Source organism: Rathayibacter sp. AY1E6, from assembly GCF_002931115.1.
Lineage (GTDB): Bacteria > Actinomycetota > Actinomycetes > Actinomycetales > Microbacteriaceae > Rathayibacter.
On sequence record NZ_PSVK01000018.1, the window covers coordinates 1 to 56,125 of the forward strand.

Genomic DNA, 56,125 nt, shown 5'->3' on the forward strand with positions numbered 1-56,125 from the left:
TCGTGACTCCATCGTCAGGGGCGGCGTGGGGCCCGGAGGCGCACCGTGAGCGGCGCGCCCCCGGGGGCGGGGGGGGCTGCGGAGAGGCGCCGGAGGGCGCCAAGGGGAGAGGTCCGGTGGACCTCGGAGAAGAACTCGCCGTGACTCGCAGGATCCGGCGCGACCTCCACCTCGAGGCCTCCGACGCCGCCAGCTGCACGGTTTGTTCACGGTAACAGGGCGTCTGCGCAAACTCAACGGCCCCCGTGAGCGGGGGTGGCATCACTTCACGGCGCCTGCGGTCCGCGCGGTCGCTTTCGTCACGGAGGAAGGATCCGCGGCGCCCCGTGGAACGGCGCAGGCGACGTGGGCCGGATCGGACGTTCGTCGTGAGTCGTGATCAGCACCGCCGTCCCGAGCCGCCGTCCTCTTTCTTCCACCGCCGCTCGCGCCTCCGCCGCCGCTGTCAAGAGGGGAGAGACGGTCCGCGCCCCTCGCCTAGGGTGCCGGGATGCCCCGCACCCGGACGTCCCGCGCCGCCCTCGCCTGGCGGGAGGCGGTCACCGGCTCGCGCTTGATGCTCGCTCTCAAGACGGCGCTGGCGGTCGGCATCGCCTGGGCCGTCGCGCCGCTCGCTCCCGGAGTCGCGGAGCAGTACCCGTACTACGCGCCGCTCGGCGCCCTGGTCAGCATGTACCCGACCCTGATGGGCTCGGTCCGCACCGGACTGCAGACCCTGCTCGGCCTGGCGGCGGGGATCGGGCTCGCCGCCCTCGTGGTGGTCACCGTCGGCCCGACCTGGTGGACGATCCCGCTCGTCGTCGGGATCGGCGTGGTCCTCTCGGGGACGGGGTGGTTCGGCGCGGGCCGCGAGTACGTGCCGATGGCGGCCCTCTTCGTGCTGATCATCGGCGGGGCCGACGCCGAGGACTACTCCCTCGGCTACCTCGTGCAGATGGCGGTGGGCGTGGTGGTGGGGCTGCTGGTGAACGTGGTCGTCGCCCCCGGGCTCACCGTCGAGGCGGCGTCCGCCCGGGTCGACGCGTTCCAGCGCGAGCTCGCGGAGCACCTGCGCCAGCTGGCCGCCGCGCTCGAGGAGACGTGGCCGCCCGAGCACGCGGCGTGGGCGCGCAACGGCGAGGAGCTGGCCCGGACGGCGGAGGAGGTCCGCGCGGCCCTCGCGGACGCGGACGAGAGCCGCAAGGGCAACCCGCGCGCGCTGCTGCACCGGCGCGACTCCCGACCCGACCACCTCCGCCTCGAGACGCTCGACGCGATCCTCTTCCACGTCCGCGATCTGAGCGGCGCCCTCGCGGACACCATCTGGGAGCGGCCGGGCGCGCTCCCGTTCGATCCGGCCCTCGGCCCGCCGCTGAGCGAGGCCTGCCGAGCGGTCGCCGACGCGATCGACCGCGACGACCGGGGCTCTCCCGCGACCCACCGGGCGATCGGAGGCGCGGCCCGCGCGATCCGGCACCTCGTGCAGGTCGTCGACGAGCGGACCGCCGCGACCTCCCGGACCCTCGGGCCCGGCGTCCTCGCGGCGATGCACCTCCGCCGCGTCCTGGTGCGCCTGCAGCACGACGGCGCGGAGCCGCAGGAGGAGTGAGGGCTGGCGCCTCCCGTCCCATACTGATATGGTTATGGGACATCAGGAGGACGGGGACGACGTGGAGCGGACGGTGACGACGACGAGCCTCCGTGGTCGCACGCCTGAGCGGGTGACCACGGAGGCTCGTCTGGCCTTCGGGCAGGCGCTACTCGCAGACGAAGAAGGCGACCTCCACGTAGCCCATCGTCTGCGAACGGGTGTCGACGTCGGAGGTCTCGACGGTCACGCCGGACGCGGCGAAGCTGCTGCCTCCTGCGCCCGTCGACGCGTTGGCCGCGTAGGAGCCGCCACCGCGCACCCACAGGGAGGTGCCGCCGCCGGCACCGCCGAAGTAGCCGCCGCCGCCACCACCGGACGCGTAGGTCACCTGGCGGCTCGCGTTCGTCCTCGCTGCGCCGGCACCGCCGTCGCGCCCGGAGCCCGGGCTGCCGAGAACCGACTCGGTCACGTTCACCGTCGTCACACCGGGCTGCCCCGGCCCGGTCTGGCTTCCGCCGGTGCTCGGAGCCTGCTCGGTGGAGCCGGTGCTGCTGTCCGCGCGCGAGACGGCGCTGTCGTAGCCGGAGCCGCCGACGGGGCCGCCGGACCCCGCGTTCGGCCCGACGCGGGCGGACCGGGTGAAGTCGTTCGAGGTGAAGCCGGCTGCGCTACCGCCGCCGCCGCCCGCGATGACGAGCAGGGAGCCCGCGGCGGTGATCCCGCTGGCCCCGCCCCCTCCTCCGGAGCCGATGTAGCCCGGAGTGCCCGGAGCCCCGCCGTTGCCGAGCCCCCGGCCGCCGGCCTGGTTGCTGCCGCCCGAGCCCGCGGTGATGACGATCTCGGACGCTCCGCCGAGCGCGTCGACGGGGATGGTGCCCGTCACCCGCGCACCGGCGCTGGTGACGTCCGACCCGGTGCGGACGCCGCCGCCGTCTCCGCCGACCGCCGTGAAGCGGACCCACTGGGTTCCCGCGGGCACGGGGATCGTCCGGGCCGCGAGCGCGGTGGTCGAGGTGGCGTCGATGCGCTGCGCCTCCTGCAGGGCGCACTGGGGGGCGGTCGAGGCCGACGCCATCGGAGCGGCGATCGAGGCGGCCACAACAGGAATCGCCCATGCGGCGCCCTTCACCACGGTTCGGCGCTGGGTCAGACGATCGGGGGCGCCGCTCGGCGTGCTGGTGTCTTCGTTCTGCATCGGAGTCCTTCTGTCATCGTGCACCCCTGGGTATCGGGGGCAGAGTCGGGTGAGAGGCGCGGGAGGATGCCCGTGCCGCTCCGACAGAGTCGCCTGCTCCGCGACGGGGCACGCCGCTCGAGGCCGCTCTGGCGCGAAGCTGCCCAGAGGCGGCGCGCCGCGCCTCCCGCGCCTCATCCTCAGCGACTTCTCCGCAGCGCCGAACAGTCGTGGACGACGTCGCAGATGCCCCGTCGGACTCGCCGATCCGGACCCTCCGAGCGGGCGGCCCGACTCGCGAGCACCCCGGACCGAGCGGCCCGGAGAGCCCGCGACGGGCGAGCGCAGAACCCGACGTCAGTCCGGCGCCGGCCCGCGACGGCCGAACGGGCAGCCCGGCGTCAGCCCGGCGTCACGCCCCGACGGCCGAACGGCCAGCCCGGCATCAGCCCAGCGCCAGCCCGGCGTCAGCCCGCGTCGGCGAGCAGCGCCTCGCGGTCGAGCCGCTTCGCGTAGCAGCGGGCGCTCGGCTCGTCGCCCCAGTAGCCGTAGCCCGCGATCGGGTCGTAGCCGGCGCTCGCGTAGAGCGCCATCGCCTCCGGCTGCTCCGTGCCGGTGACCAGTCGGAGCAGCTCCACGCCCTCGCGGGCCGCCAGCCGCTCGACGCCGGCGAGCAGCACGCGGCTGAGCCCGCGGCCCCGCGCGGCGCTCACCACGAACATCCGCTTGATCTCGCCGATGCCGTCCTCGACCGCGAGCGCCACGCAGCCGACGAGCCCGCCGTCGACCTCGAGCAGCAGGGTCGGAGCGTCGGCGGGCGGACGCGGACCGGTGTCGTCGCCGCCGTAGCGGGCGAGGAGGTCGGCCTCCTGCAGGGCGAAGAGGTCCGTGGCGGCCGGGTCTCCGGCCGTGGTCTCGATCAGGCGGTGCACGGCACGATGCTACGGCGCGGCGGCGAGCCCCGCGGCGATCCCGGTCAGCTGCTCGAGCACGACCCGCACGGCCGAGCGCTCCAGCGTCTCGGGTCGGGCGAGGCAGTCGATGTGGCGGCCGAGCCCCGGGATCCCGAGCGGCCGCAGCACCACCTCCGGCGTGCGCCGCAGGTCGGTCGTGTACCGCGGCAGCAGCGCGACGCCGTCGCCCGCCGACACGACCGCCGCCGCGACCAGGAAGTCGTTGATCCGGTGCGGGATGCGCGCGTCGCCGCCCGCGAGGACCGCGATGGCGTCGATCGCCCGCTCCAGGGGGAAGCCCTCGTGCACCGCGACCCACTCCTCGTCGCGGAGGTCGGCGGGACGGACGACGTCCTTCGCGGCGAGCGGATGGTCGCGCCGCAGCGCGAGGTCGAGCGGCTCGAAGAGGAGGGGCGTGGAGCGCACGGTCCCGGGCCACTCGGCGCTGCCGGCGAGCCGGTGCGCGACGACCAGGTCGTGATCCGCGGTCAGCCCGGCGAAGGCGCTCTGCGCCACGTCGAAGTCGGCGAGCGCGACGCCCGGCCGACCCGGTGCGCGCAGCGCCTCCAGCAGCGGACCGAACATCGCCAGCCCCGCGCTGTGGAACGCGGCGACCGAGACCGTGCCGCTCGGCTCCCCCTCGAAGTCCGCGACCGCCCGGGCCGCGCGCTCGAGCGCCACCTCCACCTCGACCACGGCCGCCGCGAGAGCGCGGCCGGCGGGGGTCAGCGCGGTCCGGCGCCCGTCGCGGAAGGTCAGCGCCGTCGGAGTGCGGCGCTGCAGCGCGCTGATCTGCTGCGAGACGGAGGAGGGGGACACCCGCATCGCGGCGGCGACGGCGGCGATGCTCCCGCGCTCGCCGAGCTCCCGCAGAGCCCTGAGCTGTCCGAGTTCCATGAGTTCCAACTTACGCGTCGGCGAAGAAGATGCATTCTTGTCCTGCGGGTCTCCGTGCCGCCACGATGAGCCGTGCGCGCTCTCCTCTCCCGCTTCCGGGTCGACCTCCTCCTGCTCGTGGTCGCCGCCTCCTGGGGCTCGACCTACTTCGCGGCGAAGGAGCTCGTCACCGACTCCAGCGTGATGGCGCTGCTCGGCTCGCGGATGACCCTCGCCGCCCTGTGCCTGGCCGTGATCGTCGCGGCGCGGCGGCACCGGATCACCGCGGCGGAGTGGCGGGTCGGCGTGACCATCGGGGCGCTGCTCGCGACGATCTTCGCGCTCGAGACCTACGGCATCGCCGGCACCTCCGCCACCAACGCGGGCCTCATCATCAGCCTGACGATCGTGATCACGCCGATCCTCGACTCCGCCGTCTCGAAGCGCCGCCTCCCGGGCCGCTTCCTGCTCGCATGCCTCGTCGCGGTCGTCGGAGTCGCGCTGCTCGCGGGCAACGGCGCCCTCCGCCCGCCCTCCCCCGGCGACCTGCTGATCCTCGGCGCGGCCGTCGTGCGGGCCGTGCACGTCACGTCGATGCACCGCCTCTCGGCGCGGGCGCCGATGGACTCCCTCCGCCTGACCACGGTGCAGCTCGGCACCTGCGCCGTCGTGTTCAGCGCCGCGTCGCTCGTCGTCGGCGTGCCGATCCCCGAGTACGTCGCGGGGCTCGACCCCGTGGGCGCCGGCCTGTTCCTCTACCTCGTCCTGGTCTGCACCGTCTTCGGCTTCCTCGTGCAGACGTGGGCGGTCCGCCGCACCTCCCCCTCCCGCGTCAGCCTCCTGCTGGGCACCGAGCCGGTGTGGGCCGCGGTCGTCGGAGTCGCGCTCGCCCGCGACCCGATCGCCCCGGTCGGCTTCCTCGGCATCGCGCTGATCCTCGCGGGCACGGCCTGGGGCCGCTCCCTCGAGCAGCGGACGGCGCCCGACGTGCCGACCGCTGCGGCCGCTCCGGAGGCTCTGCTCGCCCCCGAGCCGGAGGACGAGCACCGGCGTCCCGTCGAGCGGTAGCCGGGTCAAGGGACTCGCGTGCGGCGTCCCGATGTGGGGGAATCGGATCGGGAGGCGTCCGCCGCGGGCGCCGCCGGAGGAGGATCCATGTCGCTCAGCGTGCTGTTCATCGGCGGGACGGGCATCATCAGCGCCGCCTGCGTCCGCGAGGCGCTGCGGCTCGGCCACGACGTGACCGTGCTGAACCGGGGGCGGACGTCGCTCCGCCCGCTGCCCGAGGGCGTCCGCGAGGTGCAGGCCGACGGCCGCGACCGCGACTCCGTCACCGCCGCCCTCGGCGACCGGAGCTTCGACGCCGTGATCGACTTCGTCGCCTTCACGCCCGAGCACGTGCAGCAGGACATCGACCTGTTCGCCGGCCGCACGGGCCAGTACGTCTTCATCAGCTCGGCCTCGGCCTACCAGAAGCCGCCGCGCAGCGTCCCGGTCACCGAGTCGACTCCGCTCCGGAACCCCTACTGGCAGTACTCCCGCGACAAGATCGCGTGCGAGGACCTGCTCGTGGCCGAGTACCGCGCGAGCGGCTTCCCGGTCACGATCGTCCGCCCCTCTCACACCTACGACCGCACCGCGCTGCCCGTCGACGGAGGCTGGACCGTCGTCGACCGGATGCGCCGCGGCCAGGAGGTGGTCGTCCTCGGCGACGGCACCTCGCTCTGGACACTCACGCACGCCGACGACGTCGCCGTCGGCCTGGTCGGCCTCCTCGGCGCCTCCGCCGCGATCGGCGAGGCCTTCCACATCACCGGCGACGAGACGCCGACCTGGGACGAGATCCACCACGACCTCGCCGCGGCGGCCGGAGTCGAGCCGCGCCTCGTGCACGTCGCCTCCGACGCGATCGCCGCCGCCGACCCCGAGCTCGGTGCCGGGATCGTCGGCGACAAGGCGCACTCGATGGTGTTCGACAACGCGAAGATCCGCCGCCTCGTCCCGGCCTACTCCCCCTCGGTGCGCTTCCGCGACGGCGCCCGCGAGATCGTGGAGTGGTACGACGCCGACGAGTCGCGCCGCGTGGTCGACGAGCGGATGAACGGCCTGTTCGACGCGCTGATCGAGCGGTACCGGCCGCGCCCGCTGTGAGGGTCGGGCGGAGGGGGTGCGCGACTCCGCCCGCTCCGTCCCTCCCGGCCGCTGCACCCCGCTCGGCTCCTCCACCTGCGCCGGCGCCCCCGTTCAGCCGATCGGCTCGAGCCGCACCAGGAACCCGCCCGGCACTCCCGGCTGCAGCTCCTGGTACTCGGACGGCACGCGGTAGGAGCCCTCGCCGACCGCGGTCACGGTGAACGCGTCGTCCGTGCGGGTCCCCGCGAGGAAGACCGTGTAGACGTCGGTGCCGTCCTCGGTGGTGCGCTTCCCGGCCGCCGCGCCGACCCAGCGGTGCCCGCCCGGATCGGCCGTCGCCGTCTCCCCGAGGGTCGCATCGATCGCGGCCGGGTCGACGCCCACGGTGCGGATCCCGTCCTGGCACTCGCGCCAGACGCCCGTGAATCCCGGGTCGGGGTCGGAGTAGCAGAACATCATCGACCCGTCGGGCGCGACGTGCAGGTCGCCGTAGCCGCCGACCACCGGCCCGGAGACGGGGGCGGCCGTGGGCCCGGTCGTCGGCTCGGGGTCGGCCGGCGCGGTGCACCCGGCGAGCGCGAGGACGAGCACCGCCACCGCTCCCGCTCGCCACCTCATGTGCGCAACCTACTGGAGCCGCGCCCCCGCCCGTCCGTGTGCCGAGCCGGGAGTCCGCCGGGAGCCGGACCGCCCTCAGACCAGCCGGCGGCCGCTGAAGCGGTCGACGGGGGCGTCGTGGCGCATCGCCCGCTCGTACATCCGCCGGAACGGCTCGGTGAGCACGCCGTTCGTGCGGTCCAGCGAGTCCTGCCAGGCCACGATCTCCCCCAGCTGCGCGGCGAGATCCGCGCGGAGGGCCGCCTCGTCGACGGTGGTCGAGACGCCCTTCGAGACGACGACCCGGCCCGCGACGATCACGGTGTCGATCGACGAGCCGTTCTCAGAGTAGACGAGCTGATTCTCGAGCCGCTGGCGCGGGGTGAAGTTCAGCGTCTCGAGGTCGTAGACGACGAGGTCGGCCTGCTTGCCGACCTCGATGCTGCCGGTGACGCCGTCGAGCACGGCGCTGCGCGCGCCTCCGATCGTGCCGGCCGTGAGCACCTCGGACACGGTCGGCCAGGTGGCGATGTCCGGATCCGTGACCTTGTGCAGGAGCGCCGCGGCCTTCACGACCTCGAGCATGCGCGGAGAGTCGCTGCTCGAGCAGCCGTCGGTGCCGAGGCCGAGGTTCACGCCCGCGTCGTGCAGCGCGCGCCACGGGGCGATGCCCGAGCCGAGCTTGAGGTTCGAGATCGGGTTGTGCGAGACGGACGTGCCGGCGGCGGCGATCCGCTCCATGTCGGAGTCGGTGAGCCAGATCCCGTGGGCGAAGGTCGTGTTCGGGGAGAGCGCGCCGATCCGCTCCATGTACTCGACCAGCGTCGAGCCGTAGGACAGCTCGCCGGTCACCAGCTGCGTCTTCGTCTCGAGGACGTGGATGTGGCACTCCGCCCCGTGCTCGAGCGCCAGCTCGGTCGCCCCCACGAGCAGCTCGGGCCCGCACCGCTGAGGAGCGGACGGGGCGACCATGTAGCGCAGCCGCCCGCCTCCCCTCCCGTGCTGGGTCGCGAACGCCTCGCGGCTGAAGGCGAGGTAGCCCTCCGTCGTCGGGCGCGACGCCGACCGCGCCTGATCGAGGATCTCCGCCGGCACGTACTCCTCGAGGAACGGCATCGTCTCGTGGAAGGGCCTGCTGATCACGTGGCCCGAGATGTTGGCGCGGACTCCGATCTCGTCGTACGCGTCGAAGACCGCGGCGAGCTGCTCCGCGTCCTGGTCCGGGTTCTCGAGCACGTCGTCGACCAGGGTCGTGACCCCGGCCTTCAGCGATTCGAGGGCGAAGAGCGACGAGCGCAGCCGCACCAGATCCGGAGCGACGCGGCTGTTCCCGAGGATCGGATACGACAGCAGCATCCACAGCTCGAGCGGCAGATTGTCGTAGCGGCCCTTGTAGAGGTACTCCCACGAGTGGGTGTGGGCGTTGACGAAGCCGGGGACGACCAGGCGGTCGCGCCCGTCGATCACCTCGTCGCCCGGCTCGGGGACGAGGCCCGGGCCGATCGCGACGATCAGCTCGTCGACGATGCGGATGCTCGCCGTGATCGGGACGGCGCCCGAGACCGGGTCCATGGTGATCACAGCGGCGTCGGAGAGGAAGAGGGGCATGGCGGTTCCGTTCGTGGTGCGGGGTGGGACGGGGCGGGCCGGCTCGCGAGGGGGCCGGCCCGCGGAGGGGCTCGGGCTCAGCCGCGGACGGGCTCGGGCTCCGCGGCGACCGGCGCGGCCGACTCCCGGCGCTCGACCCAGGCGGGAGCGTCCCGGCCGAGCAGGAGGTAGGCGAGGCCGGCCGAGACTCCGCCCGCGAGCCACGAGACGTCGACGCCGCCGAGGGCGGTCGCGGCCGGACCCTGCAGGGCGGGCACCGAGCCGTTCATGAACAGCCAGGTCAGGGTCGCGCCGATCGCGAAGGAGAGCAGCGCCCGCCAGCGGACGTCCGGCAGCAGCGGCGAGCCGACCGGGGCGAACAGGTGCCCGAAGGAGCGGACGCGCGGCTCGAACACCGTGTAGTGCACCAGCACGATCGCACCCCAGGGGGCGACCCAGCCGACGAGGCCGACCAGCCACGCGTCGAGCGTGGTGGCGAGGTCGTCCTGGAAGACGAAGAACACCGCGGCCGCGAAGGCCAGCACGCCGACGATGAGGCTGAGCGCGCGGCGCCCGAGCCGGATGTCGAGGGCCTGGGTCGCCATGCCGAACGAGTAGATGTTCAGGACGTTGGTCGCGATCGGGCCGTGCACCACCAGGAGCAGCACGGGGATCGCGAGGGCGCCGAAGTTCTCGACGATCAGCTCCCCGGGATCCACGGAGCCGTTCTTCGTCGCGAGGGTCGCGCCGAGGACGCCGAGCCAGACCACCGGGATGAACTGGCCGAGGACGCTGGCGAGGTAGAGCCCCCGCTTCGAGGAGCGGGGCCCGACGAAGCGGGAGTAGTCGCCGGCGTAGGCGAGCCAGGTGAGGCCCCAGCCGATGCCGATGGCGGTCATCACGATGGACATGGCCGCGATGCGGTCGCCTCCGGTGAGCGCGCCCTCCGCGGGGCCGGCGTAGGACCAGTCGATGTCGAGGAAGAACCAGGCGACGACCGACATGATCGCCAGCACCAGGAGGGTCGGCGGCACGGTCCAGCGCTCGAAGGCAGCGATCGCGCGGTAGCCGAGGAAGGAGATCGCGACCTGCACCGCCATGATCACCGCCGCCACCGCGATCTTCCAGCCGACGTTCGCCTGCTCCGGGTCGACGACGCCGACGGAGCCGAGGAGCGCGATGACCAGGTCGAGGACGATCCAGGTGTTGATGGCGCACCAGCCGATCACGACCACGGCCTGGATCGCGGCCGGGACGTAGTTGCCGCGCCGGCCGAAGATCGCCCGTCCCACGAGCATCCCGGTCGCCCCCGTCCGCTGGCCGAGGAGGACGAAGAAGCCGAACACCGCCATCCCGACCACGTTGCCGAGCACGAGGACGGTGACGGTGTCCGCCAGGCCGAGGCCCATGTTCACGCCGAGGGCGCCGAGCACCCAGTTGATGGGGGCGATGTTGGCGCCGGCCCAGATCCAGAACTGCCCGTCGAGCCGGGCGGTGCGCCGGGAGTCGGGCAGGGGACTCAGCGCGTCCTCGGCGTCGGCGGTGCCGTGCAGGGTGTCGGTGCTCATGGCGGATCCTCTCGGGGAGGGGGATGAAGGGGAGGGCGGGGCGCCCGGTGAGGCTCCACTCTCGTGCGGACCCGTTTCGGGCGGCGCGTCCGCGTGTAAATTCGCCGTGACGCGAGAGGACGTTCTGTATGGCCTACCTGCTGTCGGACGCGATGCGGGATCCGCGCCTCGCCGCCATGCTCCCGGTGGTGGCCGCCGGGCACGCGGCCGCCGAGCGCGCCGTGATCCGCTGGGCCCACACGAGCGAGCAGCTCGACATCGCGCCCCTCCTCCTCGGAGGCGAGCTGCTCCTGATGGAGGGCGCGCTCCTCTCGACCGACCAGGACCCGGCGGAGTGCCGCGAGTACGTGCGGTCTCTGGTCGACGCGGGAGTCGGCGCCCTCGCTCTCGAGCTCTCGCCGCGCCTGCCCGCGGTGCCGCCGCCGATCGTCGCGGCGGCCGACGAGCTCGGCCTCCCCGTGCTCGCCCTGCCCCGGCGCGTCCCCTTCGTGCAGGTCTGCGAGAGCATCAACACCCACCTCACCGAGCAGAAGTTCCGGAGCATCCGACTGGCGGACAGAGTGTCCGGTCTGCTGGCCGACGCGGCCTCCGGGGACGCCGGTGTCGACGAGCTCCTGCAGGTCGTCGCCTCCGCGACGGGCGCCTCCGCCTCGCTCGTCTCGCTCACGGGCGACGAGATCGCCCGCGCCTCGCCCGGGCCGGGCGTCGACACGGAGCCGACGGCCGGGACGTTCTCGAACGTGCTGCACGCGGGCGATTCCCTTTTGGGCACCCTGCATCTGCGGGCCCCCGCCGACGCCGACCTCCACGCCGTCGCCGTCGCGCTCGACCGGGCGCCGGACGTCCTCGCGATCGCCGTGCTCCGGCACCGCCCGCCGTCGGTCACCGAGCGGCTGACCGCCCAGCTCTTCGCGATCGCATCTGTCGAGCGCGCGGACCCGGCGGCCGACCTCCAGATCGACGCCTTCCTCGGCCGCCTCGGCGCCGGCTCCCGGGAGCGCTACCTCGGCGTCCGGGCCGACACCGGTCACGACGACCGGCGGCTCCGCGCTCTGCTCCGCCTCCTGACGGGCGCGGGAGCGGATCCCGGCCCGGTGCTCTGCGTGGTCGGCTCCGAGCTGCTGGCGCTGCTGCCGTTCGCCACCGCCGCCGCGATGGAGGAGGGCCGCGCGGAGCTGCTGCGCCTCGGCGCCGCCCTCGACTCGGACGCTCTGCTCTGCGTCGGCAGCGGGCTCGGCGGGCAGGAGCGGGTGCCCCGGGAGCTGGCGGAGGTGCGCGGCGCGCGCGAGTGGGCGCCCGCAGGCGGAGTCGTCGACTCGCGCCAGTACCGCCTGGAGCGGTTCGCGAGCTCTCTGCAGGACGATCCGGAGGCGGACGACCTCGTCGAGGAGGTGCTCGGGCCCCTGCGCGCCCAGCGCGGCGAGCTGCTCGCCACCCTCGAGGCCTTCGCGTCGCTGTGGGGGAGCAAGACGGCGACGGCGGCCGCGCTCGGCATCGGCCGGCAGACCCTCTACGACCGGCTCGCGCGGATCGAGGAGCTGATCGGCCCGCTCGACTCGTCGCCGGCCCGCGCCCGGGTCGTCATGACCGCCGTCTTCCTGCACCGGGCGCGCGCGGCGCTCCCGGCGGTCTCGCCTCCGGTCGGGCGGACGTTCCCGCCTCCCGCCGAACGCTGACGCGGCCGGACGGGATCGAACGGCTCAGGCGGGCAGCAGCTCCGCGACGAGCGCCTGCACGCGGGCCCTGATGTCGTCGCGGATCGAGCGGACCTCCTCGAGGGGTCGGCCCTGCGGGTCGGCGAGGTCCCAGTCCTCGTAGCGCTTGCCGGGGAAGACGGGGCAGACGTCGCCGCAGCCCATCGTGATCACGACGTCGGAGGCCTGGACCTGCTCGGTGGTCATCAGCTGCGGGACGGCCTGCGAGATGTCGATGCCCTCCTCCGCCATCGCCTCGATCGCGATCGGGTTGATGCTGTCGCCGGGCTCGGAGCCGCCGGAGCGGACCTCGACGGCGCCGCCGGAGAGGGCGCGGAGGTAGCCGGCGGCCATCTGCGAGCGGCCGGCGTTGTGGATGCAGACGAAGAGGACGGTGGGGGCGGCCATCGGGGCTCCTGGTGTCGAGGGGCGGTGCTCGGAGGAGCACGGGGCGAGGGTAGCGCGCCCGGGCGAACGGCTCGCGCGCCTGCGGAGCCGGAGGAGACTCCGACGGCCGGGTCGGGAATATACCCCCCGGGGGTATGTTGCACTCCCCTGGACCGAACCGGAGGAGACACCATGACCGACCACGCGCACCACCACCCGACCACCTGGCGCGCCGCCGCCCTCGCGACCCTGCACTGCCTGACCGGCTGCGCGATCGGCGAGGTCCTCGGCATGGTGATCGGCTCCGCCCTGGGGCTGCCCGCCCTGGCGACGGTCGCCCTCTCGATCGTCCTCGCCTTCGTGTTCGGCTACGCGCTCACGCTGCGGGGCGTGCTCCGCTCCGGAGTGACGTGGCGCGCCGCCGTCGGCATCGCGCTGGCGGCCGACACCGTCTCGATCGCCGTGATGGAGGTCGTCGACAACACGGTGGTGCTCGCGATCCCCGGAGCGATGGACGCGGGCCTCTCGTCCGGCCTCTTCTGGGGCTCGCTCGCCGGCGCCCTGGCCCTGGCCTTCGTCATCACGACCCCGGTGAACCGCCTGCTCATCTCCCGCGGCCGCGGCCACGCGGTCGTCCACGGCCTGCACGGCTGAGCCGCGCGGGATCTCGATGCGCCGCCTGCGACGGCCGATCGACCAGCAGGAGGCGCGTGCTGATCGACCAGCACGCTCCTGCTGATCGGGCCGCGGGCGCCGCGAGATCCCGTCGGCCGTCAGTCCTGCAGGCGGCGGTAGTGGCGGTTGCGGACCGAGAGGATCGCGCCTCCGATCACCGCCGCGAGGAACGAGCCGGCCAGGACGCCGACCTTCACGTGGTCGTCGGACTCGCTGCCCGCGCCGAACGAGAGCTCGCCGACGAGCAGCGACACCGTGAATCCGATGCCGGCCACGAACGCCATGCCGATCACGTCCACCCAGCGCAGCGACGGATCCAGGCCGATGCCGCGGAACCGGGTCAGGAGGAAGGTGCTCCCGGCGATGCCGAGCGGCTTGCCGAGCACGAGGCCCGCGATGATGCCCACGGCGATCGAGTCCTGGAACGAGTCGACCAGGCCCGCGACTCCGCCGACCGTCACTCCGGCCGAGAAGAACGCGAAGACCGGCACCGCGACCGCGGTCGAGAGGACGCTCCAGCGGTCGGCGAAGTGCGCGGCGAGGCCGTCGTAGACCGGGTGCCCCTCCGCATCCGACCCCACCCGCACCCGGGCGCGCTTCGTCGCGACGACCGGCACGGTGAAGCCGAGCAGCACGCCCGCGACCGTGGCGTGGATGCCCGAGGCGTGCACGAGCGCCCACGTCGCCACTCCGAGCGGGATCAGCACCCACCAGGCGCGCACGCCGCGCTGCACGCAGACCGCGAAGACCGCCAGCGGCACCAGCGCGAGCAGGAGCATCAGCACGTCGATGCCGGCGGTGTAGAAGACGGCGATGATCGTGATCGCGATGAGGTCGTCCACCACGGCGAGCGTGAGGAGGAACGTCCGCAGCGCCGGCGGGAGGAAGCGGCCGACCACGGCGATCACCGCGACGGCGAAGGCGATGTCGGTGGCGGCGGGGATCGCCCAGCCGTCCAGCGCGGCTCCTCCGCGGGGCAGGTTCACCGCGGTGAAGATCAGGGCGGGGACGGCCACGCCGCCGACGGCCGCGACGATCGGCACGAGCGCCGTCTTGGGGTCGCGGAGCTTGCCGGCGACGAACTCCTCCTTGAGCTCGAGCCCGACGACGAAGAAGAAGATCGCGAGCAGGCCGTCGGCCGCCCACGACCCGACGCTCAGCTCGAGGTGCAGGGCCTCGGGGCCGAAGCGGAAGTCGCGGACCGCGCTGTAGAGCGCGGACGCGGGGCTGTTGGCGACGATCAGGGCGAGGAGGGTCGCGGTGAGCAGGAACGCTCCGCCGACCGTGTCCTTCTGGAGTGTCTGGCGGAGTCCCCGCCAGATCGAGTGGGGGGCCTGATCGGCGGGCAGGGGCTGGTGCGGCATGAGGGGTTCCGTCCGGAGGGGTGGGTGAGCGCGGGGACGCGGCCGCGGACTCCGGAGGAGGGGCGGTCGCGGGTCAGCCGCGCGGCGGCGGGCAGCCGGCGATCTCGCCGTGCGCGTTCGTCCCCCACGAGCTGAGCCATCCGTTCGTGCCCGAGGCGCGCTTGGTCAGCAGCAGCCGGGTCGGGTACGCCGCGGCAGCGCGCGCGCGGGCGCGGCTCAGCGGAGGGAGGGTCAGGGGCACCGCACCAGGGTACCGGTGGCACCCGCGAGGGGGCCGGGTGTGCACGAGCGCTCGGCGGAGGAGCCGCCTCTCCCGCTGCCGAGCCTCCTCGGCCCCTCCGCTCAGGGGACCTCGTGCCCCGGGCCCGACTGCCCGCCGAGCAGCGGGCGCAGCGCGGTCGCGACGGCGTCGGCGCGCTCCTCGCCGCCGAACCACGCGTTGCCGGCCCGCACGAGCGGGTAGGCGGCCGCGAGGAGGTCGCGCCCCGCCGGGGTCAGGGCGATCCGGGAGTGACGGCCGCGGCCGCGCTCGGCCCCCCGGTCGAGCAGGCCCCGCTCCGCCAGCCCGGCGACCAGGGCGGTCATGCTCTGCGGGCGGACGCCGACGGCGCGGGCGAGGTCGGCCTGCGTCAGCCCGTCGGCCGCCGAGAGCTGTGCCAGCACGCCGAACTCGACCGGGCTGAGCCCGACCGGCGCGAGCGCGTCGCCGACCCGCCTCGCCAGGTCGCGGGCGGCGCGGATGACCGTCCAGGCGGCGATCGCGTCGACGTCGTCGCGGGTCAGGGAGAACTCCGAGGACATGGACCGAGCGTAGCGGCGTAGTCTTCGAGTATCAGTTAGTTGATACCGAGGAGGAATCATGAGCGATGTGATCGCGATCACCGGAGTCACCGGCGACGTCGGCGGCAAGACCTTCGAGCGGCTCGTGGCGGCCGGCGCGCCCGTCCGCGCGATCGTCCGCCGGCCCGAGCAGGCGGCGGCCCTCGCGGCCCGCGGCCTCGACGCACGGATCGCCGACCTCGGCGACGGGGCCGCGCTGACCGCCGCCCTCCGGGGCGCCGACCAGCTCTTCCTGGTCACCGCCGCCACCCCGCGGCAGGCCGAGCACGGCGCCACCGCCGTCCGCGCCGCCCAGGAGGCGGGCGTCCGCGCGCTCGTGCAGCTCTCCGGCGGCGACGCGGCCGAGCACTCGCCGCTCCCCTGGGGCCGCGCGATCTGGCGGACCGACGAGCGGGTGCGCGCCTCCGGGCTGCCCGCGACGATCCTCCACGCCTCGGGCTTCCTGACGAACCTCGAGCCCTCGGCGCCCGCGATCTCGCGCGGTCTGCTCCCGCAGACGATGGGGCGCGGCGTCATCCCGTGGATCGACACCGCCGACATCGCCCGGGTCGCCGCGCACGTCCTCGAGGCGGGAGGGCACACCGGCGCCGAGCCCGTCCTCACCGGACCGGCCCTGCTCGACGGACCCGGCGCCGCCCGCGAGCTGACCGCGGGCCTGGGGCGGCGCGTCCGCTACCTGCACCTGCCCAGCCGCGTGTTCGCCGGGGTCCTGCGCCTCGCCGGCACGTCCGCGTGGCAGGCGGAGGGGCTCCGTCGGCAGTTCGGAGTCGTCGCCCGCCGCGGCCTGGACGGCGTCGACGTGCTCACCGACGAGGTCGAGCGGATCACGGGGACGCCGGCCCGCTCGACGGCCGACTGGGCGCGGTCCCGCCGCTCCGTGCTCCTCGGACGGGAGCAGCCGCGACCCCTGCACGCTCCACCCGGCACCGGTACCCCTACCCGTGGATCCGCCGCAGGCGCATCGTAGGGCTGTGAAGCAGATCCAGTACGCCGGCGCGACCTTCCAGGTGGGGGACGCGGTCGCCGACGCACTCGTCTCCTACGCCTCCGGGCTCGCCGCCCACGGCCGCACCGACAGTGTCGAGCTCCCCGTGCTCGCCGGCGACGGCCACGCGACGGTCGTGACGCTGCTGCTCAACTCCGCGACGAGCCTCTTCGTCTCCGGCGACGCAGGCCTCCTGCCCGGGCTCGACGAGAAGGCGGTCGCCGCCGACCTCCGCCAGCGGACGCAGTGGCTGGACGCGGTCCCGGCGGTCACCGCCGTGGAGCCGAGCGCTCCGGAGGACCTGATCTGGCTCGAGTTCCCGGAGGTCGCGGCCCTGATGGACCCCGAGACCGGCGCCCGCTCCCCCGCGACGCTCCACCTCGTCGAGCACTCGCCGCGCCGCGACTCCCTCGTCTTCACCGTCGTCTACGTCAGCACGCTCGACCGCGACCTGGGCTCGGGGGAGATCCGCCGGCTGCTCGAGACGAGCCGCCGCAACAACGTCGAGCACGGCGTCTCGGGGATGCTCGTCTTCCGCGGCCGCCGCGTGATGCAGCTGCTCGAGGGCGAGGAGTCGGACGTGCGCTCGCTCTACGCGCGGATCCTCGCCGACCCGCGGCACGAGGGCGTGGTCACCGTCTGGACCAGCGTGCACGAGCAGCGCCGGTTCCCGGACTGGTCGATGGGCTTCGACGAGCTCGACCTGCCCGTCGAGCGGCCCGCCTCCTGGCCCGAGCCGGACCTCCCCGAGCAGTCGATCGACGCCGTGGCGGACGACTACCTCCGCCGCCGGTCGGAGGCGCTGCGGAGCGCGCTGGTGAGCAGCGACCCCCTCGTCGCGAGCCTCGCCGTCATCCTGCACGGGCACCGCCCGGAGCGCGTCCTCGAGGGCGGCGCCGGAGTGCGGCTGCGCTGCGCCGAGTGCCGCGCCTTCGACGCCCACGACGGGTACGACTCCTACCCCTGCGCGACCGCGAGGACCGCGATCCAGGCGCTCGAGGCGGCCTGACGCGAGCCGGGCGGCCGTGCGGGATCACCGTCCCGGGCGCTCCGAGCGCACCCCCTTCCGCGGGTCTGCGCAAGCCCGTCCGCTCGCCCCGGCGCGCCTCTAGGGTGAGGCCATGACCGATCCCGGCGCGGCCCGCCACGACGTCCTCATCATCGGCGGCGGCAACGCCGGACTCTCGACCGCGGGGCGGCTGCGGCGCTCCGGAGTGGACGACGTCGCGGTGATCGAGCCCCGGTCGACCCACGTCTACCAGCCGATGCTCTCCCACGTCGCGGGCGGCACCGCACCCGCCTCCGCGGCGACCCGGCCCCAGGGCTCGGTGACGCCGAAGGGGGTCGTCTGGATCCAGGACCGCGTCGAGACGATCGACCCGGTCGCGCACACGGTCACCCTTCTCTCCGACCGCACCGTCGGCTACGGGCAGCTCGTCGTCTGCCCCGGGATCCAGAAGGACTGGGCCGCGGTCCCCGGGCTCCAGGAGGCGATGGACTCGCCGTTCGGAGTGTCCAACTACGAGTACGAGTACGCCCGCAAGGCGTCGCAGGTGCTCCGCGAGGTCCGCTCCGGCACCGTCGTCTTCACGCAGCCCGGCGGCCCCGGCACCTGCTCCGGCGCCTCGCAGAAGCCGATGTACCTCGCCTGCGACTACTGGCGCGCGACCGGCGTCCTCGACCGCATCCGCGTCGTGCTCGTCGTGCCGACCCCCACTCTGTTCGGGATGCCGCTGATCGACTCCGAGCTCGAGCGGAAGGTGGCGGAGTACGGGATCGAGGTCCGCTACGGCCGCGAGCTGGTCGAGGTCGACGCGGCCGAGCGGAGGGTCGTCCTCGCCGTCGACGAGCGCGCGACCGCCCTCCCCGGCCCCGACCGCGCGCGGCGCTCGACCGACGGCCCGCGCGAGACGCTGTCGTACGACGTGCTGCACGCCGTGCCCCCGCAGTCGGCCCCCGACTGGCTGGCCGGCACCGGACTGGCCGCCGAGGGCGACGAGGGCGGCTTCGTCGAGGTCGACCCGCTGACCCTGCGGCACCCGCGGTTCCCCGACGTCTGGGGGCTCGGCGACGCGGCGGCCACGGTCAACTCGAAGTCCGGAGGAGCGCTGCGCCAGCAGACCACCACGCTCGCGAAGAACCTCGTCGCCGCGCAGAAGGGCCGCCCGCTCCCCCGCGTCTACAATGGCTACTCCGTCTGCCCCTTCGTGGTCTCGCGGTCGAGCGTGGTGTTCGCCGAGTTCGACGACCGCTACCGCCCGAAGCCGACCGTCCCCTACTGGACGGGCCTGGCGAAGGAGCGGCGCCTCACCTACCTCGCCGACCGCCGCGTCCTGCCGTGGGTGTACTGGAATCTGATCCTGCAGGGACGGGCCTGAGCGTCCTCTTCCGGACATGTCCGGAAGAGGCGCTTGCCGCTGCCGGAGGCGCTCCCGAGACTGAGGGGTCGGCACCACCGTCCGACGTGCCCCCTCGTCTCCTGGAGGACCCGATGCGGCCCAGCCCGACTCCCGACCGCTCCGGCACCGCGCGATGACGACCGCGCAGGACTGGGGGCCCTCGACCGACGCGGACTCCGCCGGCGGTCCGCCCGCCTCGCGGAGGCAGCGCGTGCGCGCCTGGATGCGCGGCGGCTCCTTCGGGCCGACCGGCCTCACCCGGCGCGGCTGCCTCCTGGTGCTGGCGTCGGTGCTCGTGGTGGCGGTGCCGGTCGTCGCGCTGACGCTCGCGCACGTCGACCCGCACGCGTCGCTGAAGGTCTGGATCCTGGCGATCACGCTGATCGCGCTGGTCGGAGCGCTGCTCCGGGTCGTCGCCGACGCCGGTCCGGACCCGCAGGCCGACCTCGACCGCGCGGGCAAGGCGGTCGGAGCAGTGGCCGCGGCCTACACGGCGCTGGCCGTGATCATCGACTGGGGGATGCTGCACCTCTGAGTCGCGGTCAGCGGGCCTCGTCGCGCGGGTCGTCCGTGCCGCCGGGAGCGCTGCCGATCACGTCCGGTGTGCCGCCGGTGCCGCCCTGCGCGCTCCCGGTCCCGCCCTGCGCCGCTCGCTCGTCCTCGCGCCGGCTGAGCCAGCCCGGGCCCTCGCGCCGCAGCCGCTCCGCCTCCGGACTCGGGACGGGCGGCGCCGCCGGCCGCCGCAGGAGCCGCACCTGCCGGACCGCGCCGAGCACCACTCCGGCGCCGAACAGCGGCAGGCCGAGCAGGAGCACCAGCCACAGCGGCGCGTGCCGGCGTCCGCCGCCGACGACCGCGCCGAGATCCCAGCCCGCGTCCGCCGCCAGCCAGAGCATCCCCGCCACGAAGACGGCGCTCACCAGCGAGAGCGCCCAGGGCTGCGCGAGGAGGAGCGCCTGCGTGCGCTCCGTGCGGAAACCCTTCGCCATGCGCCGATCCTAGGCGGGCGTCAGCCGGCGAGGATCCGGTCGACCAGCCCCTGCGCGTCGCCCTCCGCGGGAACGATCTGCACGGTGTCGCCCTCGATCGGCTGCATGACGGAGAGCGCAGACTCGACCCGGTCGCCCACGCGGAGGAGGAGCCGGGCGTCGGCCCCCTCGTCGATGGCCGCCTGCGAGCCGCGGCGCAGGAGGGCGGCGCCCGCCTCGTCGAACCGGACGTCGACGACCCCCGTGCTCGGATCGGCCTCGACCGCGGCGACGCCCGCGCGGGTGAAGTCCTCGGGATCGACGAGGACCTCCTGCCCGCCGACCGGGACGCACTGCGGATCGGAGCCGGCCTCGCAGAGCGCCGAGACGGCGACCCCCAGGCCGCCGACCGGCTCCGGAGTGGAGGCCGGGGACGCCGCGGGCGACGACCCGGCGGAGCAGCCGGCTAGGGCGAGCAGGAGGAGCGCGGCGGCTCCGGGGGCGGTGCGGCGGATCACGGGGTCTCCTCGGGTCGCGTCGGAGCGCGCCACGATACCGAGGCTCCGGCGCTGCGGCCACTCGGCGGCGCGGCTCGGGCGGAGCAGCTGCGGGCGGAGCGGCCGGTCCGCGGCCCGGCGGGGCAGGCGGCGGCGACCCGCCCCTCAGAGCCGGACGACCAGCTTCACCGCCGACACACCCTCGTGCAGCCGGTCGAGGGCGGGCTGCAGCGCGGCGAGCCCCTCACCCACCACCTCGGGCGCCGGGGCGCAGACGTGACGGCCCTCGGCGAGCGCCGCCGGCAGGTGGTCGCGCCACAGCATCGGCCCCACCTCGTTCGTCATCAGCGAGCCGCCCCAGACGAAGCGGGCGCGGATGCCGCGGCGCCGGGCCGCGATCTGCAGCGCCGCGGTGCCGCCGACCACGCGCAGCATCGTCCGCACGAAGGCGGCGCTGACACCGCGTCGGCGCGGGAGCGAGCCGAACGAGACGGAGGGGCTGGCCAGGGCGACCCGTCGCGCTCCGGTGCCCGCGGCCACCGCCACCGACGGGGCACCGGAACCCGTCCCGATCGCGAGCACCCCCGCGACCTCGTGGCCCGCGAGCGCAGCCACCAGGTCGGCGACGACGGAGGGGCCGCGGTAGTCGAGCACGATCTCGGCGCCCAGCTCGCGCATCCGCTCGTGGTTGCGGGGCGACGCGGTCGTCGCCACGCGGTGCCCGGAGGCGACGGCGAGCTGGATCGCGTTGCTCCCCACGCTCGTCGTCCCGCCCCAGACCACGACCGTCCTGCCCGTCGGCCGGACCGGGACGCTCGGGTGCGGCAGGGCGAGGTGGTCCCGCTGGAACAGCGCCGTCGCCGCCGTCGAGACCGCGAGCGGCAGCACCGCCGCCTCCTCGAAGCCCAGCCGGTCGGGGATCGGCGCCGCCAGGTCCTCGCGCACGACCGTGTACTCCTGGAAGGCGCCCTCGTCGCGGTTCCGCCGCCCGCGCTCCATCCCGACCGCGTACGCGACGACCCGGTCGCCGACGGCGAAGCGCGTCACTCCAGGGCCGACCGCCTCGACCACTCCCGCCACGTCCTCCCCGAGCACCGCCGGGTACGGCACCCACCGGAACATCAGATCGCCCGTCCACTGCTTCATCTCGTCGACCGGATTCACGGCCAGGGCGCCGTTGCGCAGCAGGACCTCCCCCGGACCGGAAACGGGCATCGGAGCGGGGCGGACGACGAGGTCGGCCCGCGGGGCGGTCAGCAGGGCGGCGGCGTTCTCGGGCACGGGCGGCTCCAGTCGGAAGTGATGGCAGGACGTGTCGTCACCCTACTCCTGATGACACGTCGTGTCGTCAGCTATCCTGGGCGGATGTCACGCTGGGCCCCCGATGCCGCCCTCCGCCTCGAGCAGGCGGCGATGGAGCTCTTCGCCGAGCACGGCTACGCGGGCACCACCGTCCCCGCGATCGCGGAGCGCGCCGGGCTCACCACCCGCACCTTCTTCCGCCACTTCGCGGACAAGCGCGACGTCCTCTTCCTCCGCGAGCGCGAGTTCCCCGAGATCGTCGGCCGCCTGCTCGCCGGCGCCCCCGCCGGCCTCGCGCCGATGGACCTCGTGATGCACGGCCTCGAGGCTGCCGCCTCGGGCGACCTCCAGACCTGGCGCGCTCCGATCGCCGCCCGCCGTGCCGTCGTGCGCTCCGAGCCGCAGCTGCGCGAGCGCGAGCTCCTGAAGTCGGCCGCCCTCGCCGAGAGCATGCGCGCCGCCCTCGTCGACGCCGGAGTCGCGCCGGAGGACGCGGCCCTCGCCGCCCTCGCGGCCTCCGCCCTCTTCGACCTCGCCCTGGAGCGCTGGCTCGCCGCGCCAGAGGGGTCCCTCCTGGTCGACGTCCTCCGCGCCGAGCGCGCACGCCTCGGCGCGCTGCTCGCGCGCTGACCCGCACGACGCTGTCGAGGCGTCGCGAACGGTCGTCCTCCGCGGCGGGAGGCGGCCGTTCGTGACGCTTCGGACCGACGAGCGGGGGACGATCCGCTCAGAGCGCCCAGGGGAAGGCGGGGGCGTTCGAGCGGGCGCCCTGCGCGGCCTTCGAGCGGCCGGGCTCGCCGAGCTCGGCGAGCAGCGCCTCCGACTCGCCGACGAGGACCGCGAGCGCGCCGGGCGTGAACCAGTCGGGGCGCAGGGCGAACAGGAGGTCCTCGGTCGCCGTGTTGCCGCTGGCGCCCGGTGCGAAGGGGCAGCCGCCGAGGCCGCCGAGCGCGCCGTCGACCACCGCGGCCCCGGCCTGCACGGCGGCGATCGCGTTCGCGACGCCCGAGCCCCAGGTGTCGTGGCCGTGGAACACGATCTCGCGGGGCGGGGTCTCCGCGGCCACGCGCGAGACGAGCGACGCCACCTGGCCGGCGTGCGCCTGACCGAGCGTGTCGCAGACGACCACGTCGGCCGCTCCCTCCGCCCGCGGGTCGCGCGCGATCGCGAGCACGCGCTCCGGGTCGACCGGGCCCTCGAACGGGCAGGTGAAGGAGGTGGCGATGCACAGCTGGATCCGCCCGCCGACGCTCTCGGCGAGCGCGACCGCCTCCGGCATCGCGGCCAGGCTCGCCTCGGTCGGCCTGCCGACGTTGGCGAGGTTGTGCGAGTCGGACGCCGAGAAGCAGTACTGGAAGCGGCGCGCCCCCGCGGCGGCCGCACGCTCGACGTGGCGCGGAGTCGCGACCCACACCCAGCACCGCTCCAGCTCCTCGGGAGTGAGCGCGGCGATCACGTCGAGGGTGTCGGCCATCGGAGGGACGAGGTCGCCGCGCGCGAGCGAGCCGATCTCGAGCTCGGGCACTCCCGCGGCGAGCAGCGTGCGCGCGAGGTCGACCTTGCGCTCGGTCGTCAGGAGCTTGCCGGTGAGCTGCAGGCCGTCGCGGAGGGTGACGTCTCGCAGGCGCGCGGAGGCGAGCGCGGTCACCGGCCGGCCTCCTCGGCAGCGGCGGCGGAGGGAGCGGCAGGAGCCCCGCCGGCGGAGGGAGCAGCGGTACCGGTGCGCCGGAGCATCCCCAGCACCTCCTCGGTGTCCTGGCCCAGGTCGGGCGCGAGCGAGCGGATGGGGAGGGAGCGGCCGCCGAGCACCGGCACGATCCCCGGGAAGCCCACGCCGCGCAGAGTGCCGCCGGCGTCCTCGACGTCGAAGGCCTGGATCATGTCGCGCGCCGCGTACTGCTCGCTCGCGCTGATGTCGGCGGCCGTGTAGATCGGGCCGGAGGGGACGCCCTCGTCGTCGAGGACCGCGAGCGCCTCGGCGGCGGTGCGGCCCGCCGTCCACGCGCCGATCACCGCGTCCAGCTCGTCGCGCCGGGCCCAGCGCTGCTCGTTCGAGGCGAGCGCCGGGTCCTCGCCCAGGTCGGCGCGGCCGATCACCGCCATCAGCCGCTGGAAGATCGCGTCCGCGTTCCCCGCGATCACGATGCTCGCCCCGTCGGCGCAGGTGTAGGCGTTGGTCGGGGCGATGCCCTCCATCCGCCCGCCGACGCGCTCCCGGACGATGCCGTGCGCCTGGAAGTCGGGGATCAGCGACTCCGTCATCGAGAACATCGCCTCGTGCAGCGCCACGTCGACGACCCGCTCCGCCAGCGGTGCCGGATCCAGCCCCGCGGAGCGGCGGGTCTCGCGTTGGAACAGCGCCATCATCACTCCGTAGCCCGCGTACAGCCCGGCGATCGAGTCGCCGATCGAGACGCCGACGCGCACGGGCGGCCGGTCCGGGTCGCCGACCAGCTCGCGGAACCCGCCCATCGCCTCCGCGACCGCCGCGAATCCGGGCCGGGCCGACAGCGGGCCGGTCTGCCCGAACGCGGAGATGCGTCCGATCACGATGCCGTGCCGGGCCTCGTCGAGCACGTCCGGCCCGATCCCCCAGCGCTCGAGCGTGCCGGGCCGGAAGTTCTCGAGCACCACGTCGCACTCGGCGACCAGGCGGCGGACGGCGTCGCGCCCCTCGTCCGTGCGCAGGTCGAGCGCGATCGAGCGCTTGTTGCGGTTGATCGTGTGGAAGAGGAGCGAGGTCTCGGACCCCTCGTGCAGCCGCCAGCGGCGCAGCTCGTCCCCCGTGCCGGGCCGCTCCACCTTGATCACCTCGGCGCCGAAGTCGGCGAGCAGCCGGCCCGCGGTGGGCGCCGCGATGAAGTTGCCGAGCTCGAGGACGCGGACGCCCGCGAGCGGGAGGGGTGCTGTCATGGCACGGCCTTTCGCTCCCGTCGAGGCTAGCGCGGAGGACGGCGCCACCCCCTGCCCTCACGCGGACGCCCGACCTACACTTGCCGGACATCATGCGCAGACACACCCTCACTCCGCGACCGGACTGGCGAGCCCGCTGCGACGAGATCGGCTTCAGCTTCTACGACCTCCCCTCCGAGGGCGGCCGCCCCTACTGGAACGAGTCCGCGGCGTACTCCTTCGAGCCCGCCGAGATCGACCTGCTCGAGCGCACGACCTCGGAGCTCTTCGACCTCTGCATGGAGGCGTGCGAGCTCGTGGTGCGGAAGGGCCGCTTCGCCGAGTTCGGCATCCCGCCCCGCTTCCACGAGCTGGTGCGCACCTCGTGGGACGAGGACGACCCCACGGTCTACGGCCGCTTCGATCTCGCCTACGACGGCGCGGGCGCGGTGAAGCTGCTCGAGTTCAACGCCGACACCCCGACCTCGCTGGTCGAGACCGCCGCGGCCCAGTGGCAGTGGCTCGTCGAGACGAAGGGTCCCGACGCCGACCAGTTCAACAGCCTGCACGAGCAGCTCGTCGAGCAGTGGCGCCACCTCCGCCTCGAGCGCTGGAGCCTCGACGAGGGCGCCCGGCTGCACCTCGCGTCGCTGCACGACTCCGGAGACGGCGAGCTGATCGTCGAGGACGCCGACACCGTCGCCTACATGGCCGAGACCGCGGCGCAGGCCGGCTTCGACCCCAAGCTGATCTTCGTCGAGGACATCCGCTACGAGCTCGACGGCGCCGGCTTCCTCGACGGCGACGGCGAGCCGATCCGCCACGTCTTCAAGCTGTACCCGTGGGAGTGGATGCTCGGCGAGCAGTTCGGCGGCCTCCTCCTCGACCGGCGCGAGCGCACCCGCTGGGTCGAGCCGGCGTGGAAGCTCCTGCTCAGCAACAAGCAGCTGCTGGTGGTGCTGTGGGAGATGTTCCGCGGCCACCCGAACCTGCTGCCCGCCTCCGTGCATCCGCTACCCGGCACCGCGCAGGTGCGCAAGCCGCGCCTGGGCCGGGAGGGCGCGAACGTGACGGTCCTCGACGCCGACGGCTCGGTCGTCGCCGAGAACGGCGGGAGCTACGGCGCCGAGGGCTTCATCCACCAGGAGCGCGCCGAACTGGCCCGGGTCGACGGGAAGACCGTCGTCATCGGCAGCTGGATCGTCGGCGAGACCCCGGCCGGCATCGACGTGCGCGAGACGAGCGGCCTGATCACCGGCGACCTGGCGGAGTTCGTGCCCCACTACATCGAGGGCGGACGGAGCGACGGGGCCGCGGACGCCGCGTCGGCCGCCTCCCGCCCCGGGCACGCCTCCACCCCCGCCTACGGCGCTCCCGCGCTCGGCACCCCCGCGCCCGAGTACGGCGCCCCCGAGCACGACCGGCCGCAGGACACCCGCGCGGCCCGCCCGCAGGACGAGGAGACCCGATGACGGACGACGACCGCACCCCCGGCGATTCCGGGATGCCGAGCTCCGGGAACGACTGGGGCAGCCGCGAGCCCGAGGCGGGCTCCGGCACGCCGAGCGGCGGCTCGAGCGGCGGCACCGGCCGCGGCGACGGCTCCACCCGCACCGCTCCCCACCGCTCCCGGAGCGTGGGCATCAGCGGCATCGCGAAGAACCGCCGCGGCCTGCTCATCGGCGGCGCGGTCGCGGTCGGCGCGGTCGGCCTCGCCGTCGCCCTCGCGAACGGCGGCCCCTCGACCGACGGCGTCGTCGCCACGGGAGCCGACGGCCAGGACTACGTCATCCCCGAGAACGCCGAGCGCCCCGTCTATGCGAGCCGCGAGGACTGCCTCGCCGACGTGCGGGAGCAGATCGCCCAGCTCCAGGCGCAGGGCGAGGAGGTCGGCGACGACCCCGAGCAGCTGTGCGAGGCGACCGACGAGTACCGCGGGCACTACGCCGGCGGCTTCTGGCTCGGCCCGCTGATCTTCGCGTCCTCGCGCTGGAACTCGACGCGGGCGACCAGCTGGGCGCCCGTCGCGTCCGGCGGCTTCGCGGCCCGCGGAGCGACCCAGCCCGACGTCGTGCAGCGCGCGCCGGCCGGCTCGACCGTCGGCTCGAAGGCGACCCTCTCGGGCGGCTTCGGCTCCTCCGGCAAGTCCGGCTTCGGCTCCACCGTCGGCGGCTGACCGCAGCGCACCTCCGCCCTCGCGCCCGGGACGCGGGGCGAGACATCCGCCGAGACACCGCTCGCACGCCGGCCGTCTCGACGACCACGGGGACGGCTCGCCGCCGCTCCCGCTCTCAGGAGGAGGGCGTCGCGCTCGGGAAGAAGTGCCGCTCGACGGGATCGCCGTCGGCGTGGGTCAGCGCCGCCGCGCGGATCTCGCGGTCGCGGCCGGTCAGCCGCTGGGTTTCCTGCCGCCGGAACTCGCCCCACGAGGGCACCATGAACGTCTCCAGCTGCACGTCGGCCTCCTCCCCGCTCCGGTAGAGCGCCCACCGCGAGGCGCCGGTCCGGCGGCGGGAGCTCTCCAGCAGCCGCATGGCCGATCGGAAGTCCGCGAGGGAGCCGGGGCGGACCGTCCACGAGATCTGCACCATCACCGGCCCGTCCGTCGGCTCCGGCTCGAACACCAGCGTGGGCGTGGGCCACGACATCGAGATGCTGCGGTCGACGGTGCCCGTCCCCGGCAGCAGGGGCAGCACCCGCACGCTGGCCGCCACGAGGAGGAGCAGAGCGGCCGCCGCGGCGTACGCGGGCGCGGTGCCGAGCACCTGCGCGGCCAGGCCCCAGCCGATCGAGCCGACCGCCATGGTCCCCATGAAGACCAGGATGTAGATCGAGGCTCCGCGGGACCGCACCCACTGCGGCAGCGTGAGCTGCAGCGCCGCGTTCAGCACGGTGAGGGTGCCGATCCACGCCAGCCCCGCGAGGACCAGCAGCAGCAGGGCCGGAACGAGGGGCAGGAAGGCCGCCGCGAGAGTCCCCGCCGCGAACAGCACGGCGCTCGCCCCGATGACGACGTCGTCCGAGAGCTTCCGGCGGGCGAGCGGCAGGGCGAAGACGCCGAGCACGGCACCGGCACCGAGGGCCCCGAGGAGGAAGCCGTAGCCGCTGGAGTCGAGCTGGAGGCGCTTCGCGGTGAGCGGCAGCAGCGCCCAGAGCGCACTGGCCGGCAGGGCGAAGAGCGCGGAGCGGAGGAGGATCCGGCGGACGAGGTGCGCGGAGGCGACGTACCGGATCCCTCCCTTCAGCGCGGCGCCGAACTGCTCGCGGTCGTCGAGGCCGGTCTGCGTCGGCCGCTTCCACCAGAGCAGAGCGAGCACGGCGCCGATGAAGCTCAGGGCGTTGATGCCGAAGACCACCGGAGCGCCGAACGCCGAGAGGACGACTCCCGCCAGGGCCGGGCCGACCGCGCGGGCGCCGTTCACCGTCACGCCGCCGAGGGCCGACGACGCCGCGATCAGGTTCCGGGGCACGAGCTCCGGCTGGATCGCCTGCCAGGCGGGCGAGGTCAGGGTGGAGGTGATGCCGAGGAGGAAGGTGAAGGCCAGGATCGTCCACGGCGTCAGCGCGCCGACCGCCGCCACGACCGTCAGAGCGGCCGCCAGCAGCGCGCTGGCCGACGACCCCCAGATGAGCAGCCGCCGCCGGTCGAGCGAGTCGGCCAGCACGCCCGCGGGGAGGGCGACGAGGATCGAGGGCGCCAGGCTGGCCGTCTGCACGAGCGCGACGACCGCCGCGCCCGCGGCCGCCTCGACCAGGTACCACTGGGCTCCGACGGTCTGCATCCAGGTGCCGATGTTGCTGCCCAGCTGGGCGAACCACAGCACGCGGAAGGCGGTGATTGCCATGGGCGCCCAGGCCGACGGCTGCGCCGGCGCGGACGTCTGCGCCGGGGCGGCAGGAGCCGGAGCGACGTCCTCAGTCACGGGGCACGGCCTGCCGCACCGAGAAGAGGTTGCCGAACGGGTCCAGCAGCTGGCACAGCCGCTCCCCCGTGAACACCGTCTTCGGACCGCGGTGGGCGACGGCGCCGTTCGCCGTCCAGTCGGCGACGACGGCGTCGACGTCGGGGACCGTCCAGTACGGGCTCGTGCCGTCGGGTCCGGGCCGGTTCAGCTCGTCCCGCTCGTGCAGCGTCAGGCGGGTGCCGTCCAGGTCGTAGGCCACGAGCGCCTCGCCGCGGACGACGGGCTCGCGCCCGAGCCGCGCCGAGTACCAGTCGATCGCGGCGTCGAGGTCGTCGACGAAGTAGAAGACGTTTCCGACTCCGGCGAACTCCGTCGTCGTCATGCTCGGGCCGGCGGGAGGGCGTCGCGGAGGAAGGCGAGCGAGGGGCCGATGGCCGCCTCCGTGTACCCCTCGGCGTGACGGGTGCCCGGGATCAGCTGCAGCGTGCTGGCGACTCCGACCGCGGAGAGCGCCGCCTGCATGGCCTGCGCGTCGCTCACGGGGACGAACTCGCCGAGCGAGTTGGCCAGGAACACCGGCCCGCCGTCCGGGGAGGCGTGGCGCGTCGTGGAGGCGGCGGTGAGCAGCCCGCGGTCGCCCCCGACCTCGTTGAGGATCGTCCAGCGCAGGAAGGCGTCGTTCCGGCCGGTCTGGTTGATGTCGGCGCTCTTCATGGCGTCGAGGTCCTGCGTCGTCGGCGTGGCCGGGAGGTCGTCGGTCGCCTCGACGATGCCGAGGAGGTCGAACATCCCCGACCAGCTGACGGCGGGCCGGCCGGTGGCGATCGCGGCCTCCACGACCAGGTTCCCGCCCGCCGATCCGCCGAAGAACGCCAGTCTGCTCCGGTCGAACGCCCACTCGGACGCGACCGCCCACCGCTCCGCGGCGAGCACGTCGTCCCTGCTGGCCGGGAAGACCGAGTCCGGAGCCTCGCGGTAGTCCGCCGCGAACACGAGGTAGCCGGCGTCGACCAGCATCGTCGCGAGCGCCCGCTCCTTGCTCTTGTCCCCCCGGAACCACCCGCCGCCGTGGATCAGCACGACGGCCGGCCGAGCGGCGTCCTCGGCCGGGGACACCGACCTGCTGTACACGTCCAGCACCTGCGGCGACGACCCCCCTTCGACGTACGGAACCCCGATGCTCACTGACGGCTCGTCCGACACGGTGACCCCCTCCGGTCCAGATTCTCGACTGCAGTCAGACCGTAGGAGCCGGGGGCGGCGCGAGCCAGGCCCTGCAGGGGTCACCCAGGAGGGCGCCCGCAGGCCCGCCTCCCGCGGCGGCGCCGATCGCGACTAGCCTCGGAGGGTGTTCCTGACCGAGCCGTACGGCTTCCGCGACCGCTCCGCCCTCGACGAGCGCCGGGCCCTGCTCGAGGACGAGCCCTCGGTGCAGCCCCTCCGGGCGTTCCGCGAGGAGCTCCTCGCCCGGCGCATGCGCAGGCATCCGGGTGCCGTGGTGCCCGACTTCGACCCGGCCGAGGCCGGCGTCGAGGCGCGTGCGCTCATCGTGCTGGAGGCCCCGGGACCGATGTCGACCGGCCCCGACGGCTCCGGCTTCGTCTCGGTCGACAACGACGACGCGACCGCCGCCTCGACCTGGACCCTCCGCGACGAGGTCGGACTGCACGCCCGCACCCTGGTCTGGAACATCGTGCCGTGGCAGCTCGACGGCGCCCCCGACGCGGACGAGGTGCGGCAGGGCGCGATGGAGCTGCGCCGGCTCCTGCCGCTGCTCCCCGACCTGCGGGTCGTCGTCAACGCCGGGACCGCGCCGACCAGCGGCTGGAAGAAGAACATCGAGCCGTACCTGGTCGACGGCCCGACGGTCATCGACTCGTGGAGCCCCGGCCAGCGGGCGATGAGCCAGCCCCGCAAGCGCGACGAGCTGAAGCGCGCCTTCGAGCGCGCGACGCACCTGGTCGGCTGAGCCCCCGGGGCTCCGAGGCGTCACGAACGGTCGTCATCGGAGCCGGGAGGCGGCCCTTCGCGACGCCTCGACCGCCGGCGGACGGTCCGCTCAGGCCGAGCGGGCGTCCCGCAGCGCGTCGGCCGACTGCTGCGCGGCGCGGCGGACGTTGCGGTCCGGGTCGCGGAGCATGCCCGTCAGGACGGCCTCGACGCTCGCCGCGAACTCGCCCTTCGCGTCGCGACCGGAGGAGATCCCCGCCAGAGCGGCCGCCACGAGAGCGCGCGCTCCGGCCGCGCGGACCCGGGGGTGCTCGTCGGTGGTCAGGCGGGACAGCTTCTTCTGCCCGCCCAGCACGCGCTCGGCGCAGACGCGGGCGCACATCTCGCGGACGCGCCAGGAGGGGTTCGCGAGTCCGGCGGTCACCGCGTCGGCGGCGTCGTCGTCCCAGACGTAGAGGAGCGCGCGCGCGCCCCAGAGCTCGGGCCAGTAGAGGGAGGGCGCTCCCTTGAGGATCCCGTCGGCGTGCTCGCCGCCCACGGTGAGGAGGAAGGACTCGCCCTCGTACCCGCCGGTGAGCAGGGCCGCGGATCGCAGAGCGACGTTGCGCTCCCCCTCGCGGGCGACCTGCGCGCGCAGGCGCTCCTCGAGCGGATCGGTGAGGGTGACGGTCGGTTCGTTGTCGCGTGCCATGAGGCTCCCGAGAGTACTCGCCCGCCCCGCGCCTTCGAAGACCCGCAGCGTTCGGCGCCGCGGCGGTCGGCCCTCTCCGTCCTGCGGCGATAGTCCGATCAGCACTCGTGCCACCTGCTGGTCGAGTGGCGCCGCAGGGACCACGGCTGAGGGACGCCTGGTAGATTCGATCCGATCGACCCCTCCCAAGCCTCTCCGCGATGCTCACATGGGAGGGGCCTTTTTCTTCGGCACCGAGGTACTGCGATGGCACGGAAACCGAGCCTGTCGTGGAAGCAGCAGGTCCAGCTCCTCCGAGACCGCGGGCTCGGCATCGCCGACGGGGAGGCCTGCACGAGCTACCTGGCCGCGCAGAACCACTACCGCTTCTCCGGGTACGCCCGCTAGTTCCAGCAGGCTCCGCACGACGGGGACGACTCGTTCGCGGACGGAGTCTCGTTCGAGGACGTCCGAGCGGTCTGCGACGCAGATGAAGCGCTGCGGCAGAGCCTGCGTGCTCGACTGGCCCGTGCCGAGATCCTTCTCCGCAGCCGTACGGCTCATGTCATCGCTCGTGAGGACGGCCCGCACGAGTGCTCTCTCGAGAAGAGCTTCTACTCCGAGTCTCCGAACGCGGAATCGACAGTCGATTCGTGCCTCCGCGACATCGAGCGCAGCAGGGAACGGCATGTCCTCCGCTTCACGGAGCTCCCCGGCGGCAGGGGCGCGGCCGCCTTCGGCGAGCTACCGGTGTGGTCGGCCGTCGAGGCCTGGTCCTTCGGAACTCTGTCGAGATGCATCGAGCGAGGGGCACGAGGATCGCTTGCGGGGGGACGTCGCGTCCGGTCTGGGAGTCGCCCGAGCCGGTTTCGCCTACCGGGTCCGCGCACTCGTCTACCTGCGCAACCGGTGCGCTCACCACAGCCGGCTCTGGAACCACTCCGTGATCGATGCGGGCCCCACGCCCAACAACGTCCGTGCGAAGGCGAAACGTCTCGCCGGGCAGTTCACTCCGCGCTCGGTCGTGGACGTCATCGCTTCGTTGGACGACATCCTCCTACGAGGAGCGGACGCGGCCCCGATCCTTCCGGAGCTCGTCGCCGAGCATTCCCTGCACGACGTGTTCTGGCGAGGGCTCACGACGCCCCGGACCCCCCTCGATCATCGAGGACCGCAGTGGGAGCGACGCGTCCGGGACGGTCCCGCCCGCCCCGCGCCACGGCGGATGCCGCAGCGGATCGGACGATGCCCGCCCGCTCAGGAGGCGCCCACCGGGAGGTCGGCCCCGCCTGACTATGCTGGTGCCACCCCCGGCAGCCGAGCCCTCTGAGCCTCGTCCGCGCCGGGGTGGCGCGGCTCACCCGCCCGGGGAGCGGAGGAGGTCCTCTCATGGCCGATCGGCCGAACCTCCGCCATGTCGCGGCGGTCGCGGGCGTCTCGCACATGACCGTGTCGCGCGTGCTCAGCGGGCACCCCAACATCAAGGAGTCGACCCGCCAGAAGGTCCTCGAGGCGGTCGACGAGCTCAACTACAGGCCGAACATCGCCGCCCGCTCCCTCGTCACGCAGCGCACCGACCGCATCGGCGTGATGATCGAGAGCGGCGCCGAGTACGGGCCGTCGAGCACCCTCCGCGCGATCGAGCGCGCCGCCCGCGAGAAGGGGTACTCGATCACCTCCGTCGCGCTGCGGCCGGACCTCGAGATGACCCCCACCGACGCGATCGCCCACCTGATGGGCCTCGGGATCGACGCGCTCTGCGTGATCGCGCCGCGCTCCTCCTCCGTGGCGACCCTCCGCACCGTCGAGATCGGCGTGCCGACGCTCGTGGTGAAGAGCGATAAGGATCCGAGCTTCCTCACCGTCTCGGTCGACCAGCAGGCCGGCATGTTCCAGGCCGTCGACCACCTGGGGAACCTCGGCCACCGCGACGTGCTGCACCTCTCCGGCCCCCTCGACTGGCTCGACGCGCGCGCCCGCGAGCGCGCCTTCCACAGCCGCGCGAAGTCGTGGGGGATGCACGAGCGCCCCATCGTCATCGGCGACTGGACCCCGGACTCCGGGTACGACTTCGCCGCGAGCCTGCAGTCGGTGCCCGACTTCACCGCGATGGTCGTCGCGAACGACGAGATGGCGCTCGGAGTGATCCACGGCCTCGTCGAGCGCGGGATCCGCGTGCCCGAGGACGTGAGCATCGTCGGCTTCGACGACCTGCCCACCGCCCGCCACTTCCTCCCGCCGCTGACGACGGTCCGCCAGGACTTCGACAAGCTCGGGACGACGGTCGCCGAGGTGATCCACGCGAGGATCCGCGGCCAGGAGATCCCGCAGCGCACCCGGATCCCCACGGAGCTGGTGATCCGCTCCTCCACGGCCGCTCCCCGATCGTGACCCTCCTGTTCCCGTCCCGCCGCATGCGCTCGCGTATCATCGGCGGCAGCCCCTGGCACGCCGGACCCTGACGGCGCGCCGCACACGAACCGAGGACGGCACGTGGCGATCTCATCGAGGACGACCCGGAGCTCCGCGGCACCCGTCGTCGAGATGACCGGCATCCGCGTCTCCTTCGCCTCCGGACCCGCTCTGAAGGACGGGAACCTGCGGCTGGTGCCGGGCGAGATCCACGGGCTGATGGGCGAGAACGGCGCGGGCAAGTCCACGCTGATCAAGACGCTCACCGGCATCCACCAGCCCGACGCGGGCGAGATCCTCGTCGACGGCGTCGCCCGGCGCTTCAGCGGCCCGGCGGAGGCGAAGGCAGCGGGCATCACGGCCGTGTTCCAGGACGAGCGCCTCACCGACAACCTCAGCATCGGCGAGAACGTGATGCTCGGCCACGAGGTCCGCGGCCGCTTCGGCATCTCCTGGTCGCGCACCCACCACCGCGCGGCCGAGATGCTCGCCGAGCTGGGCCTGGAGGACCTCGATCCGCACCTGCCGCTGCGCTCGCTCTCGCCGGCGATCCGCCAGCTGGTCGCGATCAGCCGCGCGATGGTCGACCGTCCGCGCGTGCTCGTGCTCGACGAGCCCACCTCCAGCCTCGACCTCAGCGACGTGGCCCGCCTCTTCACGGTGCTGCGGAGGCTGCGCGACCAGGGCGTCGCGATCCTGTTCGTCTCGCACTTCCTCGAGCAGGTCCTCACCCTCAGCGACCGGCTGACGGTGCTCCGCGACGGCGGCACCGTCGGCGAGTACCCGGCGCACACCATGGACCGCGCCGAGCTGATCGCGAAGATGATCGGCAAGGACATCGATGCGCTGCGGCAGATCGGCTCCGACCGCCGCGAGCACCGCCGCCAGCCGGTCGGCCCGGCGATCTACCGCGCGCACGGGATCGGCCGCCGCGGCGCCGTGGGTCCGACCGATCTGGAGCTGCACCGCGGCGAGATCGTGGGCTTCGCGGGCCTGCGCGGCTCGGGGCGCACCGAGCTGGCGTCGCTGGTGAGCGGGGTCGAGAAGCCGGACACCGGCGAGGTGCTGATCGACGGCCAGCCCGCGCACATCTCCGACCCGGTGTCGGGCCTGCGCCACCGCATCGCCCACTCGAGCGAGAACCGCCGCGAGGACGGGATCATCGGCGACCTCTCCCTCCGCGAGAACCTCGTGCTGGGCCTGCAGGCTCTGCGCGGCTGGGCGCACCCGCTCTCGGCTGCCGAGACCGACACCCTGGTGCGCACCTACGTCGAGGCGCTGAACATCTCGCCGGCCGACCCGGACATCCCGGTGAAGTACCTCTCCGGAGGCAACCAGCAGAAGGTGGTCCTCGCGCGGTGGCTCGCGACCCGTCCGCGGCTGCTCGTGCTCGACGAGCCGGCGCGCGGGATCGACGTGGCGTCGAAGGTCGAGATCCAGGCGCACATCGCGCAGCTCGCGAAGGAGGGGGTGACCGTCGTCTACATCTCGTCCGAGCTGGAGGAGGTGGTGCGCCTCAGCGACCGCATCGTCGTCTTCAAGGACCGCGAGAAGATCGGCGAGGTCAGCAACGGCCCCTGGCTCACCGTCGACACGATCGTCGAGATGATCGCCGCCGACCGCGACGACGACCTCGACGACGACGACTGACCTCCCCCGCCGGCCGAGCGGCCGCACCGTCCACCGGGTCTCGATGAGCCGTCCGGGCTGCTCGACCGCCAGGACCTCGGCGCGCCGGCGGGTCCCGCTCGGGCGCCGGGCCTGCGAGGATCCGGGGGTGGACGATCAGCGACCGGACGAGCTCGCGGAGCTGCAGCGGCGCGCCTACGGCCGAGGCTCCGACATCGAGCGGGACCCCGGCGCGCTCGCCCGGCTCTCCGCGCTCGAGGCCCGCGTCCGTCCCGCCCTCGGCACCGCACTGCCGGGCGCGGTGGTTCCCGCGGACTCCGGGGACGCGGCGCCGGAGGACGCGGCACCTCCCGCGGACGCCTCCGCCGACGAGGCGTCCGACCCCCTCGGCCACGTCCCGCCCCGCCGCTCCCGTCGGCGCGGCCTCCTCCTCCCCGCCGCGCTGGCCGCGACGGCCGCCGTCGCCGCGGGGGCCACCCTCCTCGCCACCGCCGAGGACGGACAGCCCGGCCGCGAGGTCGCCGTGCTGCCGCTGTCGAACGGCACCGACCTCCCCGGCTGGGAGGGACTGGGGTTCGACGGATCGGTCACCACCGAGGACTTCGGCGGGCTCACCGTCGTGCGGCAGAGCCTGCCCGCCGACACGGGGCTCACCGTCGTCCGGCAGCGCCGCTCCTCGAGCGCCGGCTCGTGCCTCTCCATCGTGCGGACCGCCGAGCCGCAGGACGGCCTGTTCTTCCAGGGCTGCACGGCCGGAGCGTTCCCCGCGGTCGCGCAGTTCACCGTGACGTCGGCGGCGCCGGAGGCCCTGCGCGAGCGGTTCCCGATCGGCACGTCCCTGCGGTTCGCCCTCGAGGGCGACGAGATCCGCGTCCGGTCCGACGCACCCTGACCACTCAGATCCCCGTCCGTCCGTGCGGATCGCCCACCTTCTTCGACTCGCTCGACCCGCGCTCGCGCAGGAACACGGCGAGCGCCGCCATGCTGCCCACCGCGAGGAACTCCGACTGCCAGTTCTGGAGCGTCCGGTTCCAGAAGTCGGCGGAGGAGACGTAGCCGAGCCAGTCGACGGGCGCCTCCAGGCTCGTCAGCTGCTCCTCGTTGTAGGCCACGACGCCCGTCACCGACTGCGCCGCCCAGGACAGCAGGAACACCGCCCCCATCACCAGCAGCAGCGAGTGCGAGAACAGCGCCTGCCGCAGGCCGCCGGCGGACGCCGAGGGCGGCGAGTCGTCCTCCGCGGACGCTCCCGCCTTCTGCTGCTCGTCGGTCTCGAGGCCCTCCTCGCCCACCCGCTTCGACTCGGGCGAGCCGCGCTGCACGAGCCAGACGGTCGCGCCGATGTAGAGGAAGAACTGGAGGTACTCCGACTGCCAGTTCTCGGCGACGTCGATCGCGAAGTCGGAGGAGGTGACGAAGCGCCAGTAGCCGACCTCCCGCAGCCCCTCCGCGACCTGGGTGTCGTTGTACGCGGCGAGCCCGGCGAACGACTGCCCGAGGAGAGCGAGCAGGAAGATCGCGAGGAAGAACAGCGAGAGTCCGTTCTCGCGCAGGAAGCGGCGCATCCGGCTCACCTCCCGAGGATCCCGACGGCGAAGAACCCGATCAGGCCGAGCACGATCACGGCGTAGTACAGGGCGGAAGCGGTGCGCACGTCAGCTCCCGTCCAGGACGCAGTCGAAGGGCGCGTCCGCCACCGGCGTGCACCCCGCCGCGCGCACCAGCCAGCCGTCGTCGCCCGGGGTGAGGAACACCGCGCTGCCGCCGGAGCGCACGATCGCCGCCCGGCCGTAGACCTCGGCGTCCCCTGCTCCGTCTTCCGCGATCCCGAGCTCCAGCACGCCGCCGGGGCAGTCGCCCTACCGGTCCTCCACGGCCTCGCGGGCGGAATCGGTGAGCAGCGCGCACGCCGCGCGGCCGTCGCCGTCGGCGAGCGCGGAGAGGAAGGCGTCGGCCGCGCGGCGGGCCGCCGTGCCGTCCGCGGAGCATCCGCAGAGCGCGAGCACGAGGGCCGCCGTCGCGGCCGTCGCGGGGACGGAGCGCGATCGAGGGAGCATCATGGCCAGGGAAGCTACTCCCGGGCCCGACCACCGGGCAGAGGGTTGCCATCGGGCCCTGCGGGCCCCGCGACCGGATCGTTACCGAAGCGCACCGCCGTGCTGTTGCGTCACAAGAATTGTTCACGGTAACATTTCGACGTGGCGCTGCTTCGGCCGGCGCCCACTGCACATCCTGCACTCACCGCACCTCGGGCCGCTAGGCCCGCATTCGAGGCCCTTCGGGGTCCACCATCTCGGGCACTCTCTTCGTGCCCGCGATCTCAAGGAGGAGATCTATGTCCAAGACGAGGCGTATCGGCCAGTTCCTGGGTTTCGCAGCAGTCGGCGCACTCGCGTTCGGACTCGCGGGCTGCTCGGGCGGTTCCGGCACCGATTCGGGCTCCGGCTCGAGCGGTGACCTCACCACCGTCGGCTTCGTGGCCGTCGGCCCCGAGGGCGCGTGGCGCCAGGCGAACGAGACCAACATCGAGGACACGTTCACCAAGGACGCCGGCTTCGACCTGAAGTACGCACCCGCCACCAACGGAGACCAGAAGTCGCAGATCGACTCCTTCACCTCCTTCGTGGACGAGGGCGTCGACATCATCCTGCTCTCCGCCACGGAGGGCTCCGGCTGGGAGGACTCGCTCGAGCGCGCCCAGGAGGCCGAGATCCCGGTCATCCTGATCGACCGCGGCATCGAGCCGGACAACACCGACCTCTACGTGACCCGCATCGCGCCGGACAACATCGCGGTCAGCACCTCGGTCGCCGACTGGGCCAAGACCACCTTCCCGAGCGGCGCGAAGTACTTCACGCTCGAGGGCCCCGCGGGCGTCTCGGTCGTCAACGAGCGCAACGAAGGCTGGGACGAGGTCATCGGCGCCGACTCGAAGTTCACCAAGATCGGCGCGCAGACCGCGAACTGGTCCACCGAAGAGGCCAAGAGCGTCTTCGAGACCGTCCTGAAGTCGAACAACAACGACGTCCAGCTGGTCTTCGCCCAGAACGACGAGATGGGCCTCGGCGCTGTCCAGGCCGTCCAGGAGGCCGGCCTCACCCCCGGCACCGACGTCAAGATCGCCACGATCGACGGCACCAAGAACGCCCTGCAGGCGCTGGCCGACGGCGAGCTGAGCTTCGTCGCCGAGTACAACCCGCTGTTCGGCGAGACCGCCCTCGACGCGGTCGAGAAGACCCTGGCCGGCGAGACGGTCGAGTCCTCGATCGTCGTCCCGAGCGAGACCTTCGACTCGCCCGAGGCCGCCACCACCGCGCTGCCCGACCGCAAGTTCTAGTCGCTCAGCACCACCGGTCGCCCGGCGTCCTCCTCGACGCGGCACCACTCCCCCGGAGCGACCGGGGCCGGCCCACCCGCCGGCCCCGGTCGCTCCGACCCTTCGGCGCACCTGTTCGGCTGCGCCCCGCTCGAGAACGGAACGACGCGACATGACAGGTTCGCCTCCGATCGTCGAGATGAAGAACATCTCGATCAGCTTCCCCGGCGTGAAAGCCCTCGACGGCGTCGACTTCCGCCTGTTCCCGGGCGAGGTCCACACCCTCATGGGTGAGAACGGCGCCGGCAAGTCCACGCTCATCAAGGCCCTCACCGGCGTCTACCGCATCGACAGCGGAGACATCGTGATCGACGGGGAGACCCGTCGCCTGACCGGCACCGCCGACTCGCAGGCCGCGGGCATCTCCACCGTGTACCAGGAGGTCAACCTGGTCACGAACCTCTCCATCGGAGAGAACGTGATGCTCGGCTACGAGGTCCGCGGACCCTTCGGCATCAACTGGAAGGCCACGCACCAGGCCGCGAAGGTCGCGCTCGAGAAGCTCGGCCTCGGCCACCTCAACACGCGCCAGTCGCTCGCCTCGCTCTCGATCGCGATGCAGCAGCTGGTCGCGATCAGCCGCTCGACGGTGAGCGACTCCAAGGTGCTCATCCTCGACGAGCCGACCTCGAGCCTGGACGCGAACGAGGTCGAGAACCTCTTCGTGGTCATCCGCCGCCTCCGCGCGGAGGGCGTCGCGATCCTCTTCGTCTCGCACTTCCTCGACCAGGTCTACGCGATCAGCGACCGCCTGACGGTGCTGCGCAACGGCACCTTCGTCGGCGAGTACCTGACCCACGAGCTCGACCGCACCTCGCTGATCTCGAAGATGATCGGCAAGGACATCGCGGCGCTGCGCTCCCTCGACTCCGAGCGCGAGAGCCAGGACCACCTCTACCGCGACGCCCCGCTCTACACCGCGAAGGGCATCGGCAAGAAGGGCTCCATCGAGAGCACCGACCTGACGCTGCACCGCGGCGAGGTCGTCGGCTTCGCCGGGCTCCTCGGCTCCGGCCGCACCGAGCTCGCGCGCCTGATCTACGGCGTCGACAAGCCCGACACCGGCGAGATCACGATGCACGGCAAGAAGATCGACGTCCCGACGCCGACCGCCGGCCTCGCCCACAAGATCGCGTTCTCGAGCGAGAACCGCCGCGACGAGGGCATCATCCGCGACCTCTCGGTCCGCGAGAACCTCATCCTCGGCGTGCAGGCCAAGCGCGGCTGGGCCCGCCCCCTCTCCAAGAAGGAGAAGGACGAGATCGTCGGCAAGTACCTCGTCGAGCTCAACGTGCGCCCGGCCGACCCCGACCGCCCGATCAGCAAGCTCTCCGGCGGCAACCAGCAGAAGGTCCTCCTCGGCCGCTGGCTCGCCACCGCCCCCGAGATCCTCATCCTCGACGAGCCGACCCGCGGCATCGACGTCGGAGCGAAGGCCGAGATCCAGGAGAAGGTCGTCGCCCTCGCCGGCGAGGGCGTCGCCGTGGTCTTCATCTCGTCCGAGCTCGACGAGGTCGTCCGTCTCAGCGACCGCATCATCGTCCTGAAGGACCACCGCGTGATCGCGGAGATCCTCAACGGTCCCGCTGTCACTGCGGAGTCGATCGTCACTACCATCGCCGCAGAGGGAGTCGTCGACGAGGACGTCGTCGTCCTCGAGAGCGCCACGCAGGAGGCCGCATCATGAGCAGCGACACCCGACCCGCCCGGGGATCAGTCCTCGGCGGGATCATCCGCCGCCAGTACTTCTGGGGAGTCGTGGCGATCGCCCTGCTCCTCCTCGTCAACGTCGTCAAGGACCCGGGCTACCTGGCCGTCTCGGTCAGCCCCACCACCGGCTACCTCGTCGGCAACGTCATCGACATCGCCCGCGCCGCCGCTCCGATCCTGATGATCGCCGTCGGCATGTGCCTGGTCGTCGCGACCGGGGGCATCGACCTCTCGGTCGGCTCGATCATGGTCGTCGCCGGCGCCGTCTCGATGGAGTTCCTCAACTCCGCGGGAGCGCCCGACTCGCTCGGCGCCGCAGCGGGAGCCTTCGCGGTCGCCCTCCTGGTGGCCGCCGTGCTCGGAGCCGTGAACGGCATCCTCGTCTCGGTGGTGGGCCTCCAGCCCTTCATCAGCACGCTCGTCGTGATGCTCGCGGGCCGCGGCCTGGCGAAGGTCATCACCGGCGGCCAGAACACCGCCGCCACCAACGAGCCCTTCCGCTGGCTCGCGAACGGGTACGTCTTCGGGCTCCCGGTCGTGTTCCTCCTCGCCATCGCCATCGTCGTGGTCGTCGGAGTCCTGGTGCGCCGCAGCGCGCTCGGCCTGATGATCGAGGCCATCGGCATGGACCCGAAGGCGGCCCGCCTCGCGGGCATCAACCGCCGGGGCCTGCTGATGACCGCCTACATCGGCAGCGGCATCCTCGCCGGAGTCGCGGGCGTGTTCGCCACGGCGAGCGTGATGACGGTCGACGTCTCGCGCACCGGCTACCAGCTCGAGCTCGACGCGATCCTCGCGGTCGTCATCGGCGGCACCTCGCTCGCCGGCGGCAAGTTCAACATCACCGGTGCCGCCGTGGGCGCGATCCTGATCGCCACCCTCGACAAGACCGTCGTGTTCCTCGGAGTCTCGTCCTCCGCGACGCCCGCCTTCAAGGCGATCGTCATCGTCGCGCTCTGCCTCCTGCAGTCCGAGCGCGTCCGCTCCGCCTTCAAGTCCCGTCGCGAGGCGCGCCGCAGCGTCCCGCAGAAAGAGGCGATCCCCGCATGAGTGCCGTGATGACCCGCTCCGCCCCTCCGGCGAGCACCAAGCGCACCTCCGGGGCGCGCGGCTGGCTGAGCCAGCACCTGGACAAGCTGCCCACCCTGGCCGCGCTGATCATCTTCTTCGGGATGATCGTCTACGGCGAGGCCGCCTACGGCCGGATCCTGCAGGCGAGCACGATCTCGAACCTGCTGGTCAACAACGCGCACCTGATCATCCTCGCCGTGGGCCTCACCTTCGTGATCCTCACCGGCGGCATCGACCTCTCGGTCGGCGCGGTGATCGCGTTCAGCAGCGTGAGCGGCGTGCTCCTGATCAACGCCGGCTGGAACCCCTGGCTCGTGATGGTCCTGATGGTCGTGATCGGCGCCCTGTTCGGCGTGATCTCCGGCGTCCTGATCCAGTACTTCAACGTGCAGCCGTTCATCGCGACGCTCGCGATGATGTTCCTGGCCCGCGGTCTCGCTTCCATGCTGAGCACCGTCCCGGAGCGCCTCCCCGAGGACTCGGCCGTGCTGAGCCTGGCCACGCCGATCAAGCTGATCGACGGCCCGAAGGTCAACGACTTCGTCATCAGCCCCGGCGTGATCATCGCGATCCTCGTCGTGGCCGGCGCGTTCTTCGTGCTGCACCGCACCCGCCTGGGCCGCACGGTCTACGCCATGGGCGGCTCCGAGCAGTCGGCGGCCCTGATGGGCCTCCCGGTGGTGCGGACCAAGCTGTTCATCTACATCATCAGCGGCACGCTCGCCGGTCTCGCCGGTGTGGTCTACACCGCCCGCCTCGGCAGCGCGCAGAACATCACCGGCACCGGCTGGGAGCTCGACGCCATCGCGGCGACCGTCATCGGCGGCACGCTGCTCACCGGCGGCGTCGGGTTCGTGCTCGGCTCGGTGGTCGGCGCCCTGGTGCTCGGCCTGATGAACGTCCTGATCACCCGTGACGGCGGCATCCCGCCGGAGGCGACCACGATTATCACCGGAGGCATCCTCCTGGTCTTCGTCCTCCTCCAGCGCGCCGTCATGGCCCGCAGCAAGACCTGACCGGGCTCCCGCCCGATCTCCCCCGGCGCCCCCTCGTCCCTCCGCGGACGAGGGGGCGCCGTCGTGTCCGGGGCGCTCCGCCGGCCTCAGGAGGCGGAGCGGCTGAGCGTCAGCGCGGCCTGCTCGCGGGTGGCGTAGCCGCATTCCTCGGCGAGGCGGGCGAAGTCGGCAGGGCCCCGCCGCCGCAGGCCGATCCGGCGCCGGAGGGTGCCCGCCCGGCGCGTCTCGATCTCCTCCGCCGGCGTGCGGCCGAGGAACGCGAAAGCCTCCGCGAGCATGCGGGGGCAGACGAGCAGCTCCCGGGCGAGCACCGCGGCGGAGAACGCCGGGTCGCGGTGGCGCGCCTCGATCACCGGGATCGCCTCCGCGTAGACCTGGTCGGCGCTCCGGGTCCGGACCCGCGGAGCGCTGTGCTCGACGATCCCCTCCAGCAGCAGTTCGCTCGCCCGCCTCACGCCGGCGGCCCCGAGCACGGCCGGATCCCCCTCGATCAGACTGTTCGCGAGGGCACGGGCAGGCGTCCAGACCGACTCGCGCACCGGCACGACCTCGTTGATCCGCTCGCGGACCCACCGGTGCTCGAGCACGGCGGCGTCGAAGCTCCAGGTGTACGAGACGGTCGGCCGCCGGTAGTCGATGCGCGCCGGGACCCTGGCGTCGAGGAGCAGGACGCTGTTCGGCGTCGCCTCGAGCACGCCCTCGTCGAGGACGACCTCTCCCCCGCCCTCGACGATCAGGGAGATGTGAACGCCCGCCGGCCTGTCCGCCCTGTCGACCGACGGCGAGGGGGCGACCCTGATCCCGTTCGGCCCCCACACCCGCGTCAGCGCGAGTCCCGGTCCATCCGCTGCGTCCATCCGCAGACCGGGAGCGCCGGTCCCGCGCTCGTACCAGGCGCGAGCGAACGCCTGCATCCGCTCCTCTGCGGCCCCCATCTCCCGCCTCCTCCGCGTCGAACGAACAGAATCCCTCATCTGTCGATCACCGCCGGACGTTCGCACGGATCTCCCAGGCCTCCGCGCCTCGCGCTCGGAATCCGGCCGCACGCCGTCGCCGGACCGGGAGGACGGCCACGGGGACCGTCCCGGTCAGCGGCGCTGGGAGAGCCGCCACAGCGCGCGGCGAGCGCTCCCCTCGGAGGCGAAGCCCGCCTCCTCGGCCGCGCGCGCGAAGTCGGCCGTCGCCAGGGACCGCCCGCCGATCAGGAGCAGGAGGGTGCCCGCCCGGCGCCGCTCGAGCTCGTCGTCGGCCGTCCGCCCGAGGAAGGAGAACGCGCGAGCCAGCGTCAGCTCCGACACCAGGAGCTCGCGGGCGAGCCGGGCGGCGGTGAAGGCGGGATCGCGGTGGCGCTCCTCGATCAGGGCCATGGCCTCCCCGTAGACGTCCTCGGCGCGGGGACGCCTGCGCGGTGCGGAGCCCTCGACCAGCTCCTTCAGGAAGGCCTCGCCCGCCCGGGCGACGGCGGGCTGCTCCGCCAGAGCGTGGTCGCCGTCGAGGAGACCGTTCATCAGCGCCCGCGCCGGGGCCAGGAAGCAGCCGGCGACGGGCAGGACCTCGCCGAAGCGCTCCGTGAGCCAGCGCTGCTCCAGCGCCCGCTCGCCGAGCACCCAGGCGTAGATCACGGTCGAGCGGGGGAAGCGCGCCCCGGTCCGCGGCTCCGCGTCGATGACCACCAGATCACCACTGCCGCACTCGAGCATCCGTCCGTCCTGTCGGATGCGTCCTCCGCCCTCGACGACCAGCAGCAGATGCGCGCCCGGCGGGCAGCGCGACTGCGGCTTCTGCTCGAGAACGCAGCCACCGGGGATCCACAGTCTGGCGATCTCGAAGCCGAGCGAGCCCGTCGCCTCGACCCGCAGTCCAGAACGGGCCTCCACGCCGTTCCAGTGCTCGGCCATCCGCCGGTACATCTCGGCCGATCTCGACCTCATCGGGCGCCCCCTCCTCGCGGGCACGCTGACGCCTCACCACGGGAGTGATTCGCAGCCCGCGCGTGCTCCGTTTGTCACCGGACCGGTCACAGCGGACGGCGACGCTCCCGCTCACCGCGCCGGCGGCGCCCCGGCGGCAGCGTGCGACCGACGGGATCACCGGGTCAGGAGGGCGATCGCGACTCGGAGCGGCGTCGGAGCTCACCACTCCCTCCTCACGGCAGCGCCACTTCCTCCTCACCTGCCCCCGAGCGCTTGGGCCGACCGCCCGCCCGCGGGAAGACTCCCCAGCGGTACGGCGCCCGTCGTACCCGCCGAAGCGGCCGAGCGGACGACGACCGTCCTCCGAGCAGGCCGCCGGCGAGAAGACAGACCGAGGAGCTTCACTGTGACTTCCGACAACTCTCCCGCTGAGCAGGGTCCGCTGAGGCGACGCACCGTCGTCGCCGGCGCCACCTGGTCCCTGCCCGTGATCGCCGCAGCGACGGCCACCCCGGCCGCCGCCGCCTCTGCCACGCAGACCCTCGTGTTCAGCTCCATCCCGACCATGATCGCGTGCATGCCCAACACGGCGCCGATCACGCTGACCCTCACCGGCGGCAACGTCGCGAACGTCCCCGTGCGGGTGAACACCCCGCCCGGCTTCCGCTTCGGAGGGAGCGGGACCGACACCTTCGTGACCGACGCGAACGGAGTCGCCACCATCCCGGTCGGCGGCGTCATCGCGGGCCCCTCGACCGGCTCGGCCCTCGCCTTCGGCGGCTCGGCGAAGACGAACGCCCCGTTCCCGGTCCGCCAGACCGGCGACCTGCAGTACAGCACGGGCCTCGCCACTGTTCCCGAGAACTCCGGATTCATCCACACCTCCTCGCAGGGTGTGAACGGCAACGTCTCCGTCAAGGCGAACGGCGACATCTGGCAGTACCGGCGGTCGGACGGCTGGCAGAAGCTCGGCACGGGCGCCTCCACGGAGCCCAGCACGTCCGGGCTCACGCAGCAGCCGGACGGAACCTACAACGCGCACTGGATCAAGGACGGAGTCCTCCAGTACGGCAAGGCGCTCGCGACCGTTCCGAACAACTCCGGATTCGTCCGCACCTACGGTCAGGGCGCGGACGGGAACGTCTCCATCAAGGCGAACGGCGACGTCTGGCGGTACAACCGCCAGGCCGACGAGTGGACCCTTCTGGGCACCGGCGCCAGCACCGAGCCGAGCGCGGCCGGCATCTCCGCGAACCCGGCCGGGACCCTGAACGTCCACTGGATCAAGAACGGAGTCCTGCAGTACGGCACCGCAGCGGCCACCGTGCCTACCAACTCCGGATTCGTCCGCGTCTACGGCCTCGGCACCCGTGGCACGATCGCCGTGAAGTCGAACGGCGACATCTGGCGGTACACCCCGCAGGGCAACGTGTGGGACCTCGTCGGCACCGGAGCCAGCACCGAGCCGAGCGCCGCCGGACTGACCCAGCGGCCGGGCGGGACGTTCGAGATCCACTGGATCAAGGACGGGGTCCTGCAGTACGGCACCCGGCTCGCGACCGTTCCGGAGAACTCCGGGTTCGTCCGCACCTACGGTCAGGGAGCGGATGGGAACGTCTCCGTGAAGGCGAACGGCGACATCTGGTACTACAGCACGGCGCAGAACACGTGGACCAAGATCGGCTCCGGTGCCAGCACCGGCCCCGATGCGGCCGGGATCACCGCCCAGGGAGACGGCGCGTTGAACCCCCACTGGATCAAGGCGAGAACCGACTGCCGCTGATCCGCGCCCGGCGGCCCTCTCCGCCCGCGTCCTGCCGGACCGCGGGCGAGGAGGGCCGCCTCCGCCCTCCCGCCGAGGACGGGCGCCTCGTCCGAGGAGGAACGCGCCACCCCGTCTCGGCGCCCCTCCCCCGGCCTAACGTGGTCACCGCCCGCGCACCCTGTCCCCGCTGCGAAGGAGCCCGGTGACCGCTTCCGAGCAGCCGGCCGCCCCGCGCGGTCTCGTCGAGACGCTGCAGCTGAGCGGTCCCCGCGTGGAGGCGTGGCTGAGGAGCCTCGGCTGGGCGAGCGACGGAGCTCCGCCCCTGCACCTCGCCGGGGACGTGCTCGCCGTCGACGGCTTCCGGCTGAGCCGCCTCTGGCACACACCCGGCACGCTCCGGACCGACCCGCCCCTCCCCGCCCCCGACCGGGCCGAGGTCGACCTCATCGTCCCGGTCGCCGGCGAGATCGTCGTCGACGGCCCTCTCGAGGCCGCTCGTCTGCGGCCCGGCGGGCTCGCCCTCCTCCGACGCGACGACTCCGCTCGGTTCCGGGCGGAGGAGGACTCCGCCTGGCTGGCGCTGAGGACGTCCTGGGGCAGGCTCGGCCTCACGAGCGCACAGTCCGACGGGCCGTCCTGCACCCTGCTCGCCGCCGACAGCTACAGCGGCGCCTTCGTCTCCCTCGTCAACGCGACCCTCAACGCGGACCTCGCGGCGGGCGATCCCGGCTTCAGCGAGCTGCGCCGCGCGCTCGAGGCGACCGCGTCGGCCCTGATCAAGCAGAGCCTGCCGCCCGCCCGTCCGGAGGACGGACTCGAGGGCGTCCTCCTCCGCGCGATCGCCGTCATCGATGCGGAGGCGGGTGACGCGGACTTCACCGCCGGCGTTCTCGCGATGCGGCTCCGCGTCTCGCGGGCGACGCTGGACCGCGCCTTCCACCGCCGGGGCACGACCGTGGCCGCGACCCTCCGCGAGCGGCGCGTGCACCTCGCCGCGTCGCTGCTCGCCGCGAGCCCGTCGCTCTCGCCCTCGGCTCGCGCGGCCGTGGCCGAGCGGGCCGGCTTCCGGACGCTGAGGGCGATGGACCGCGCGCTGAGCCGTTCGCGCGACGTCGACCGCGGCTGATCCGACCGGACATCGGCGTCCGCGTCGCCCCAGGATGCACCCGGGATTCGTCGAACCGGTTCGCCTCTCCTCTGGAGTGTCGGGAAATGATCCGGTTAGGCTCTTCACGTTGTCGTCAACATAGTGTTACCGTGAACATTGCCGCGTACGAAGCCGGCACACTCCCTCCCCTCAGCAATGGTGCCGACCCTGGAGCAAAGCGCGATGAAGCCTTTCCTGCGACCACTCGTCCTCGTGACGGCCGTGGCCCTCACCGTCCCCCTTCTGACGGCCCAGTCGGCGAGCGCAGCTCCCTCCGACAGCCTCGTCCTGCGCTACGCGCTCGACGAGACGAGCGGCACGACCGTCGCCGACAGCTCGGGCAAGGGCCGCACCGGCACGCTCGTCAACGGAGCCGCTCCTCGCGGAGCCGCGGGCGTCGCCCTCGACGGGACCGACGACTACGTCAAGCTGCCCGACGACCTGCTCGCGGGCCTGAACTCGATCACGGTCAGCACCGAGGTCCTGGTGAACGCGAACCAGGGCACGCCCTACTTCATCTGGGGCCTCGGCAACACGACGAACGGCGCCGGGAACGGCTACCTCTACACGACGGGCAACGGCTACAAGGCCTCGATCGCCACCGGCAACTGGACCACCGAGCAGACCGTCAACTCCAACGCGAACCTCGCGCGCAGCGTCTGGAAGACCCTCACCTACACGCTCGACGACGCGAGCGACACCGCACGCCTCTACCTCGACGGCACCCAGGTCGCGCAGCAGACAGGAGTGACCATCACTCCCGCCGCGATCGGCAACGGCACCACCACCGCGAACGCGATCGGCCGCTCCGTCTACACGGCGGACAAGACCCTCGCCGGCTCGGTCCGCGACTTCCGCGTCTACAGCACGGCGCTCAGCGCGGCCGACGTCGCGACCCTCCAGGCCCCGGACAGCACGCGCGTCTCCCGCGACTCCGCCGCCCTGGACCTCGGGAGCCTCTCCTCGGTCTCCGCGAACCTCACCCTCCCGACGACCGGCCCCAATGGCTCCGCCATCGCCTGGGCCTCGAGCAACTCCGCGGTCGTCTCGACCAGCGGAGTCGTCACGCCGCCCGCGACCGGGGTCGCCTCGGTCGAGCTGACCGCCACGACCACCCGCGGCTCGGCCACGGCCACCCGCACCTTCACCGCCACCGTGCCCGCCAAGGACGTGAACGCCGACGCCCAGAAGGCGCTCGACGCCCTCTCGATCGTCAACTCCGGCGACGTCCGCGGCAACGTGACGCTGCCCGCGAAGGCCGGCTCCTACGACGTCGCCTGGTCCTCCTCGAACACGGCCGTGCTCAGCACGACCGGCGTCGTGAAGCGCCGGTCCGCCGCCACGCCCGTCACACTCACCGCGACGATCGCCGGCACGACCGCGACCCGGCAGCTGCCCGTCACGGTGACCGCGGCTCCCGCGGACCTCGACACCGAGTACGACGCGGGCTACCTCTGGACCCACTTCGCCTCGACCGACTACGAGAAGATCTACTTCGGCTCCAGCACCGACGGTCTGCACTGGTCGAAGCTCAACAACGACAAGGCCGTGCTCGCCAACCTCGGCGGCACCCTCGGCGTCCGCGATCCGCACCTCGTGCGCTCCCCCACCGGCGACGAGTACTGGATCATCGGCACCGACCTGCACGCCGAGGGCACCGCTCCCGGCGGCACCTGGGACCAGACCAACGCGAGCAAGAACCTCGTCGTCTGGCGCTCGACGGACCTCGTGAACTGGAGCGATCAGAGCATCGTCTTCGCCGGCTTCCCCGACGCGGGCAACGTCTGGGCTCCTGAGGCGATCTGGGACGACGCGACCGGCCAGTACTACGTCTACTGGGCCGCCCGCGACAAGACGCTGACCGGCGGGGCCTCCGCCCAGCGCGTCTACGTCTCGACCACGCGCGACTTCGTCGGCTTCTCCACCCCGAAGGTCTGGCTGGACGAGAACCCCGCCGCCGGCGGCGGGAGCCGCGGCAGCATCATCGACACGACCATCGCGAAGGAGGGGGACACGTACTACCGCTTCTCCACCGCCGACTGGCGCACGGTCGTCGACAAGGCCCCGAGTCTCGCCGGCCCCTGGACCCGCGTGATCGGCTTCGGCGAGGAGAAGTCCCGCGGCCTCTCCGACCACCTCGAGGGCCTCACCGTCTACCAGCTGCCCGACGGCCGCTGGGTCGTCATGGGCGACTCGTTCGGCTACTCCGCCTACGTCACCGACACCCTCGCGGACATGCGGTTCACGGCGCTTCCTGTCGGCACCACCGGCGCGAACACGTACTCGTTCTCGAAGCCCTTCCGCCACGGCTCGGTGCTCCGCCTCTCGAGCGCTGAGGAGGCGCGCCTGACGGCCGCCTACGGCACCAGCAGCACCGGCCCCGCCGCGAAGCCGGTCAACGCGGCCGGCGAGATCCTCCGCTACACCTTCGACGGCGGCTCGGGCACCACGGTGCGCGACAGCTCGGGCAACAACCAGAACGGCACGCTGCCCTCGGGTGGCACCTGGAAGGACGGCGCCCTGCAGCTCGACGGCACCGACGACTACGTCAAGCTGCCGAACGACCTGCTCGCCGGAGTGACGGACCTCACCATCCAGTCCGACGTCTGGATCGACCCCGCGCAGGGCGGCGCCTACTTCCTCTACGGCCTGGGCAACACCACGAACGGCGCCGGCGACGGCTACCTCTTCACCTCGGGCAACAACTACCGCACCAGCATCGCGACCGGGAACTACACCACCGAGCAGACCGTCGCCGGCGGCTCGGCCCTCCCCCGCGGCACCTGGGCGCACCTGACGTACACGCTCTCCGGCACCACCGGCACGATCTACCTCGACGGAGTGAAGGTCGCCAGCGGCACCGTCACGACCGACCCGAAGGACATCGGCGGCGGCTCCACCTCGGCGAACTACATCGGGCGCTCGAACTACGACGCCGACAACCGCTTCCGCGGCCAGATCCGCGAGTTCTCGGTCTACAACCGGGCCCTCAGCGCCTCCGAGGTGCTCGCCGCCTCCGGCAACACGTCGGCCCTGGTCGACCTGTCGCTCAGCGGCGACGTCCTGAAGACGGCCCCGATCGTCGACTCGGCGAGCAGGACGGTCACCTTCCCGGTGAAGCCGGGGACCGACCTGACGAAGCTCACCCCGACCTTCTCCACCGCGGCCGGCGTCACGGCGAGCCCCGCCTCCGGCACCGTCCGCGACCTCTCCACCCCGCAGACGGTCGTGCTCACGCCCGCCGCCGGCGGCACCGCGACCACCTGGACCCTGAAGGCCGTCGTCATGAAGTCCCCGGTCCTCGCAGGCCTGAACGCCGACCCGAACATCGCGGTCTTCGGCGACACCTACTACCTGTACGCGACCTCGGACGGCTTCGCCGGCTGGGGCGGCAAGACCTTCTACGCCTGGTCCTCGAAGAACCTCATCGACTGGACCCGCTCGGAGCAGCCCTTCCTGACGCTCGACGGCGCGAACGGCAACGTGCCGTGGGCGACCGGCAACGCCTGGGCGCCGACGATCATCGAGAAGAACGGGAAGTACTACTTCTACTTCTCCGGCGAGAACTCCTCGCTGAACCGCAAGACGATCGGAGTCGCCGTCTCGGACAGCCCGATGGGCCCGTTCACGGCGCAGCCGACCGCGATGATCACCAACGGCGAGTCCGTGCGGTCCGGCCAGGCGATCGACCCCGCCGCGTTCACCGACCCGAAGACCGGCAAGAGCTACCTCTTCTGGGGCAACGGCGACCCGCTCTACGGGGAGCTGTCCGACGACATGCTCTCGATCAAGACCGGCACGATCAAGAAGATCAGCGGTCTGACCGACTTCCGCGAGGGTGCGTTCCTGAACTACCGCGACGGTCTGTACCACCTCACCTACTCGATCGACGACACCGGCTCGGAGAACTACAAGGTCGGCTACGCCACCTCGACGAGCGTCGACGGACCGTGGACCTACCGCGGCGTGGTCCTCGAGAAGGACACCTCGCAGGGCATCCTCGCCACGGGCCACAACTCGATCGTCAACGTGCCCGGCACGGACGACTGGTACATCGCCTACCACCGCTTCGCCATCCCCGGCGGAGACGGCCAGCACCGCGAGACGACGATCGACCGGGTGACCTTCGACAAGACGACCGGGCTCATGCAGAAGGTCGTCCCGACCCTCACCAGCGTCGCCGCGCAGACGATCGTCGACACCGCGCCGCTCGCAGCCTCGATCACGGGGAAGGCGACGGTGGGCAGCACGCTGACCGCCTCCGCCTCCTCCCCGTGGACGGCGACCGGCTTCCAGTGGAAGCGCGGCGGGACCGCGATCAGCGGGGCGACGGCGTCGAGCTACACGCTCACCGCCGCCGACCGCGGAGCGACGATCTCGGTGGCCGTGACCGCCGCGAAGCCGCAGTGGACGCCGGCGACGGCCTCCGCCTCCGTCGGTCCCGTGACCGACTCGGCACCCGCGATCGCCGTGACCACGACCTCCACGACGCGCTGCGCCGCCGGGAAGATCGTCGTCACCGCGACCGCCACGAACCCGAACGCCTTCGCCGCGAAGATCGTGATCGGCACGACGTGGGGCTCCAAGAGCTTCGCCGACGTCGCTCCCGGCGCCACCGTCTCGGCCGCCTTCACCACCCGGGCGACGAGCGTGACCGACGGATCCGCGACCGCCACGGCGACCGCGTTCATCAGCGGGAAGCCGGCCACGGCCTCCGCGACCGCCCCCTACTCCGCGGCCAGCTGCAGCTGATCCGCGGGCACGACCCACACCCATTGAGATCGAGCCGGCGACGACGCCGGCCGGAGAACGGAGAACACCCGACATGAACACCCGATCCCTTCTGATCCGCGGAGCCGCTGGACTGGCCGGAGGCGTCCTCCTGCTCGGAGTCGCCGGAACGGCGTTCGCCGCCGAGGTCAACTACGGCAACGACGACGTCGACATCAACGTCGAGATCGCCGACCTCCCCGGGACCGGCGCCCTCTCGATGACCGTCGCCGCGGACTCGACGACGCTGACCGAGACCGGCTCGGACAACGTCCGCCGCCAGTTCACCGGCACCCTGCCCACCGTCACGGTCACCGACACCCGTGACGCCGCGGACGTCTCCCCCGACTCCGCGTGGTACGTCATCGGCACGGCGAGCGACTTCACGTCGGCCGACGGCTCGACCATCGGCGCCGAGAACCTCGGCTGGACCCCGGACCTGGTCGACGGTGGAGACCTCGGCGAGGTCGCCGCGGGCGATGAGGTCGGCACCGCCATCGACGGCGGCGCCAACGGCGTCGGCCTGAAGGGCAAGGAGCTGCTCGCGATCGTCGCCAGCAACTCCCAGCAGGTCAACCCCGAGGGCTCCTGGAGCGCCGACGCCGACCTCTTCCTCCGCACCCCCGTGAACGTGGACGCCGGCGCGTACTCGTCCACCATCACCCTGTCGCTCTTCGAGTGACCCGTCGCGGCCGGGGGACGCACTCCCTCGGCCGCGATCCCACCACGGCCGACGCGGCCGGGCCCGCCCGCCCGGCCGCGTCGTGCTTCCCCCGTGCGACCATGAGGTTCTGATGACTGCTCCGCGCCGCTCCGCCGCTCCCCGCCGCCCGCTCCTCCCCGCGCTGCTCGCGCTGATCGTCGCCCTCCTCGGCGCGGGGGTCGCTCCGGCGGCCGTCGCGGCCGACGGAGCGATCACCTGGGCGGTCAGCCCCTCCACCGACGGCGTCCCCGACAAGCGCGCGTGGGTCGAGCTCGAGCTCGCCCCCGGCGCGAGCGCCTCGGACGAGGCGGTCGTGCGGAACCTCAGCGACCAGCCCGTGACCTTCAGCATCACCAGCGCCGACGGCTACTTCACCGACACCGGCCGCTTCAACATGCTCAACTCGGACCAGGAGTCGGTCGACGCCGGGCTGTGGATCTCCGCCCCCGAGACCGTGACCGTCGATCCGGGCAGCAGCGGCGTGGTGCCGTTCACCGTGACGGTCCCCGACAACGCCACCCCCGGCGACCACGCCGCCGGCATCGCCGCCTCCGTGCTCTCGCAGGGCACCGAGGTGGGAGGTGCGAACGTCGGAGTGGAGAGCCGCATCGGCTTCCGCGTGATGACCCGCGTGACCGGCGAGGTGACCCCCTCCTTCTCCGTCGAGGACCTGGCCAGCGACTACCGCCTCTCCTGGAACCCGTTCCAGCCCGGCTCCCTCTCGCTCGTCGCCGACGTGGTGAACACCGGCAACGTGCGCCTGCTGCTCGACGGCACGGCGAGCGCCCAGGGCGCCACCGCCCCCGTCGTCGCGGCCGACGCGCCCCAGCAGGAGCTGCTGCCCGGCGACCGGCGCAGCGTCTCGGTGCAGCTCGACGGCATCTGGCCCCTCTTCGGGGTCGGCGCCGACCTGACCATCGCACCGACCGTCGCCGCCGCCGATCAGGAGCCGGTCGCCACCGCTCCCGTGACGAAGTCGATCACGGTCGCCGCCGTGCCGGTCCCGCAGCTGCTCGTGATCCTCGGCGTCGCCCTCATCCTCGCGGCGCTGCTCGCCGGGCGCTCGCGCTCGCGCCGCCGCATCGCCGCCCTGGTGCAGCAGGCCAAGGAGGAGGGCCTGCGCGAGGGCGCGCGCGTCTCCTCCTGAGGACCCTCCGCTCGCCCCCCTCCTGCCGCCGAGGGGACCCCGGGCCGTCGAGAGGACCCGCTACACCGTGTTCCCTCGGCGGTCCAGGGTTCCCTCACCGCGCGGCCATGCGTCAGAGTGAGCGGATGACCACCACCTCCCTGGAGGCGCCGACTCGGCGTCTCGGCCTCATCGCGCTCATCGCGACCCTCGGCGGCCTCCTCTTCGGCTACGACACCGGCGTCATCAACGGCGCCCTCGAGCCGATGTCGGCCGAGCTGGGCCTCACCGCGCTGACCGAGGGGGTCGTCACCAGCTCGCTCCTCTTCGCCGCCGCGATCGGCGCGATCTCGGGCGGACGCCTCGCCGACGCCCTCGGGAGGCGGACCACGATCCGCCTCCTCGCCGTGCTCTTCCTCGTCGGCGCCCTGGTCTGCGTGGTGGCGCCGGGCTTCGGCGTGATGGTCCTCGGGCGGGCGGTCCTCGGACTGGCCGTCGGCGGCGCCTCAGTGGTCGTGCCGATCTACCTCTCCGAGATCTCCCCCTCCGAGATCCGCGGCTCCCTCGCCGGCCGCAACGAGCTGATGATCGTGATCGGCCAGCTCGCCGCCTTCGTGGCCAACGCCGTCATCGGCACCGTCTGGGGCGAGCTGCCCGGCGTCTGGCGGATCATGCTCGCCGTCGCCGCGCTCCCCGCCGCCGCCCTCCTGCTCGGCATGACCCGGGTCCCGGAGTCGCCGCGCTGGCTGATCGCGCACGGCCGCCGCGACGAGGCGCTCGACGTGCTCACGACCATCCGGACGCCCGACCGGGCCCATGCGGAGGCGGAGACCATCGCCCGCTCGATCGGCGCGAAGGACGGCCCGAGGATCCCCCTGCTGCAGGCGCTGCGCGAGCGCTGGGCGTTGCGCATCCTGCTGGTCGGCATCGGGATCGGAGTCGCCCAGCAGCTCACCGGCATCAACTCGATCATGTACTACGGCCAGTCGGTGCTGAAGGAGGCGGGCTTCGACCACGACGGCGCGCTCGTCGCCAACATCGCACCCGGGGCGATCGCCGTGATCGGCGGCCTGATCGGGCTGCGGCTCATGCAGACGATGAACCGCCGCACGACCCTCCTGCTCGGCTACTCCCTGACCACCGCGATGCACTTCATGATCGGCATCGCCTCCGTCGCGCTCCCCGTGGGGAACCCGGCGCGGCCGTACGTGATCCTGGTGCTGGTCGTCGCGTTCGTGGGGAGCATGCAGACGTTCCTCAACATCGTCACCTGGGTGATGCTGTCCGAGATCTTCCCGCTGCGGATCCGCGGCGTCGGCGTCGGCATCGCGATCTTCTGCCACTGGATCACGAACGCGGTGCTCGGCCTGTTCTTCCCCACCCTCGTCTCCGGCGTCGGCATCACCGGAACGTTCTTCCTGTTCGGCGCCGTCGGCCTGCTCGCGCTCGTCTTCATCTGGAAGCGCGTGCCCGAGACCCGCGGCCGCGCCCTCGAGGAGGTCGAGGCGGGCGTCGTCTCCGGCGAGCTCCTGCGCCGCTGACGCCCGCCCTCGGTCTCCGCCTACTGGTAGGTGACGAGGTCGGGGAGGGGGCGGACCTCGGCCATGGTCTCGGCGGGGGTGAGCATGGGCGCGTCCTCGTCGTAGAAGTTCTTCCAGCCCCAGCCGATGCCCTCGGGGGCGCCCTCGTGCAGCGCGTCCCAGGTCGCCTGCTTGTCGGGCTGCGAGCCCTGGCCGTCGACGTGGATGAGGAACTCCAGCTCGGGCCGGTCGCGGCGGATGCTGTCGCGGTCCTGCAGCATCGACAGCCGGAACTGGTGCAGCACGAACATCTTCGGCGGCAGCCCCTCGCTCTGCACCAGGTCGGCCAGCCACTCCGACACGCTGTCGACCTCGGCGGCCGAGACGCGCCCGATCTGCTGCAGCGGCTTCTGGCCGGGCAGCAGGCGCCACTCCGGGTCGAGCGCGAGGCCGACGTTGGGCAGCGACAGGAGGTCCGCGTACTGCTTCGCCTGGGTGAGGAAGTCGGTCAGCCCCGACTGCAGGTCGAGCACCACGTACATCCCCGCCGCCTGCGCCGCGTCGATGTAGGGGCGGATGTCGGCGGCGTCGAGCTCGTTGGAGTAGTCGCCGTCCTCGCCGGGGTCGCCCGCCGCGACCGTGGTGATGATCTCGAGGCTCGGCACGACCTGCTTGTCGGTGAGCGCCCGGTACGGCTCGGCCACCGCCTCCGCACGCGCGATCGTGGGCTCGAGGCCCTGCTCCCCCAGCACGCCGAGGACGGGAGCGCCCGGAGTGCCGTAGATCGCGACGAAGAGGTGCCCGCCGAACATCCGCTGCCCGCCGCCCGGCAGCTGCCAGCCGCTCGCGGCCGCGCGCACGGCCCACTCGGGCTCGGGTTGCGCGGCGAGCACGGGGCCGAGCAGCAGCGTGCAGGAGGCGTCGGCCTCGGCGATCGCGGTCACGGCTCCGCCCGAGGCGAGCAGGTCGTCGCCGTCGACC

At 73.1% G+C, this 56,125-nt stretch carries 52 protein-coding genes and 1 pseudogene (1 of these 53 cut by a window edge); 28 read left to right on the plus strand and 25 right to left on the minus strand.

The genetic code is table 11. The features are described from left to right. Positions 1–490: 490 nt before the first annotated feature. The gene (locus C5C46_RS12985; RefSeq protein WP_104226984.1) at positions 491–1,588 is read left to right on the plus strand and encodes an aromatic acid exporter family protein; all 1,098 of its coding nucleotides are present in this window, start codon (positions 491–493) and stop codon (positions 1,586–1,588) included. A gap of 148 nt (positions 1,589–1,736) precedes the next feature. Here the strand turns inward: C5C46_RS12985 and C5C46_RS12990 are convergent, their stop codons facing one another. The 3 genes from C5C46_RS12990 to C5C46_RS13000 form a co-directional block, all read right to left on the minus strand. Then, entirely contained in the window at positions 1,737–2,765 is a 1,029-nt protein-coding gene (locus tag C5C46_RS12990) for a hypothetical protein (protein ID WP_146078994.1), read from the minus strand. Positions 2,766–3,211: 446 nt separating this feature from the next. Further along, positions 3,212–3,676 carry a GNAT family N-acetyltransferase gene (locus C5C46_RS12995; protein ID WP_104226986.1) on the minus strand — a complete coding sequence of 155 codons (465 nt, stop codon included), beginning with the start codon at positions 3,674–3,676 and terminating at the stop codon, positions 3,212–3,214. Between the two features lie 9 nt (positions 3,677–3,685). Then, positions 3,686–4,594 (minus strand): LysR family transcriptional regulator, encoded by a 909-nt coding sequence (locus C5C46_RS13000; RefSeq protein WP_104226987.1) that lies wholly within the window; start codon positions 4,592–4,594, stop codon positions 3,686–3,688. Between the two features lie 72 nt (positions 4,595–4,666). Here C5C46_RS13000 and C5C46_RS13005 point away from each other — a divergent pair, with 72 nt between their 5' ends. After that, complete coding sequence (locus C5C46_RS13005; protein ID WP_219812301.1) at positions 4,667–5,641, plus strand: DMT family transporter; 975 nt, start codon at positions 4,667–4,669, stop codon at positions 5,639–5,641. 87 nt (positions 5,642–5,728) lie between these two features. Further along, positions 5,729–6,724, plus strand: coding sequence for an SDR family oxidoreductase (locus C5C46_RS13010; protein ID WP_104226988.1), 996 nt, complete (start codon positions 5,729–5,731; stop codon positions 6,722–6,724). Between the two features lie 93 nt (positions 6,725–6,817). Here C5C46_RS13010 and C5C46_RS13015 read toward each other — a convergent pair whose 3' ends face one another. From C5C46_RS13015 to C5C46_RS13025, 3 genes are all read right to left on the minus strand, one after another. Continuing rightward, positions 6,818–7,324: a hypothetical protein gene (locus C5C46_RS13015; RefSeq protein WP_146078995.1), complete on the minus strand. Its 507-nt coding sequence runs from the start codon at positions 7,322–7,324 to the stop codon at positions 6,818–6,820. A gap of 75 nt (positions 7,325–7,399) precedes the next feature. Next, a complete protein-coding gene (locus tag C5C46_RS13020) occupies positions 7,400–8,911 on the minus strand; it encodes an amidohydrolase family protein (protein ID WP_104226990.1) in 1,512 nt (503 codons plus the stop codon). A 77-nt stretch (positions 8,912–8,988) separates the two neighbouring features. Next, the gene (locus C5C46_RS13025) at positions 8,989–10,458 is read right to left on the minus strand and encodes a cytosine permease (RefSeq protein ID WP_104222421.1); all 1,470 of its coding nucleotides are present in this window, start codon (positions 10,456–10,458) and stop codon (positions 8,989–8,991) included. Between the two features lie 128 nt (positions 10,459–10,586). Here C5C46_RS13025 and C5C46_RS13030 point away from each other — a divergent pair, with 128 nt between their 5' ends. Continuing rightward, positions 10,587–12,134 (plus strand): PucR family transcriptional regulator, encoded by a 1,548-nt coding sequence (locus C5C46_RS13030; RefSeq protein WP_104226991.1) that lies wholly within the window; start codon positions 10,587–10,589, stop codon positions 12,132–12,134. 24 nt (positions 12,135–12,158) lie between these two features. On the opposite strand, the gene C5C46_RS13035 is transcribed toward C5C46_RS13030, so the two are convergent. Next, a complete protein-coding gene (locus tag C5C46_RS13035; RefSeq protein WP_104226992.1) occupies positions 12,159–12,560 on the minus strand; it encodes an arsenate reductase ArsC in 402 nt (133 codons plus the stop codon). A gap of 171 nt (positions 12,561–12,731) precedes the next feature. Here C5C46_RS13035 and C5C46_RS13040 point away from each other — a divergent pair, with 171 nt between their 5' ends. After that, positions 12,732–13,193: a DUF4396 domain-containing protein gene (locus tag C5C46_RS13040; protein ID WP_104226993.1), complete on the plus strand. Its 462-nt coding sequence runs from the start codon at positions 12,732–12,734 to the stop codon at positions 13,191–13,193. A 119-nt stretch (positions 13,194–13,312) separates the two neighbouring features. Here the strand turns inward: C5C46_RS13040 and nhaA are convergent, their stop codons facing one another. From nhaA to C5C46_RS13050, 3 genes are all read right to left on the minus strand, one after another. Beyond that, positions 13,313–14,578 (minus strand): Na+/H+ antiporter NhaA, encoded by a 1,266-nt coding sequence (gene nhaA, locus C5C46_RS13045; protein WP_104226994.1) that lies wholly within the window; start codon positions 14,576–14,578, stop codon positions 13,313–13,315. A 73-nt stretch (positions 14,579–14,651) separates the two neighbouring features. Next, a complete protein-coding gene (locus tag C5C46_RS17000; RefSeq protein ID WP_159940701.1) occupies positions 14,652–14,819 on the minus strand; it encodes a hypothetical protein in 168 nt (55 codons plus the stop codon). A 101-nt stretch (positions 14,820–14,920) separates the two neighbouring features. Further along, positions 14,921–15,379: a MarR family winged helix-turn-helix transcriptional regulator gene (locus tag C5C46_RS13050; protein WP_181027218.1), complete on the minus strand. Its 459-nt coding sequence runs from the start codon at positions 15,377–15,379 to the stop codon at positions 14,921–14,923. Between the two features lie 58 nt (positions 15,380–15,437). Here C5C46_RS13050 and C5C46_RS13055 point away from each other — a divergent pair, with 58 nt between their 5' ends. From C5C46_RS13055 to C5C46_RS13070, 4 genes are all read left to right on the plus strand, one after another. Then, positions 15,438–16,385 carry an NAD(P)H-binding protein gene (locus C5C46_RS13055; RefSeq protein ID WP_104226996.1) on the plus strand — a complete coding sequence of 316 codons (948 nt, stop codon included), beginning with the start codon at positions 15,438–15,440 and terminating at the stop codon, positions 16,383–16,385. A gap of 4 nt (positions 16,386–16,389) precedes the next feature. Then, positions 16,390–17,412 carry a BLUF domain-containing protein gene (locus tag C5C46_RS13060; protein ID WP_104226997.1) on the plus strand — a complete coding sequence of 341 codons (1,023 nt, stop codon included), beginning with the start codon at positions 16,390–16,392 and terminating at the stop codon, positions 17,410–17,412. A gap of 112 nt (positions 17,413–17,524) precedes the next feature. Next, a complete protein-coding gene (locus C5C46_RS13065) occupies positions 17,525–18,781 on the plus strand; it encodes an NAD(P)/FAD-dependent oxidoreductase (RefSeq protein WP_104226998.1) in 1,257 nt (418 codons plus the stop codon). Between the two features lie 154 nt (positions 18,782–18,935). Continuing rightward, positions 18,936–19,337, plus strand: a complete 402-nt coding sequence (locus tag C5C46_RS13070; RefSeq protein WP_104226999.1) for a hypothetical protein — start codon at positions 18,936–18,938, stop codon at positions 19,335–19,337. Positions 19,338–19,344: 7 nt separating this feature from the next. Here the strand turns inward: C5C46_RS13070 and C5C46_RS13075 are convergent, their stop codons facing one another. From C5C46_RS13075 to C5C46_RS13085, 3 genes are all read right to left on the minus strand, one after another. Continuing rightward, a complete protein-coding gene (locus C5C46_RS13075; protein ID WP_104227000.1) occupies positions 19,345–19,791 on the minus strand; it encodes a hypothetical protein in 447 nt (148 codons plus the stop codon). Between the two features lie 20 nt (positions 19,792–19,811). Further along, positions 19,812–20,288 carry a hypothetical protein gene (locus C5C46_RS13080; RefSeq protein WP_104227001.1) on the minus strand — a complete coding sequence of 159 codons (477 nt, stop codon included), beginning with the start codon at positions 20,286–20,288 and terminating at the stop codon, positions 19,812–19,814. A gap of 144 nt (positions 20,289–20,432) precedes the next feature. After that, complete coding sequence (locus tag C5C46_RS13085; RefSeq protein WP_104227002.1) at positions 20,433–21,548, minus strand: zinc-binding alcohol dehydrogenase family protein; 1,116 nt, start codon at positions 21,546–21,548, stop codon at positions 20,433–20,435. 84 nt (positions 21,549–21,632) lie between these two features. On the opposite strand from C5C46_RS13085, the gene C5C46_RS13090 reads away from it, so the two are divergent. Continuing rightward, positions 21,633–22,199 (plus strand): TetR/AcrR family transcriptional regulator, encoded by a 567-nt coding sequence (locus C5C46_RS13090; RefSeq protein WP_159940693.1) that lies wholly within the window; start codon positions 21,633–21,635, stop codon positions 22,197–22,199. 97 nt (positions 22,200–22,296) lie between these two features. Here the strand turns inward: C5C46_RS13090 and C5C46_RS13095 are convergent, their stop codons facing one another. Further along, positions 22,297–23,217 (minus strand): hydroxymethylglutaryl-CoA lyase, encoded by a 921-nt coding sequence (locus C5C46_RS13095; protein WP_181127749.1) that lies wholly within the window; start codon positions 23,215–23,217, stop codon positions 22,297–22,299. Beyond that, positions 23,214–24,482, minus strand: coding sequence for a CaiB/BaiF CoA-transferase family protein (locus C5C46_RS13100; RefSeq protein ID WP_104227004.1), 1,269 nt, complete (start codon positions 24,480–24,482; stop codon positions 23,214–23,216). Before C5C46_RS13100 ends, C5C46_RS13095 begins: the two co-directional genes overlap by 4 nt. A 92-nt stretch (positions 24,483–24,574) precedes the next feature. Here C5C46_RS13100 and C5C46_RS13105 point away from each other — a divergent pair, with 92 nt between their 5' ends. Together C5C46_RS13105 and C5C46_RS13110 are read left to right on the plus strand one after the other, a co-directional pair. Continuing rightward, positions 24,575–25,933: a glutathionylspermidine synthase family protein gene (locus C5C46_RS13105; protein WP_104227005.1), complete on the plus strand. Its 1,359-nt coding sequence runs from the start codon at positions 24,575–24,577 to the stop codon at positions 25,931–25,933. Next, entirely contained in the window at positions 25,930–26,637 is a 708-nt protein-coding gene (locus tag C5C46_RS13110; protein ID WP_104227006.1) for a hypothetical protein, read from the plus strand. Before C5C46_RS13105 ends, C5C46_RS13110 begins: the two co-directional genes overlap by 4 nt. A 115-nt stretch (positions 26,638–26,752) precedes the next feature. Here C5C46_RS13110 and C5C46_RS13115 read toward each other — a convergent pair whose 3' ends face one another. The 3 genes from C5C46_RS13115 to C5C46_RS13125 are packed head-to-tail and all read right to left on the minus strand — an operon-like array spanning position 26,753 to position 29,482. Then, a complete protein-coding gene (locus C5C46_RS13115; RefSeq protein ID WP_258059487.1) occupies positions 26,753–28,384 on the minus strand; it encodes an MFS transporter in 1,632 nt (543 codons plus the stop codon). Continuing rightward, entirely contained in the window at positions 28,377–28,748 is a 372-nt protein-coding gene (locus C5C46_RS13120) for a VOC family protein (protein WP_104222402.1), read from the minus strand. The genes C5C46_RS13115 and C5C46_RS13120 overlap by 8 nt, the downstream gene beginning before the upstream one ends. Then, positions 28,745–29,482 carry an alpha/beta hydrolase gene (locus C5C46_RS13125; protein ID WP_159940689.1) on the minus strand — a complete coding sequence of 246 codons (738 nt, stop codon included), beginning with the start codon at positions 29,480–29,482 and terminating at the stop codon, positions 28,745–28,747. Before C5C46_RS13125 ends, C5C46_RS13120 begins: the two co-directional genes overlap by 4 nt. 232 nt (positions 29,483–29,714) lie before the next feature. On the opposite strand from C5C46_RS13125, the gene C5C46_RS13130 reads away from it, so the two are divergent. Further along, positions 29,715–30,335 carry a hypothetical protein gene (locus C5C46_RS13130; protein WP_104227008.1) on the plus strand — a complete coding sequence of 207 codons (621 nt, stop codon included), beginning with the start codon at positions 29,715–29,717 and terminating at the stop codon, positions 30,333–30,335. Between the two features lie 90 nt (positions 30,336–30,425). On the opposite strand, the gene C5C46_RS13135 is transcribed toward C5C46_RS13130, so the two are convergent. Further along, on the minus strand, positions 30,426–31,007 hold the full coding sequence (locus C5C46_RS13135; RefSeq protein ID WP_258059488.1) for a HEAT repeat domain-containing protein: 582 nt from the start codon (positions 31,005–31,007) through the stop codon (positions 30,426–30,428). A gap of 246 nt (positions 31,008–31,253) precedes the next feature. Between C5C46_RS13135 and C5C46_RS17285 the strand changes: the two genes are divergently transcribed. From C5C46_RS17285 to C5C46_RS13155, 5 genes and pseudogenes are all read left to right on the plus strand, one after another. Further along, positions 31,254–31,394 carry a hypothetical protein gene (locus C5C46_RS17285; RefSeq protein WP_181068391.1) on the plus strand — a complete coding sequence of 47 codons (141 nt, stop codon included), beginning with the start codon at positions 31,254–31,256 and terminating at the stop codon, positions 31,392–31,394. Positions 31,395–31,472: 78 nt separating this feature from the next. Then, positions 31,473–32,279, plus strand: a pseudogene (locus C5C46_RS13140) (Abi family protein); the annotation flags it as partial. A gap of 96 nt (positions 32,280–32,375) precedes the next feature. Further along, positions 32,376–33,377, plus strand: coding sequence for a LacI family DNA-binding transcriptional regulator (locus C5C46_RS13145; protein WP_104227009.1), 1,002 nt, complete (start codon positions 32,376–32,378; stop codon positions 33,375–33,377). 153 nt (positions 33,378–33,530) lie between these two features. After that, positions 33,531–35,048, plus strand: a complete 1,518-nt coding sequence (locus C5C46_RS13150; protein ID WP_104227030.1) for a sugar ABC transporter ATP-binding protein — start codon at positions 33,531–33,533, stop codon at positions 35,046–35,048. 127 nt (positions 35,049–35,175) lie between these two features. Next, on the plus strand, positions 35,176–35,919 hold the full coding sequence (locus C5C46_RS13155) for a hypothetical protein (protein ID WP_104222398.1): 744 nt from the start codon (positions 35,176–35,178) through the stop codon (positions 35,917–35,919). A gap of 4 nt (positions 35,920–35,923) precedes the next feature. On the opposite strand, the gene C5C46_RS13160 is transcribed toward C5C46_RS13155, so the two are convergent. From C5C46_RS13160 to C5C46_RS13170, 3 genes are all read right to left on the minus strand, one after another. Continuing rightward, positions 35,924–36,592 (minus strand): DUF6766 family protein, encoded by a 669-nt coding sequence (locus C5C46_RS13160; protein ID WP_104227010.1) that lies wholly within the window; start codon positions 36,590–36,592, stop codon positions 35,924–35,926. A 90-nt stretch (positions 36,593–36,682) separates the two neighbouring features. Then, the gene (locus C5C46_RS13165; RefSeq protein WP_104222396.1) at positions 36,683–36,868 is read right to left on the minus strand and encodes a hypothetical protein; all 186 of its coding nucleotides are present in this window, start codon (positions 36,866–36,868) and stop codon (positions 36,683–36,685) included. 18 nt (positions 36,869–36,886) lie between these two features. After that, positions 36,887–37,087, minus strand: a complete 201-nt coding sequence (locus C5C46_RS13170; RefSeq protein WP_104222395.1) for a hypothetical protein — start codon at positions 37,085–37,087, stop codon at positions 36,887–36,889. Positions 37,088–37,362: 275 nt separating this feature from the next. Between C5C46_RS13170 and C5C46_RS13175 the strand changes: the two genes are divergently transcribed. From C5C46_RS13175 to C5C46_RS13190, 4 genes are all read left to right on the plus strand, one after another. Further along, complete coding sequence (locus tag C5C46_RS13175) at positions 37,363–38,364, plus strand: ABC transporter substrate-binding protein (protein WP_104222394.1); 1,002 nt, start codon at positions 37,363–37,365, stop codon at positions 38,362–38,364. A 151-nt stretch (positions 38,365–38,515) separates the two neighbouring features. Beyond that, positions 38,516–40,090, plus strand: coding sequence for a sugar ABC transporter ATP-binding protein (locus C5C46_RS13180; RefSeq protein WP_104222393.1), 1,575 nt, complete (start codon positions 38,516–38,518; stop codon positions 40,088–40,090). After that, positions 40,087–41,163, plus strand: coding sequence for an ABC transporter permease (locus C5C46_RS13185; protein WP_104227011.1), 1,077 nt, complete (start codon positions 40,087–40,089; stop codon positions 41,161–41,163). The genes C5C46_RS13180 and C5C46_RS13185 overlap by 4 nt, the downstream gene beginning before the upstream one ends. Then, complete coding sequence (locus C5C46_RS13190) at positions 41,160–42,200, plus strand: sugar ABC transporter permease (protein WP_104222391.1); 1,041 nt, start codon at positions 41,160–41,162, stop codon at positions 42,198–42,200. Before C5C46_RS13185 ends, C5C46_RS13190 begins: the two co-directional genes overlap by 4 nt. 86 nt (positions 42,201–42,286) lie before the next feature. Here C5C46_RS13190 and C5C46_RS13200 read toward each other — a convergent pair whose 3' ends face one another. Together C5C46_RS13200 and C5C46_RS13205 are read right to left on the minus strand one after the other, a co-directional pair. Continuing rightward, a complete protein-coding gene (locus C5C46_RS13200; RefSeq protein WP_104227013.1) occupies positions 42,287–43,135 on the minus strand; it encodes a hypothetical protein in 849 nt (282 codons plus the stop codon). A 153-nt stretch (positions 43,136–43,288) separates the two neighbouring features. Next, positions 43,289–44,131: a hypothetical protein gene (locus C5C46_RS13205; RefSeq protein WP_146078996.1), complete on the minus strand. Its 843-nt coding sequence runs from the start codon at positions 44,129–44,131 to the stop codon at positions 43,289–43,291. A gap of 388 nt (positions 44,132–44,519) precedes the next feature. On the opposite strand from C5C46_RS13205, the gene C5C46_RS13210 reads away from it, so the two are divergent. From C5C46_RS13210 to C5C46_RS13235, 6 genes are all read left to right on the plus strand, one after another. Beyond that, on the plus strand, positions 44,520–45,896 hold the full coding sequence (locus C5C46_RS13210; protein ID WP_104227015.1) for a hypothetical protein: 1,377 nt from the start codon (positions 44,520–44,522) through the stop codon (positions 45,894–45,896). A gap of 184 nt (positions 45,897–46,080) precedes the next feature. Then, positions 46,081–47,004: a helix-turn-helix domain-containing protein gene (locus C5C46_RS13215; protein ID WP_104222387.1), complete on the plus strand. Its 924-nt coding sequence runs from the start codon at positions 46,081–46,083 to the stop codon at positions 47,002–47,004. 204 nt (positions 47,005–47,208) lie between these two features. Beyond that, complete coding sequence (locus C5C46_RS13220; RefSeq protein ID WP_181074597.1) at positions 47,209–51,777, plus strand: family 43 glycosylhydrolase; 4,569 nt, start codon at positions 47,209–47,211, stop codon at positions 51,775–51,777. Between the two features lie 73 nt (positions 51,778–51,850). Continuing rightward, a complete protein-coding gene (locus C5C46_RS13225) occupies positions 51,851–52,477 on the plus strand; it encodes a hypothetical protein (protein WP_104227017.1) in 627 nt (208 codons plus the stop codon). Between the two features lie 112 nt (positions 52,478–52,589). Next, complete coding sequence (locus C5C46_RS13230) at positions 52,590–53,645, plus strand: WxL protein peptidoglycan domain-containing protein (RefSeq protein ID WP_104227018.1); 1,056 nt, start codon at positions 52,590–52,592, stop codon at positions 53,643–53,645. Between the two features lie 125 nt (positions 53,646–53,770). Next, positions 53,771–55,165, plus strand: coding sequence for a sugar porter family MFS transporter (locus tag C5C46_RS13235; RefSeq protein ID WP_258059491.1), 1,395 nt, complete (start codon positions 53,771–53,773; stop codon positions 55,163–55,165). Positions 55,166–55,185: 20 nt separating this feature from the next. Here C5C46_RS13235 and C5C46_RS13240 read toward each other — a convergent pair whose 3' ends face one another. After that, positions 55,186–56,125 carry the 3' portion of a hypothetical protein gene (locus C5C46_RS13240; protein ID WP_104227020.1) on the minus strand. 800 nt of this gene lie beyond the right edge of the window, so the window shows 940 of its 1,740 coding nt (coding positions 801–1,740); its start codon lies beyond the right edge, outside the window; the stop codon is at positions 55,186–55,188.

Coding starts and splice junctions, on each gene's coding strand:
- C5C46_RS12985 (WP_104226984.1), top strand. CDS start 491: ATGCCCCGCACCCGGACGTCCCGCGCCGCCCTCGCCTGGCGGGAGGCG.
- C5C46_RS12990 (WP_146078994.1), bottom strand. CDS start 2,765: ATGCAGAACGAAGACACCAGCACGCCGAGCGGCGCCCCCGATCGTCTG.
- C5C46_RS13000 (WP_104226987.1), bottom strand. CDS start 4,594: ATGGAACTCGGACAGCTCAGGGCTCTGCGGGAGCTCGGCGAGCGCGGG.
- C5C46_RS13010 (WP_104226988.1), top strand. CDS start 5,729: ATGTCGCTCAGCGTGCTGTTCATCGGCGGGACGGGCATCATCAGCGCC.
- C5C46_RS13015 (WP_146078995.1), bottom strand. CDS start 7,324: ATGAGGTGGCGAGCGGGAGCGGTGGCGGTGCTCGTCCTCGCGCTCGCC.
- C5C46_RS13020 (WP_104226990.1), bottom strand. CDS start 8,911: ATGCCCCTCTTCCTCTCCGACGCCGCTGTGATCACCATGGACCCGGTC.
- C5C46_RS13025 (WP_104222421.1), bottom strand. CDS start 10,458: ATGAGCACCGACACCCTGCACGGCACCGCCGACGCCGAGGACGCGCTG.
- C5C46_RS13030 (WP_104226991.1), top strand. CDS start 10,587: ATGGCCTACCTGCTGTCGGACGCGATGCGGGATCCGCGCCTCGCCGCC.
- C5C46_RS13035 (WP_104226992.1), bottom strand. CDS start 12,560: ATGGCCGCCCCCACCGTCCTCTTCGTCTGCATCCACAACGCCGGCCGC.
- C5C46_RS13040 (WP_104226993.1), top strand. CDS start 12,732: ATGACCGACCACGCGCACCACCACCCGACCACCTGGCGCGCCGCCGCC.
- nhaA (WP_104226994.1), bottom strand. CDS start 14,578: ATGCCGCACCAGCCCCTGCCCGCCGATCAGGCCCCCCACTCGATCTGG.
- C5C46_RS13050 (WP_181027218.1), bottom strand. CDS start 15,379: ATGTCCTCGGAGTTCTCCCTGACCCGCGACGACGTCGACGCGATCGCC.
- C5C46_RS13055 (WP_104226996.1), top strand. CDS start 15,438: ATGAGCGATGTGATCGCGATCACCGGAGTCACCGGCGACGTCGGCGGC.
- C5C46_RS13065 (WP_104226998.1), top strand. CDS start 17,525: ATGACCGATCCCGGCGCGGCCCGCCACGACGTCCTCATCATCGGCGGC.
- C5C46_RS13070 (WP_104226999.1), top strand. CDS start 18,936: ATGACGACCGCGCAGGACTGGGGGCCCTCGACCGACGCGGACTCCGCC.
- C5C46_RS13075 (WP_104227000.1), bottom strand. CDS start 19,791: ATGGCGAAGGGTTTCCGCACGGAGCGCACGCAGGCGCTCCTCCTCGCG.
- C5C46_RS13090 (WP_159940693.1), top strand. CDS start 21,633: ATGTCACGCTGGGCCCCCGATGCCGCCCTCCGCCTCGAGCAGGCGGCG.
- C5C46_RS13100 (WP_104227004.1), bottom strand. CDS start 24,482: ATGACAGCACCCCTCCCGCTCGCGGGCGTCCGCGTCCTCGAGCTCGGC.
- C5C46_RS13105 (WP_104227005.1), top strand. CDS start 24,575: ATGCGCAGACACACCCTCACTCCGCGACCGGACTGGCGAGCCCGCTGC.
- C5C46_RS13110 (WP_104227006.1), top strand. CDS start 25,930: ATGACGGACGACGACCGCACCCCCGGCGATTCCGGGATGCCGAGCTCC.
- C5C46_RS13120 (WP_104222402.1), bottom strand. CDS start 28,748: ATGACGACGACGGAGTTCGCCGGAGTCGGAAACGTCTTCTACTTCGTC.
- C5C46_RS13135 (WP_258059488.1), bottom strand. CDS start 31,007: ATGGCACGCGACAACGAACCGACCGTCACCCTCACCGATCCGCTCGAG.
- C5C46_RS17285 (WP_181068391.1), top strand. CDS start 31,254: ATGGCACGGAAACCGAGCCTGTCGTGGAAGCAGCAGGTCCAGCTCCTC.
- C5C46_RS13145 (WP_104227009.1), top strand. CDS start 32,376: ATGGCCGATCGGCCGAACCTCCGCCATGTCGCGGCGGTCGCGGGCGTC.
- C5C46_RS13150 (WP_104227030.1), top strand. CDS start 33,531: ATGACCGGCATCCGCGTCTCCTTCGCCTCCGGACCCGCTCTGAAGGAC.
- C5C46_RS13160 (WP_104227010.1), bottom strand. CDS start 36,592: ATGCGCCGCTTCCTGCGCGAGAACGGACTCTCGCTGTTCTTCCTCGCG.
- C5C46_RS13170 (WP_104222395.1), bottom strand. CDS start 37,087: ATGATGCTCCCTCGATCGCGCTCCGTCCCCGCGACGGCCGCGACGGCG.
- C5C46_RS13175 (WP_104222394.1), top strand. CDS start 37,363: ATGTCCAAGACGAGGCGTATCGGCCAGTTCCTGGGTTTCGCAGCAGTC.
- C5C46_RS13180 (WP_104222393.1), top strand. CDS start 38,516: ATGACAGGTTCGCCTCCGATCGTCGAGATGAAGAACATCTCGATCAGC.
- C5C46_RS13185 (WP_104227011.1), top strand. CDS start 40,087: ATGAGCAGCGACACCCGACCCGCCCGGGGATCAGTCCTCGGCGGGATC.
- C5C46_RS13190 (WP_104222391.1), top strand. CDS start 41,160: ATGAGTGCCGTGATGACCCGCTCCGCCCCTCCGGCGAGCACCAAGCGC.
- C5C46_RS13200 (WP_104227013.1), bottom strand. CDS start 43,135: ATGGGGGCCGCAGAGGAGCGGATGCAGGCGTTCGCTCGCGCCTGGTAC.
- C5C46_RS13205 (WP_146078996.1), bottom strand. CDS start 44,131: ATGAGGTCGAGATCGGCCGAGATGTACCGGCGGATGGCCGAGCACTGG.
- C5C46_RS13220 (WP_181074597.1), top strand. CDS start 47,209: ATGAAGCCTTTCCTGCGACCACTCGTCCTCGTGACGGCCGTGGCCCTC.
- C5C46_RS13225 (WP_104227017.1), top strand. CDS start 51,851: ATGAACACCCGATCCCTTCTGATCCGCGGAGCCGCTGGACTGGCCGGA.
- C5C46_RS13230 (WP_104227018.1), top strand. CDS start 52,590: ATGACTGCTCCGCGCCGCTCCGCCGCTCCCCGCCGCCCGCTCCTCCCC.
- C5C46_RS13235 (WP_258059491.1), top strand. CDS start 53,771: ATGACCACCACCTCCCTGGAGGCGCCGACTCGGCGTCTCGGCCTCATC.